Source organism: Phenylobacterium sp., from assembly GCF_022402485.1.
Classification (GTDB): domain Bacteria; phylum Pseudomonadota; class Alphaproteobacteria; order Caulobacterales; family Caulobacteraceae; genus Phenylobacterium.
Genome location: NZ_JAKRSA010000005.1, coordinates 1 through 40,594, shown reverse-complemented (window position 1 = coordinate 40,594; position 40,594 = coordinate 1). Strand labels below are relative to the sequence as shown.

Annotated in this window: 36 protein-coding genes; 15 read left to right on the top strand and 21 right to left on the bottom strand. The window is 66.9% G+C overall.

Annotation, left to right across the window (positions count from 1 at the left end):
* The coding region (locus tag MH112_RS01040) for a DUF2189 domain-containing protein (RefSeq protein ID WP_296562818.1) at positions 1–683 on the bottom strand (683 nt) is incomplete at its 3' end.
* A gap of 367 nt (positions 684–1,050) precedes the next feature.
* Between MH112_RS01040 and MH112_RS01035 the strand changes: the two genes are divergently transcribed.
* Together MH112_RS01035 and MH112_RS01030 are read left to right on the top strand one after the other, a co-directional pair.
* A complete protein-coding gene (locus MH112_RS01035; protein WP_296562816.1) occupies positions 1,051–2,382 on the top strand; it encodes an NAD(P)-binding domain-containing protein in 1,332 nt (443 codons plus the stop codon).
* A gap of 187 nt (positions 2,383–2,569) precedes the next feature.
* Positions 2,570–3,028 (top strand): chemotaxis protein CheW, encoded by a 459-nt coding sequence (locus MH112_RS01030; RefSeq protein WP_296562814.1) that lies wholly within the window; start codon positions 2,570–2,572, stop codon positions 3,026–3,028.
* 65 nt (positions 3,029–3,093) lie between these two features.
* Here the strand turns inward: MH112_RS01030 and MH112_RS01025 are convergent, their stop codons facing one another.
* On the bottom strand, positions 3,094–4,470 hold the full coding sequence (locus MH112_RS01025) for an L-serine ammonia-lyase (RefSeq protein ID WP_296562812.1): 1,377 nt from the start codon (positions 4,468–4,470) through the stop codon (positions 3,094–3,096).
* 194 nt (positions 4,471–4,664) lie between these two features.
* Between MH112_RS01025 and MH112_RS01020 the strand changes: the two genes are divergently transcribed.
* Positions 4,665–5,729, top strand: coding sequence for a serine hydrolase (locus MH112_RS01020; protein ID WP_296562810.1), 1,065 nt, complete (start codon positions 4,665–4,667; stop codon positions 5,727–5,729).
* Between the two features lie 259 nt (positions 5,730–5,988).
* Positions 5,989–7,446: a hypothetical protein gene (locus MH112_RS01015; RefSeq protein ID WP_296562809.1), complete on the top strand. Its 1,458-nt coding sequence runs from the start codon at positions 5,989–5,991 to the stop codon at positions 7,444–7,446.
* A 195-nt stretch (positions 7,447–7,641) separates the two neighbouring features.
* Here MH112_RS01015 and MH112_RS01010 read toward each other — a convergent pair whose 3' ends face one another.
* A complete protein-coding gene (locus MH112_RS01010) occupies positions 7,642–8,922 on the bottom strand; it encodes an MFS transporter (protein WP_296562807.1) in 1,281 nt (426 codons plus the stop codon).
* Between the two features lie 153 nt (positions 8,923–9,075).
* On the opposite strand from MH112_RS01010, the gene MH112_RS01005 reads away from it, so the two are divergent.
* Together MH112_RS01005 and MH112_RS01000 are read left to right on the top strand one after the other, a co-directional pair.
* Positions 9,076–10,308 (top strand): pyridoxal-dependent decarboxylase, encoded by a 1,233-nt coding sequence (locus MH112_RS01005; RefSeq protein WP_296562805.1) that lies wholly within the window; start codon positions 9,076–9,078, stop codon positions 10,306–10,308.
* The gene (locus MH112_RS01000; protein ID WP_296562804.1) at positions 10,298–11,155 is read left to right on the top strand and encodes a PIG-L family deacetylase; all 858 of its coding nucleotides are present in this window, start codon (positions 10,298–10,300) and stop codon (positions 11,153–11,155) included. Before MH112_RS01005 ends, MH112_RS01000 begins: the two co-directional genes overlap by 11 nt.
* Positions 11,156–11,161: 6 nt before the next feature.
* Here MH112_RS01000 and MH112_RS00995 read toward each other — a convergent pair whose 3' ends face one another.
* Both MH112_RS00995 and MH112_RS00990 read right to left on the bottom strand, forming a co-directional pair.
* Positions 11,162–12,943, bottom strand: a complete 1,782-nt coding sequence (locus tag MH112_RS00995; RefSeq protein ID WP_296562802.1) for a GH116 family glycosyl hydrolase — start codon at positions 12,941–12,943, stop codon at positions 11,162–11,164.
* Positions 12,892–13,641: a hypothetical protein gene (locus tag MH112_RS00990; protein ID WP_296562800.1), complete on the bottom strand. Its 750-nt coding sequence runs from the start codon at positions 13,639–13,641 to the stop codon at positions 12,892–12,894. The genes MH112_RS00995 and MH112_RS00990 overlap by 52 nt, the downstream gene beginning before the upstream one ends.
* Before the next feature lie 330 nt (positions 13,642–13,971).
* Between MH112_RS00990 and MH112_RS00985 the strand changes: the two genes are divergently transcribed.
* Positions 13,972–14,247 (top strand): hypothetical protein, encoded by a 276-nt coding sequence (locus MH112_RS00985; RefSeq protein ID WP_296562798.1) that lies wholly within the window; start codon positions 13,972–13,974, stop codon positions 14,245–14,247.
* 16 nt (positions 14,248–14,263) lie between these two features.
* On the opposite strand, the gene MH112_RS00980 is transcribed toward MH112_RS00985, so the two are convergent.
* Positions 14,264–14,929 carry a protein tyrosine phosphatase gene (locus tag MH112_RS00980; protein WP_296562795.1) on the bottom strand — a complete coding sequence of 222 codons (666 nt, stop codon included), beginning with the start codon at positions 14,927–14,929 and terminating at the stop codon, positions 14,264–14,266.
* Positions 14,930–15,048: 119 nt separating this feature from the next.
* Between MH112_RS00980 and MH112_RS00975 the strand changes: the two genes are divergently transcribed.
* From MH112_RS00975 to lpxK, 5 genes are read left to right on the top strand one after another with little or no spacing between them, the layout of a single operon-like run.
* Entirely contained in the window at positions 15,049–16,830 is a 1,782-nt protein-coding gene (locus MH112_RS00975) for an ABC transporter ATP-binding protein (RefSeq protein ID WP_296562793.1), read from the top strand.
* Complete coding sequence (locus tag MH112_RS00970; RefSeq protein ID WP_296562790.1) at positions 16,827–17,549, top strand: lysophospholipid acyltransferase family protein; 723 nt, start codon at positions 16,827–16,829, stop codon at positions 17,547–17,549. The genes MH112_RS00975 and MH112_RS00970 overlap by 4 nt, the downstream gene beginning before the upstream one ends.
* A gap of 4 nt (positions 17,550–17,553) precedes the next feature.
* Entirely contained in the window at positions 17,554–18,552 is a 999-nt protein-coding gene (locus MH112_RS00965; RefSeq protein WP_296562788.1) for a cation diffusion facilitator family transporter, read from the top strand.
* Entirely contained in the window at positions 18,549–19,838 is a 1,290-nt protein-coding gene (locus MH112_RS00960) for a 3-deoxy-D-manno-octulosonic acid transferase (RefSeq protein ID WP_296562786.1), read from the top strand. Before MH112_RS00965 ends, MH112_RS00960 begins: the two co-directional genes overlap by 4 nt.
* A 2-nt stretch (positions 19,839–19,840) precedes the next feature.
* Positions 19,841–20,851, top strand: a complete 1,011-nt coding sequence (gene lpxK / locus MH112_RS00955; RefSeq protein WP_296562784.1) for a tetraacyldisaccharide 4'-kinase — start codon at positions 19,841–19,843, stop codon at positions 20,849–20,851.
* On the opposite strand, the gene MH112_RS00950 is transcribed toward lpxK, so the two are convergent.
* The 8 genes from MH112_RS00950 to MH112_RS00915 all read right to left on the bottom strand — a co-directional run bounded on the left by MH112_RS00950 (position 20,848) and on the right by MH112_RS00915 (position 29,846).
* On the bottom strand, positions 20,848–21,924 hold the full coding sequence (locus MH112_RS00950) for a phosphotransferase (protein WP_296562781.1): 1,077 nt from the start codon (positions 21,922–21,924) through the stop codon (positions 20,848–20,850). The two genes, lpxK and MH112_RS00950, sit on opposite strands and share 4 nt — an antisense overlap.
* Positions 21,925–22,035: 111 nt before the next feature.
* The gene (gene purD, locus MH112_RS00945) at positions 22,036–23,307 is read right to left on the bottom strand and encodes a phosphoribosylamine--glycine ligase (protein WP_296562779.1); all 1,272 of its coding nucleotides are present in this window, start codon (positions 23,305–23,307) and stop codon (positions 22,036–22,038) included.
* A 45-nt stretch (positions 23,308–23,352) separates the two neighbouring features.
* Positions 23,353–24,042, bottom strand: coding sequence for a phosphate regulon transcriptional regulator PhoB (gene phoB, locus MH112_RS00940; protein ID WP_296562777.1), 690 nt, complete (start codon positions 24,040–24,042; stop codon positions 23,353–23,355).
* Between the two features lie 15 nt (positions 24,043–24,057).
* Positions 24,058–24,756 carry a phosphate signaling complex protein PhoU gene (phoU, locus tag MH112_RS00935; protein ID WP_296562775.1) on the bottom strand — a complete coding sequence of 233 codons (699 nt, stop codon included), beginning with the start codon at positions 24,754–24,756 and terminating at the stop codon, positions 24,058–24,060.
* Between the two features lie 16 nt (positions 24,757–24,772).
* Positions 24,773–25,591, bottom strand: coding sequence for a phosphate ABC transporter ATP-binding protein PstB (pstB, locus tag MH112_RS00930; protein ID WP_296562774.1), 819 nt, complete (start codon positions 25,589–25,591; stop codon positions 24,773–24,775).
* Positions 25,592–25,631: 40 nt separating this feature from the next.
* Positions 25,632–26,933 (bottom strand): phosphate ABC transporter permease PstA, encoded by a 1,302-nt coding sequence (pstA, locus tag MH112_RS00925; protein WP_296562772.1) that lies wholly within the window; start codon positions 26,931–26,933, stop codon positions 25,632–25,634.
* Complete coding sequence (pstC, locus tag MH112_RS00920; RefSeq protein ID WP_296562769.1) at positions 26,926–28,368, bottom strand: phosphate ABC transporter permease subunit PstC; 1,443 nt, start codon at positions 28,366–28,368, stop codon at positions 26,926–26,928. The genes pstA and pstC overlap by 8 nt, the downstream gene beginning before the upstream one ends.
* A 113-nt stretch (positions 28,369–28,481) precedes the next feature.
* Entirely contained in the window at positions 28,482–29,846 is a 1,365-nt protein-coding gene (locus MH112_RS00915; protein ID WP_296562820.1) for an ATP-binding protein, read from the bottom strand.
* Between the two features lie 341 nt (positions 29,847–30,187).
* Here MH112_RS00915 and MH112_RS00910 point away from each other — a divergent pair, with 341 nt between their 5' ends.
* On the top strand, positions 30,188–32,515 hold the full coding sequence (locus MH112_RS00910) for a tetratricopeptide repeat protein (RefSeq protein WP_296562767.1): 2,328 nt from the start codon (positions 30,188–30,190) through the stop codon (positions 32,513–32,515).
* Positions 32,516–32,549: 34 nt separating this feature from the next.
* Here MH112_RS00910 and MH112_RS00905 read toward each other — a convergent pair whose 3' ends face one another.
* From MH112_RS00905 to MH112_RS00875, 7 genes are read right to left on the bottom strand one after another with little or no spacing between them, the layout of a single operon-like run.
* A complete protein-coding gene (locus MH112_RS00905; RefSeq protein ID WP_296562765.1) occupies positions 32,550–33,386 on the bottom strand; it encodes an NAD-dependent epimerase/dehydratase family protein in 837 nt (278 codons plus the stop codon).
* Positions 33,383–33,877: an acyltransferase gene (locus MH112_RS00900; protein ID WP_296562763.1), complete on the bottom strand. Its 495-nt coding sequence runs from the start codon at positions 33,875–33,877 to the stop codon at positions 33,383–33,385. The genes MH112_RS00905 and MH112_RS00900 overlap by 4 nt, the downstream gene beginning before the upstream one ends.
* Positions 33,877–34,428, bottom strand: a complete 552-nt coding sequence (locus MH112_RS00895) for a dTDP-4-dehydrorhamnose 3,5-epimerase family protein (RefSeq protein WP_296562761.1) — start codon at positions 34,426–34,428, stop codon at positions 33,877–33,879. Before MH112_RS00895 ends, MH112_RS00900 begins: the two co-directional genes overlap by 1 nt.
* Positions 34,428–35,666 carry a class I SAM-dependent methyltransferase gene (locus MH112_RS00890; RefSeq protein WP_296562760.1) on the bottom strand — a complete coding sequence of 413 codons (1,239 nt, stop codon included), beginning with the start codon at positions 35,664–35,666 and terminating at the stop codon, positions 34,428–34,430. The genes MH112_RS00895 and MH112_RS00890 overlap by 1 nt, the downstream gene beginning before the upstream one ends.
* Entirely contained in the window at positions 35,666–36,724 is a 1,059-nt protein-coding gene (gene rfbG, locus MH112_RS00885; RefSeq protein WP_296562758.1) for a CDP-glucose 4,6-dehydratase, read from the bottom strand. Before rfbG ends, MH112_RS00890 begins: the two co-directional genes overlap by 1 nt.
* Positions 36,721–37,494: a glucose-1-phosphate cytidylyltransferase gene (rfbF, locus tag MH112_RS00880; RefSeq protein ID WP_296562757.1), complete on the bottom strand. Its 774-nt coding sequence runs from the start codon at positions 37,492–37,494 to the stop codon at positions 36,721–36,723. Before rfbF ends, rfbG begins: the two co-directional genes overlap by 4 nt.
* 28 nt (positions 37,495–37,522) lie before the next feature.
* Positions 37,523–38,290, bottom strand: a complete 768-nt coding sequence (locus tag MH112_RS00875; RefSeq protein ID WP_296562755.1) for a CmcI family methyltransferase — start codon at positions 38,288–38,290, stop codon at positions 37,523–37,525.
* An 87-nt stretch (positions 38,291–38,377) separates the two neighbouring features.
* On the opposite strand from MH112_RS00875, the gene MH112_RS00870 reads away from it, so the two are divergent.
* Positions 38,378–39,172: a sulfotransferase domain-containing protein gene (locus tag MH112_RS00870; protein ID WP_296562753.1), complete on the top strand. Its 795-nt coding sequence runs from the start codon at positions 38,378–38,380 to the stop codon at positions 39,170–39,172.
* Positions 39,173–39,216: 44 nt separating this feature from the next.
* The gene (locus MH112_RS00865; protein ID WP_296562752.1) at positions 39,217–40,257 is read left to right on the top strand and encodes a M23 family metallopeptidase; all 1,041 of its coding nucleotides are present in this window, start codon (positions 39,217–39,219) and stop codon (positions 40,255–40,257) included.
* Positions 40,258–40,594: the final 337 nt, after the last annotated feature.

The window sequence follows — 40,594 nt, the reverse complement described above, 5'->3', positions numbered from 1 at the left end:
CCCGTGGCTGCGCTGACCAGCAGCAGGGCTGCGATCAGCGCCGCCCACAGGATCATGGGAGCCGGGTTCTGCGCCACCGTGCGGAAGCTGGTGATGGTGGCGGCGAACACATTGCTGCGCGGGTCCAGCAGCATGGGGGCCGACACCACGATCAGGGTGAAGGTGAAAAAGGCGAAGATCCCGCCGACAATCGTCCCGGCCAGCAGCATGTTGTGCCCCTCGGCCGTGGTCAGGGCGAAGGCCACGAAGGCGTCGATGGTGTCGTACATCTGATAGGTGGACAGCCCGAACACGATCTGGGCGATCCGGCCCCAGAACAGATAGATCAGCAAGAGCGCGAGCCCCAGATAGGCCACGTCCTGGCGAAACGCCGGGCGCACAAACAGCACCTGCGACAGGGTCGGCTGCTCGCCGGTCTCCAGTCGCCGCCCGGCCTCATAGGTCCCCATGGCCAGCATGGGTGCCACGAACACAAAGCCGAAGGTCAGCGTCAGGACCCAGAACGCGGCGTCCGACACATAGAGACCGTACAAAAGGCCAAAGCTCAAAAGTGCAATCACCAGTCCGTAGACCAGCATCGGGCCTGGCACCCGCATCAGGTCTGACAACCCCTGGCCCAGCCAGAGGAAAGGGGCACCCAGGCCCACACGCCGCACGCCAGGCAGTCCGCCATTCGCATCCATCGTCTCGCTCCCTGGAGCGCGTTCCGCAAAAGGGGAAGCCGATTTTGCGGCCCGAACGCGCTCAAATCTTGAATCCAGCGGCTTTGCGCCGTCTCTAACGGGCAAGCCTAATCCCCCGTCTCCTGCCCCGTCACCCTAGGGTTAATCCCGAGGGTCCCTGCCCCCGCCACCCGCGCGCCGCAGGCGCTGTAAAGGCGAACCACAAAGCGCACGAAGTTCACAAAGGCGGGTGCAGGTCCCTTTGTGCCCTTTGTGGCCTTCGTGGTTGATCTGCCCTGCACCCGCCACCCCGGTTGCCGGCCCTAGGGGAAACCGGGCCATCTTCCCGCCAAAGCACAGCCGAGGGACATCGGCGCAGGAGGACCCCATGACCACGCCCCCCACCGCCTGCATCATCGGTGCGGGCCCCTCGGGCTTCACCACCGCCAAGCGGCTGAAGGATGAAGGCATTCCCTTCGACGTCTTCGAGATGTCCGACGACGTGGGCGGCAACTGGTACTTCAACAATCCCAACGGCATGTCGGCCTGCTATGAGAGCCTGCACATCGACACCTCGAAATGGCGCCTGGCCTTCGAGGACTATCCCGTGCCCGCCGACTGGCCAGACTTCCCGCACCACAGCCAGCTCCTGAAGTACTTCCGCGACTATGTGGACCACTTCGCCCTTAGGCCGCACATCACCTTCAACACCGCCGTGACCAAGGCGGTCCGCGAGGGCGACGGCCGCTGGGCCATCACGCTCTCGACCGGCGAGACGAAGACCTACGACGTCCTCTTCGTCGCCAACGGCCACCACTGGGACCCGCGCACGCCCGACTATCCCGGCGAGTTCTCAGGCCACGCCTTCCACGCGCACGCCTATCGCAGCCCGTTTGCGCCGGTGGACCTGCGGGGCAAGAACGTGGTGGTGGTCGGCATGGGCAATTCGGCCATGGATATCGCTTCGGAGCTGTCCCAGAAGCCCATCGCAAAGACCCTGTGGGTGGCCGCCCGCCGGGGGGTCTGGGTGCTGCCCAAATACATCAATGGCCGCGTGGCCGACAAAGCCGCCATGCCCCACTGGATGCCGCGCAAACTTGGCCTGCGCCTGGCCGCCAAGCGCATCCGCAAGATCGTCGGCAATATGGAAGACTATGGCCTGCCCAAGCCCGACCATGAGCCGCTCACCGCCCACCCGTCCGTCTCCGGCGAGTTCCTCACCCGGGCCGGCTGCGGCGACATCAGGTTCAAGCCCAATATCGCGAAGCTGATGGGCCACCAGGTCGCCTTCGAGGACGGCAGCATTGAGGCCGTCGACGCCATCATCTACGCCACCGGCTATCACATCAGCTTCCCGTTCTTCGAGGACGCGGCCTTGCGTCCCGACGCCGAAAACCGCTTCCCGCTCTTCAAGCGGATGATGAAGCCCGGCGTGCCGAACCTGTTCTTCATGGGCCTGGCCCAGCCCCTGCCGACCCTGGTCAACTTCGCCGAACAGCAGGCCAAGCTGGCGGTCGCCTGCCTCACTGGCCGCTACGTCCCGCCGGCTCCAACAGAGATGAACGCCATCATCGCCAAGGACGAAGCCCTGCACATGGGCCACTTCTACAAAAGCCAGCGCCACACCATCCAGGTCGACTTCGGACTCTATGTCCACGACCTGCTGAAGGAGATTGGGCGGGGGGAGAAAAGGGCGCGCCACGCCCAGCCAGCCCTGTAGCGCCTCCCGCCCCCGCCCCTGACAAAAGGCCGCACCAAAATGCGCCGCCGGAGAGGTCTCGTTAACCTGGGGTCGTCGATGATGTGGGGTAGTGCGATCAAGGGCGTAAATCCGGGGTAGCCCATCCCGGACCCCTGATCCAACTGGCCCACGGGGCCACAGCCGAGCGCTGGGAGGCGTTCAGAGCATGACCGGACAGCCCCTCGCCACCAGCGGCGAACTGATCACCGTCGTCATCGGCGAACAGCGGTTCGCCATCGACATCCAGCTGGTGCGGGAAATCCGCGGCTGGACCAGCTCGACCCCCCTGCCCAATGCACCTGACTACGTGCTCGGCGTCATCAACCTGCGGGGCGCGGTGCTGCCAGTGCTGAACCTGGCCGCCCGCCTGGGCCTGCCAGCCAGTGAGGCACGGTCCTCCTCCGTGGTCATCGTCGTTGATCTGGTGGGCCGCACCGTCGGCCTGCTGGTGGACGCGGTCTCCGACATCATCAATGTGGGCGAAGGCGAGATCCAGCCGGCCCCGGTGATCGGCGCGGCCTCGTCCAAGGGCCTGGCCCGGGGCATGATCACCACCGAGGAGGGGATCATCACCCTCATCGACATGAGCGGCATCCTGCCCACCCCGGAGCTGGCGGCGGCCTAAGAGAGCGCGTTCCGATAAGTGGGAACCGGTTATCGGAACAAAACGCGCGCCAACTTAGGCTAGCCTCAGCACTCCACCACATTGACGGCCAGCCCGCCCAGCGAGGTCTCCTTGTAGATCTCGTTCATGTCCTCGCCTGTCCGCTTCATGGTGGCGATGACCTTGTCCAGACTGACCGTGTGCTGACCATCCCCCAGCAGGGCCAGCCGGGAGGCATCGATGGCCTTCACCGCCCCCATGGCGTTGCGCTCGATACAGGGCACCTGCACCAGCCCCCCGATGGGGTCGCAGGTGAGGCCGAGATTGTGCTCCATGGCGATCTCGGCGGCGTTCTCGATCTGCGCATTGTCGCCCCCCAGGGCCGCCGTCAGGCCGGCGGCCGCCATGGAGCAGGCCACCCCCACCTCCCCCTGACAGCCGACCTCGGCGCCGGAGATCGAGGCGTTGCGCTTATAGAGCGCCCCGATGGCTGCGGCCGTCAGCAGGAAGGTCCGTCGCCCCTCCACCCCGCCCCGATAGAACCGGTCATAGAACCGCAGCACCGCGGGCAGCAGCCCTGCGGCCCCATTGGTCGGCGCGGTCACCACCTTGCCCCCGGCGGCGTTTTCCTCGTTCACCGACAGGGCCCAGAGATTGACCCAGTCCAGGGCGGCCAAGGGGTCGCTGATGTTGCGCTCCATCCGCCGCGTCAGTTCATTGAAGTGCTGGCGGGCCCGGCGTCTGACGTTCAGCCCGCCGGGCAGGCAGCCGTCCTGGCGCAGGCCCCGCTCGATACAGGCCTCCATGGCCTCGAAGATGGCATCAAGGCCGGCATTCACCTCATCTGGCGTGCGCCGGGCGGTCTCGTTGCGCCACATGAGCTCGGCGATGCTGACCCCCTCCCGGGCGGCCATGGCCAGCAGATCATCGGCACTGACGAAGTCATAGGGGATGGCGGGACCTGAAGAGACTGGCGGGGCACCAAACTCCGTCTCATGCACCACAAACCCGCCGCCAATGGAGAAGTAGAGCCCCTCAGCCAAGGGTGCCCCCGCCCCATCCAGGGCCAAGAACCGCAGGGCATTGGGATGCTGCGGCAGGCGGGTGCGCCCCTGCCAGAGGATGTCGTCGGCCGCCGAATAGGCAATCTCCGGCCCCCCGGCCCCTAGCGTCAGACGGCCGGACTCGGCGATCTTCGCCAGCTGCGCCTCGGCGGCGTCGGGATCGATGGTGGCGGGCTCGAACCCCGCAAGGCCGAGGATCACCGCCCGGTCGGTGGCGTGGCCACGGCCCGTCATGGCCAGGGAGGCATAGAGCGTGGTCTCCACCCGCACGACCCGGGCCAGATCGCCCTGGTCGGCCAGGGCGGCCAGGAAACGGGCCGCCGCCGTCATTGGCCCCATTGTGTGGGAGCTGGATGGCCCGACCCCCAGCTTGAACAGGTCAAAGACGCCGGCGCTCATGGGGAACTCTTGGGGCTCAGGTCGCAGAAGGCCGCGACCATAGTCCCTGGGCAGGCCCTGGCCAGTCCTGCCGCCTCAGGGCGCATAACTCGCCTGGCTTTGCCTTAAGATCGCAGATCAACGCCCGAAATTTGGCCGCGACCCGCCCCCCTTGAGCCTTTGACAAGCCCCCTTGCGCCGACCAACCTTGGGCCATGACCCGCGCCCAGACCCTTGCCGACCCGTCCCTTGCCGCCCTGCCGGCCCAGCCCGCTCATGTGCCGTGGCCCACTGCCGCCTGGCCAGAGGCGGACCTGCCCGCCCGCGCCAACCGCCCGGCCCTGGAGGCCTTGATGGCCTCAGCCTTCGCCGCGCCCGACACCGACCTGCTGGGGGAGACCCACGCCCTTCTGGTGGTTCAGGGGGGCCAGATTGTGCTGGAGCGCTACGGCGAGGGCTTTGGGCCGGACGCCACCTATCCCTCCTGGTCGAAGGCCAAGAGCATCACCCAGGCCCTGGTGGGCCTGCTGGTGGCTGAGGGAAAGCTCGACATCCACGCCCCCGCCGACGTGCCGGAGTGGCGGGAGAGCGCGGATGATCCCCGGGCCGCCATCACCCTGGACCAGCTCCTGCGCATGTCCAGTGGCCTGTCTTTCGTAGAGGACTATGTGCCGGGCCACGTCTCCGACGTGATCGAGATGCTGTTCGGCTCTGGCAAGGCCGATGTGGCCCACTATGCGGCCAGCCGGCCGCTGGCCCATCCGCCGGGGACCGCCTGGTCCTATGCCAGCGGCACGACCAACATCGTCGCCCGCTGCGCGGCCCGGGCAGCTAACGTCGATGGCGCAGGGTTTGAAGCCTTCATGCGGGGGCGGCTGTTTGACCCCCTGGGCATGACCAGCCCGGTTCCCAAGTTCGACGCCGCCGGGACCTTCCTCGGCTCGTCCTTCTGCTACGCCACCGCCCGGGATTTCGCCCGCTTTGGCCTGCTCTATCTGCGCGGCGGCCGCTGGGAGGACCGCCAGCTGCTGCCGGCCGACTGGATCGACTATGCCCGCACGCCGACCCCGCAGCCGGCGGTGCGCGAAGGCGACTATGGCGCCCACTGGTGGCTGAACATGGCCGGTCCCGGCTCGTTCAGCGCCAATGGCTATGAGGGCCAGTACACGGTGCTCGTCCCCGACCTCGACCTGATCCTCGTGCGCCACGGCAAGACGCCCCTGGACAAGAAGGACCACGTGAAAACCTGGATCGGCCAGGTGGTCGAGGCCTTTCGGTAGTGCATTCTCCCTCACGCTCCGGTAGCCGACACTCTGAGCGGCTGAGAAGGGTCGATTCCCGTCACGGAGCCCAAAGTGGACATCCGCGCGCACGCCAGATAGCAGACCTGCCGAACCGCCGAGAGGGGTGGGAATGCGACTTTGCTCGCCGACACTCCCCAGGTCTGTCGCTGACCAACACTGCGGTAATGCGGACAACCAGTCTGGCCGATGCGAGTATGCCTGCGCTCGTCGAGCGCGCAGACCACGGAACTAGCGAATGACAGCCTGGCTTTGGGAGTGCTTTGACGAATATCTGAATGGCGGCCACTTCGAAATAAGTGATCCGGGACCAGTGGTGGGACCGGTGCGAGAGATTTCAATTCGGCGGCTCGATAATGGCGGGCTGGAATTGACCACGATCTCGCCGCGACACGCGCCAATTGGCGACTACAGTGTCCCCGGCTCCATACGCACTCCTACCGAACGGATCGGCTTCACCAGCGACAGTGGATACGAAGCGATCGCCACGGAAGTCCATTGGCATAGCAAGTCAAATGGCGGCGACCTCGTCGTTGGCCCACGACACACCGCCCGGTACTACGTGGGCCAGATACTCATCACTCGTCCATCGCCGCCCCCCGTCGCGTTCACGATCGACTGGCTGAACAATGTCGACCGCCAGACCTGTCATTGGCTTGGCGGATCGATCGACGACCGGCGTGACGTCACAGAGACCAGAACCATCGGCCAAGGCGTGTCGAGCGTCACATTGAAGGGGTCGGGGGCTGGCGGTCGCTTGGGCAGCTATTCGGCCGCGCTGGAAATGGTGATCGGAGGCGTCCGACTATTTGTCTGCGCTTCTCGGGAAGGCCCGAAAGATCGCTGGCCCGGCTATATCCTCTATGAGGGGGCACCGGATGACGAGTTTCGTCAGCGGGTACGCGAAGTTGTAGGGTTCAGTCTGGGCTCCGGCCTAGTGTGGCTGGGCTCCACAGCGCTCGACGGAGACTCGCAGTTCGTTTGGACCTCCGCGCGGTCGGCCAGCCCGTTTGGCCGTGACTGGGTGGATGCGGCCGATCCGCCCGCACCCTTAAGTCGGCGGATGGAGAACGCCGTCGAACAAGACGCGGTCGGGCGTGTCGCCAGCTCTCTTTTCGACCACTATGACGAACTAAGTTTTCGAGCTTTGAGCTGGAACTACTGGTTCGCTGTCAATGCCCCACGCCATATGGCGGCTGGGCATTTCGGCGCGGCGATAGAGGCCTTGGGAACGGCTTACCTTGATGCGCATCCCGGCTTCAAACCCACCGGCCCCATCCAGGACAGGGCGCTCGCTCGTAGCGTACGCAAGGCTTTGAGAAAATGCGTTGAGGAACTGAAGCTCGATGACGTCGTGACACGACATCTCTGCGACAAGATTGGAAAATCGAACGATCCCAGCGGCGCAAGCCTCCGACGGCAACTCATGGAGCGGTTAGGTCTGCGATGGGGATCAGCGGAGAACGCCGCGTGGGAACGGCGAAACATCGCCGCTCACGGAACGGTACAGCACCGGGATGAGAGCATACCCACCGCCCGCGACACTGTGATCTTGCGCACAATCCTCAATCGAATGGTGCTGAAGATCGCCGGTGCAAGCCCCACCTATATCGACCGCTACACGCCCGGATACAGAGTGCGCGCCCTCTCCCAGCCCATCGACGACGACGGCGTATCTATCCCCTCAAGTAGCTAGTTCGCGACGGCTTACAGCGCTACGGATTACGCTGGCGTTAGCCTAGCCGCTCGGCTGCCGACGCTCCCAACGTCCGCAACGGCTGGAATCCCGTCACGGAGCCCGGAGCCAAAAGCGGACCTCAGCGCAGACGCCAGAAAGAAAACCTGCCGAACCGCTATGTCCCAACCTATCTCGGAGCCTTGCGGTGAGCGTCTAGTCCTCCACCGTCCGGCGCAGGGGCGCGAGCGCCACGAGGCTGACCAGGGCTGCGGCACCCAGATAGATGCCTACGGGCACCAGGCCGCCCCGGTCGGCGAGAATCTGGGCGACCATAGGGGCCAGACCGCCCCCCAGGATGCCCCCCACATTGAAGGCCACCGAGGCGCCTGTGTAGCGGACCCTGGCTGGGAACAGACCCGGCAGGAAGGCGCCCAGCGGACCATATACAAAGCCCATGCAGAACAGGGTCAGGGACAGGAAGCCGAACACCAGCCAGAGGGAGCCTGACCCCAGCATCGGTGCCAGCAGCAGACCCGCCACCACCACCATGCCGCAACCCCACATGAGCACGCCCCGGGGCGTGGTGGCATCCGACCAGTAGCCGGCGATGATGATGCCGATGGCCATGAACAGGATCGCCCCTAGCTGGATGGCCAGGAACATGTCCCGGGAATAGCCGAGCGTCGTGGTGCCGTAGCCCAGGGCAAACGCCGTCGACAGGTAATAGGTGGCGAAACAGGCGACCACCGCAAAGGTCCCCCCCAGGGTCTCCAGGGGATGGCGGGCGATCAGCTCCAGAAGGGGCGTCTTGGACGGCGGGGCATGCTCCAGGGCCTTGGAGAAGGCCGGGGTCTCGGTGAGCTTCAGGCGCACCCAAAGGCCGATCCCCACCAGGACGGCGCTGAGCAGGAAGGGAATCCGCCAGCCCCAGGCCATGAACTGTTCAGCGCTCAAGGACAGGCCAAGAATCAGGAACAGGCCGTTGGCGGCGATGAAGCCCACCGGTGCCCCCAACTGCGGGAACATGCCAAACCGCGCCTTCCAGCCCGGCGGCGCATTCTCCACCGCCAGCAGGGCCGCGCCCCCCCACTCGCCGCCCAGGCCAAGCCCCTGGCCAAACCGCAGCAGGCAGAGCAGGGCCGGGGCGATCCACCCGGCCATGGCATAGGTGGGCAGGAAGGCGATGAGGAAGGTCGAGACCCCCATCAGCAGCAGGGAGGCCACCAGGGTCGATTTCCGCCCGATCCGGTCCCCATAGTGCCCAAACACTGCGGCCCCGATGGGCCGGGCAAAGAAGGCGATGGCGAAGGTGGCGTAGGACGAGAGCAGCTGCGCCGAGGGCGAGGCCGCCGGGAAGAACAGCGGGCCAAACACCAGGGCCGCAGCCGTGGCGTAGATATAGAAATCATAGAACTCCACCGCCGTGCCCACCAAGCTTGCGCCCAGCACACGGCGGGTGTTCGGCGAGTTCAGCACCTCAGAGCCCTGCGACATGGTTTCCCCCTCCCGTCGAAGCGACAGGCCTTGGCTGTGGATGTCGTCCAGGTCAAGCCTCAGCCCCTTGCGAACACCCGGGGTTATGCCACCTTGGCGACCCAAGGATTAGAGCCGCAAAGCGGCCGACCAGCCCCGGGGAGGGCGAAGCCAATGACGATGTTGCCAACCACAGGCGCGCCCTGGACCGAGGTTTCCGCGCGCATGGACCAGATGGCCCAGGGGGACGTGAAGTGGCGCGACGGCAAGGCTGCGGTCTATGTCTTCAATGCCGGCCCTGAGATCGAGCAGGTGCAGAAGGAGGCCTACGCGAAGTTCGCCTCCGAAAACGGGCTTGGGCCCGCCGCCTTTCCGAGCCTGAAGCAGATGGAGGCGCAGGTGGTCGCCTTTGGCCTCGGCCTGCTGCACGGCGACGAGGCTTGCGTCGGCAACATGACCAGCGGCGGCACCGATTCCATCCTGATGGCGGTGAAGGCCGCCCGGGACCACGCCCGCAAAGTCCGTGGTCTGACGGGACAGCTCAACCTCGTCTTGCCCCGCTCGGCCCATCCGGCCTTCGACAAGGCCTGTGCGGTGATGGAGATCGAGGTCCGGCGCACGCCGCTGAAGGACCTGCTGGCCGATCCCGTGGCCATGGAGGCGGCCATCGATGGTCAGACGATCATGATCGTCGGATCGGCACCCTGTTTCCCCTTCGGCCTCATCGACCCCATTGAAGCCCTGGGTGCTCTGGCAGAGCGGCGCGGGGTCTGGCTGCATGTGGACGCCTGTGTCGGCGGCTATATGGCCCCCTTTGTGCGGATGAACGGCGCGCCGGTCCCGCCCTTCGACTTCGAGGTTCTCGGCGTCTCCTCCATGTCGGCCGACCTGCACAAGTACGGCTACTGCGCCAAGGGGGCGTCCACCGTCTTCTTCCGCAGCGAGGACCTGCGGGCCCATATGATCTTCGAGGTCGGCGACTGGCCGGCGGGCAAGATGGTCACCCCCACCCTGGCCGGCACAAGGCCCGGCGGTGCCATCGCTGCGGCCTGGGCGGTAATGAATGTCCTGGGGGTGGAAGGCTACCGGGCCAAGCATGCCGAGGTCACCGCCGCGCGCCAGGTGATTGCCGAGGGGGCGCAGGCCCAAGGCTGGTGCCTTTTGGGCGACCCGATGCTCGGCATCCTGGCCTTTACCCGCGAAGACGTGAATCCCTTTGCCGTCCTCAAGCACCTCTATGGGCGGGGCTGGGTGACCAGCGCGGTGACCGAGCCCGCTGGCCTGCACCTGATGCTGTCACCCGTTCACAAGGGCGTCGCCGATACCTATCTGGCAGACTTGGCCTGGGCGACCCAGGCCGCAAGGGGCGACGGTGCCCGTCCGGCGGAGGCACGCTATGGGGGATAGACGGTCCATCGCCTGGGGGCTGGTGGCGGCGGTGGCTGTGCCCACAGCCCTGGTGGGTGCCTTCCTCCTGGCCCGAAGCCAGCTGAACGACGAATCCGTGCCCCAGACCCAGGTCCTGCCCGGGGTCGGCGAAGGCGTCACCGTCCTGGTGGTCTGGGCCCATCCCGATGACGAGATCACCTGCGCCGGAACCCTGGCCCAGATGACGGCCGCCGGGGCGCGGGTGGTGCTGGTCTATCTCACCCGGGGTGAGGCCGCCCAAGGGACGGGCTACACCCCCAAACAGCTGGCCAAGGTGCGGACCGAGGAAGCCAAGGCTGCGGGCCGGCTGCTGGGGGCCGAGTCCGTGGAGGTGCTCGACTTCCCTGACGGTGGCCTGTCGCGGATCGACCCCGCCGGACCCAAGGCCGCCATCGCCGAGCTGATCGGCCGCTACCGGCCCCAGGTTCTGATCAGTTTCGATGAGAAGGTCGGCTTCTATGGCCATCCCGATCACGTGCGCACCGGAACCTGGGTGCGCGAGCTGTTCGAGGCTCCGCCGAGCCAGGGTGCCTGGCCGCGCCTGCTCTATCAGGTGACCCTGCCCAAGGCCCTGGTGCGCCTGGCCCTGCGGCTGGTGGAGGCCTTCCGCAACAACTATCCCAAGGGCCAGGGTGAGGGCCTGCCGGTGCCACAGATCGCGGTGAACATCTCGCGCCAGGCCCTGACCAAGCGGGCCTTGCTCGACGTGCACGCCTCCCAGGCCAAGGTCATTGCCGATGTGCAGCCCTATTATGACCGCCTGCCGGCCTGGCTCTATTACCGGCTGTTCGACCGGGAATACTTCGTCCAGCACCGCCGGCGCTGAGCCGACTCACGGCGCGGGGTCGCCAGCCAGAACCTGGCTGACATGCTGCAGGGCCACGGCGGCGGGCAGGCTGCTCCAACCCTGCAGCGGGCTACCCGGCGCATAGGGCGGGGAGAAGTACTCCACCGCCCCGGCCCAGCCATTCTGGAGGGATGTCTCCCACCAGCGAGTCAGCGGATAGCGCCAGCCGGGCAGGCCCCGCCGCAAAAGCTCGCCGGCATAGAGCCCGTCGAGCCAGGGCCAGTCGGCGCCATTGTGATAGCGGAAGCCAAAGGCGCTCTTGGCCCGCACATCGGCCCGGCGGCCATAGGGGGGGAAGGCGCACATCACCCCCCAGTCCCCCCAGGGCTGCCCGCCATTATTGCGGCTTTCCAGATTTTGAGCGACGGCGCTCAGCACCGCCCGGGCCCGGGCCGGGCTCACCGCGTCCCAGCGCAGGAGGGTCAGGCTGTCGAGGGCCAGATGCCCCTCGGCCTCACCGTCCAGGCCGCCATAATCAGCATACCAGGCGCCCGTCCAGAGCGCCGCGTCCAGGGCGGCTCGCGCCTCAACCGCCGCCTGTCGAGCCTCGGCGGCAAGGGTCGCATCAAGCCCCTCGCCGAGCCTGGCCACAGCATCGGCGGCGCCGATCCACAGGCCAATGTCATAGGCCACGGCCCCAGAGCGATAAACATTGTCGGCCCAGTCGCGGTCGTGGCGGGGCTTTAGCGGCAGCCCCTGGCCCGCCTTCGCCAAGCGCTGGTAGCGCCGGAAGATGGCCGTGATCGTCGTCCAGTGGCGCTCGGCGACCCCCCTGCGTCCAGAGACGCCGGCCAGATCATCCACCGCCAGCACGAAAAAGAGCGGGCTGTCGAAGTGGTCGCTCCACCATTCGTTCGTGCGACGGCTGTCACGCCCCACCTGTGGCCGGCGCCGGCGAAGCTCGTCCCAGGCCGCCGACTGGGCCGCGCCGCTGACGATCACCCCGCTGGGCGCCTCGCCATCCGGCCGGACGCCTGCGGCAAGGAGATCGATCTGGGCCTCCACCACATCGGGCGCCAGGGGCAAAAGGGCCTGCAGGGTCCAGTAGCCATCGCGGAAATAGGTCCGGGCCGGCGCGCTGTAGGCGAGGCCGGCGGCCAGGCCGGCAAAGTCGCCCCCCGGCCCGTGGCGGATGCTGGAGCGCGCCGCGTGCAGCCCCTGCCGCACCAGGCTCCGCAGCAGGGGTCCAGCCTGGGGCAGGCCATCGCAGGCCTCGGCATAGGCCCTGGCCTCGCGGCGAATCCTGTCGGGCGAGAGGGCCATGGCCCGGGAGAGCTCGTCCTCGTCGGCGCCGAGGGCGATCACGGTCTCCTCACCGTGGTTGCGAAGGGCCAGTCGTCCCCAAGGCAGGTCGACCCGATGCCACCCGTCCCGGGCGACAACCTTGGCGGGGGGATAGATGCGCTCATCCCAGCCGGCCGGTCGGCGAGCTGGACTCAGCCGGCCCTCAAGGTGGCCCGCCACCAGCAGGGCCGGAACGCTCTGGGCTGTCCAGAGGCCGCACCCGTTGCCCTCGACCAGGTTCGGCCCATAGGTGAGCCGTCCTTTCGGCAGGGCGAACCGCACCCGTCCCAGGTCGCCCCCGCCCCACAGGGCAAGCGAAAGCCAGCCATCAGCGCCCCACAGGCCCTGAAGCCTCGGCGACATGATCGGCAGATCGACGGGGGCGGTCGTACCAAGCCCGCCATCGGCCAGGGGCTGTAGCCTGGGGGGCGTCAGGCGGCGGTCGTCCAGAGCGGCGAGGCGACCTTCATGAAGCGCAGGCAAAACGTCACCCGGGCCTGATCCCGGCCGGTCCCCGGATCAGCGATCAGCACGTCGAACCAGGCGGCCTCGGCCTCGGGGCTTTCGGTCACCGCGTGCAGCCGGGTGCGGGCGACATAGGCCACACCAGCCCGCAAGGGGCCCTCCAGGAACTGGATCTCCACCCCGCCCAACTGGCCCTGGTCGACGAGGTCTGTGCCCACAACCGGTGCCCGGGCGGCGGCGGCGAGCGCGACCACCTCGGACGGCGACAGGGCCGCGCCTGGACCTGACCCTGGAGCGCGCAAGCCAATGTCCCAGGCCTCGGCACCGATGCTTAAGCCCGCCAGGATTCGGATGGCACCGCGGGGCGCGGCCTCCTGAGTCAGCAGCCGCCGGGACAGGTCCGAGCCCGCATCGGCGTGATCGGCGGCGGTCCCCTGGCACACCAGGGCCATGGCGGCGTCGCGCATTTCCAGCCGCGCCCGCTCTCGACCCGGCGTGGCCTCGGCCCGCAGGGTGCCGCCCTCGACCACAGGTTCCTTGAACATCAGGGAGAGATTCCCGCCTGCGCCCCAGGTCTCGCCGTAAAGCTCATCCAGCAGGGGGACAAAAGCATCCAGATGGGCAGCCTCCCCCAGGGGGCCGGCCCGGGCGCGTGACGGTTGCGGCGGCGCGACCAGAGTCGCCTCCCCCGCCGCCGCCTCATGTGCGACGCGCATCTTCGTTTCCTTCCCGTGCCCGATCATGTCGCCGGGCTTTTTGGTTTTAGGCAGGGAAGGCCGGCGAGCCCGCCGACACCCTGGTCCACCCGCGACGCTCTGGCCGCGACGGCCGACCAAGCCATCCTGGCACGACGATCCGAGAGCGTCACGGCACCAATTGTCGCCTGTCGGACACAGGAACGTCACCGGCGGTGGGGGCGGGGGCTGGAGGAAGAAGGGGACACGAAGGACACGAAGACGGCTTTGGCCTTGAGGACTGAGCCGAGACGGCCTTTGTCCCAGGCGGCGAAGGGTTTAAACTGGCTCAAGCACAATGGATGGATGCAAATGAGCGACGCGGTTGGCCCTGGCGATCTGGTTCTGTGTGTCAATGCGGCCCCCAATCACGCCAATGGGCGCCCCGTGCCCCTGCAGGCCGGCGAGACCTATCGCGTCTGGGCGGTGATGGACTTCCTCTGCCCCTGCGGCCGCTCCGACGCGCTCATCGATGTCGGCATCGACTTCGCCTGGTGCCAGTCCCGCTTCCGCCTGCTGCCCAAACCCAAGGCCCAGGCCAAACCCCAGAAGGTCTCGGCACCGAAGGAGAAGGAAACGGTGCGGTAGGTGGCGGCCTCGCCCCCTATTCCCGCTTCAGCAGGCGCTCGGTGAACAGCGTTCCCCACCACTTGGCGCGGAAGTCGGCCTTCATGGCGTCGGGCTGGTAGGCGGGGCTTTCCACCCATTCGACGAAGGACAGGCCAGCCGGCTCACCCTCCGCCAGGTAGCGTTCGAACACATAGTCCAGCACGCCGGTCTTGCCGGCCTTCATGTGCAGGTAGCGCAGGTGCAGCTGATCCAGCGCTTCGGCGATGGGCTTACCCTTGCGAAAGTGCATGTAGAGAACGCTCATGATGCCGGCCCGGTCCGCCCCGGACTTGCAGTGCATCAGGGCCGGATACTCGACGGCCTCAAACAGGTCCCGGGCACCGAGCACCCGGGCGCGGCTCGGCACCTCCCGCGAGGTGATGGTGAAGTCCACCAGCTTCAGGCCGAGCTCTTCACAGGCCGCTTTCTCCAGCACGTAGAAGCTGCCGTCGAACCCGCCGCGCAGATTGATGATGGTCTTGATGCCCCTGGCCTTCCAACCGGCCAGCTGCTCGGGCGAGGGCTGGTTGGTGCGCACCAGCTCATCGCTGATCCAGTGGGCGTTCTGGAAGCGCAGGCGCAGGAAGGCGTGGTCGTTCCACATATAGTCACGCCGGGCGCGCTTGCGGCCTTCCGGCGTCGTGAGGTCGAATTGGGCCAAGGGGCGCTCCCAGATTTGCCGCATAACTAGGCTGTAGCGGCGCCGAACGGAAGCCTTGGCCGCCGGCTGGCCCTTCCGGTCGACTTGACTTGCGGCCCGTGACGGACGACGCCAGGACCATGAGCACGACGGCCACATCAGAGCCGCCCACGACGCCCGCCCGCGTCCTGATCGGCCGCATTGCGCAGGTCTATCTGAAGCCGCGCTGGAAGGGGTTTGCCCTGGCGCTGGTGGCGGCCGTGGTTGTGGCGTTCTCCAGCGCCAAGCTGGTGCAGATCCTCGAGCCGGCGATCAACGACTTGCTGGTGGAACAGAAGCCCGGCGCCATCTGGGCCATCCCGCTCACCATCGCCGCCTACGCCCTCCTGCGGGGTGCCGCCCAAGTGACCCAGGCCTCCCTGGTCAACAGGATCGGCAATGGCGTCGTAGGCGACGTGCAGGTGCAGCTTTTTGGCAAGCTGGTGCGGGCCGACCTCGCCCGCCTGCGGGGCCAGCATTCGGGCGCCTATGTCTCCTCGGTGCTCTATGACGCCGGCCTGATCCGCGAGGCAGCGACCTCAGGTCTGGTGAACTACACCCAGCACTTTCTGACGGTGATCGGCGCGGTCCTGGTCATGGTCTCCAATGACCCGATCCTGACCCTGGCCATTCTGCTGGCCGCGCCCCTGGCGGCGACCATCATGCGGCGGTTCTCGCGGATGACCACCAAGGCGGCCAAGGGGGCCATGGCCGAGACCTCGGCGCTGTCCACCGCCATTATGGAGAGCCTGGACGGGGTCCGGGTGGTCAAGATCGAGAACCGCGAGGCCTTCGAGGAGGCCCGCGTCGCCGAGGTGGTGGCCCGGCGCCAGAGCCATCTGATCAAAGGTGCCAACGCCCGGGCCGCGGCTGCGCCGGCCACAGAGACCCTGATGACCCTGATCGTGGCCGGGGTCATGGCCTATGCCGGCTGGCGGGCCTCGACGGGGGCGATGAATGTCGGGGCCTTCGTCGCCTTCATCGGCGCGCTCGGCATGGCGTCCCAGTCCCTGCGCCAACTGGCCAATCTTCAGACTGTCTTCGCCGAAGGCCTGGCCGGGGCAAGGCGACTGTTCGAGGCCCTGGATGTGGAGCCGCTGATCGGCGAACCGGCCACCCCTCGCCCCCTGACCCGCAGCGAGGGTGCCATCGCCTTCGACAATGTGAGCTTTGCCTATGGAGAGGGCGCGCCGGCCCTGACCGGGGTCAGCCTGGCCGCTGGCCGCGGTGAGACCATCGCCCTGGTGGGCCCGTCCGGCGGCGGCAAGAGCACCATCCTCAACCTGATCCCACGCTTCTATGACGTAACGGGCGGCCAGGTGACCATCGATGGAACCGATGTGCGTGACGTCTCCTTGGCCGCCCTGCGCGACCAGATCGCCTTGGTGACCCAGGAGCCCTTCCTGTTCGACGACACCATCCTGGCCAACATCGCCTATGCGCGCCCCGACGCCAGCCAAGCCGAGATCGAGGCCGCCGCCCAGGCGGCCGCCGCCCATGAGTTCATCTCAGCCCTGCCTGAAGGCTACGCCACCCTGGTGGGCGAGGCCGGCGCGCGGCTGTCGGGCGGGCAGCGGCAGCGCATCGCCATCGCCCGGGCCTTCCTGAAGGACGCCCCCATCCTGCTGCTGGACGAGGCCACCAGCGCGCTGGACACCGAGAGCGAGGCCCAGGTTCAGGCGGCGCTCACCCGCCTGATGGCCGGGCGCACGACGATGCTCATCGCCCACCGCCTGTCCACCGTGCGCGGCGCCGACCGCATCTATGTGATCGATAAGGGCCAAGTGGTGGAGACCGGGGACCATGCCAGCCTGGTCAAGGCTCAGGGGCTCTATGGGCGGCTGGCCAAGAGCCAGGATCTGGAGACGGAGAGCGCCGTGTGAAGGGGCTGTTCCGCCGGCCAGGGGTCCAGGCGTTCCTGGGCTGGCTGCTGGCCACCTACCTTCAGCTGATCCTGAAGACCGTGCGCTGGCGCCACGTCAATGACGCCTGCCTCGAGCCATTTCTCACCGATCGGACCGGTCTGCTGGCCCTGATGTGGCACGGCCGCATTCCCCTGTCTCTGGCCACCGCGCCCAAGTGGTGGCCCAGGGGACAGACCCAGGTGCTGGTGTCCCCCTCCTCGGACGGAGAGTTCGTGGCCCAGGCCCTGGAGCGGGTGGGCTTTCCCTCCATCCGCATGTCCTCGGCCAAGAAGGGCGACGCCGCCAAGGCCCGGGCTGCCGTGGCGGGCTTTCGCCAGACCCTGAGCTTTGTGAACGACGGCGGGGCCCTGATCATCAGCCCCGACGGTCCCCGCGGCCCCAACGAGGTCGTAGCGCCAGGCGCCGTGCAGATCGCCAAGCGCACCCGGGCGCCGGTTTTCCTGATGGGTCTGGCGGCGGCACCGTCCCTGCGGCTGGACAGCTGGGATCAGGTGATGCTGGCCGCCCCCTTCGGGCGGGGTGCGGTGGTCTGGGCCGGCCCCCTCTATGCCCCTCCCGACGCCGACGAGGCTCAGGTGGCGGCCCTTTGTATCGAGTGGTCGGAAAAGCTGTCAGCCGCCACCCGCCAGGCCGAGGCCCTGGTCGGGGCACGCACGCCTGCGGCGGGTAAGGCCTAGGGCCATGGCGCACGATCATCCGGGCGAGGCCCATCATCACGCCCACGGCCATGACCATGGTCACGATCGGGGTCACGATGGGGGTCACGATCATCACCATGGCCTGGGGGGACACCACCACCACGTCCCCAAGGACTTTGGCTGGGCCTTCGCCATCGGGGTCGTGCTCAATGCCGGCTTCGTCGCCGTCGAGGTGGCTGCCGGGCTCTGGTATGGCTCGCTCGCCCTGCTAGCCGACGCCGGGCATAACCTCTCCGATGTGATGAGCCTGCTGCTGGCCTGGGGGGCGGTGGCTCTGGCCAAGCGCCAGCCCTCGGGCCGCCGGACCTACGGCCTGCGCAAGGCCACCATCCTCGCCTCCCTGGCCAACGCCATCCTGCTGCTGGTGGCTGTCGGGGCGATCATCTCAGAAGCGATCCGGCGGTTTGCCGAACCCACCGAGGTCGCCGCCGCCCCGGTGATGATCGTCGCGGGCATCGGCGTGGTCATCAACACCATCACTGCCCTGATGTTCATGGGCGGCGCCAAGGGCGACCTGAACATCCGCGGTGCCTTCCTGCACATGGCCGCCGATGCGGCGGTGTCCCTTGCGGTGGTGGTGGGGGCCGGGGTGATCGCCCTGACCAGCCTCTACTGGCTTGATCCGGCGCTCAGCCTGGTAATCGTCGCCGTGATCCTGGTGGGGACCTGGGGCCTGTTGCGGGACTCCGTCGACCTCGCCCTGGATGCAGCACCCCGGGGGATCGATGTGGAGGCGGTGCGGGCCTGGCTGCGGGCTCAGCCCGGGGTTACCGACATCCATGACCTGCACATATGGGCCATGAGCACCACCGAAACGGCCCTGACGGCGCACATTACCCGCCCTGAAAACCCCGATTCCGACGCCTTTCTGCACGCCGCCTGCGAGGGCCTGCAGCGCCAGTTTGGTATTGGCCATGCCACCTTGCAGGTGGAAACCGGCGAGGCTGATCATTGTCGCCTGTCCCCGGACGAGGTCGTGTGAGCCGCCCTCCCCGCACCCTTGGCCTCTCGGCCTACAGTCTGATCCTAGGGCTGCTGGAACCCCTGGCACCAGCCCTGCTCCGCGCCCGCGCTAGGCGGGGCAAGGAGGACGCCGAGCGCCTGCATGAGCGGCTGGGCCAGCCCCAGGCCCTGCGCCCGCCCGGCGAGCTTGTCTGGCTGCATGGGGTCAGCGTCGGCGAGAGCGTTTCCCTGCTGCCCCTGGCCGAGGCCCTGCGCACCCGCCGCCCCGACCTGACCCTGCTGGTGACCTCGGGTACCCGCACGGCAGCTGAGCTGCTGGCCCGGCGGCTGCCGGACGGGGTGATCCACCAGTACGCCCCGGTAGACGGCCCCCGGGCGGTGGCCGGCTTCCTCGACCACTGGCGGCCAGCCACCGGCATCCTGGTGGAGAGCGAGCTTTGGCCGAACCTGATCACGGCCGCCATTGGCCGAGGGACGCGGCTGGCCCTGGTCTCGGCCCGTATGACAGAGAAGAGCGCCCTGGGCTGGGGCCGCGCTCCGGCCACGGCCCAGGCTCTGTTGCAGGCCTTTGACCTGATCCTGCCCCAGGACGCCGAGACCGACTCAAGGCTGCGAAGGCTGGGTGCCAGCACCGGGCCGCAGCTGAACCTCAAGCAGGTGGGTGCCCCCCTGCCCTGCGACGGGGCCGAGCTTGGCCGGATGCGGGCGCTGACGGAGGGCCGGCCGGTGATCCTGGCGGCCAGCACCCATCCTGGCGAGGAGGCCCTGATCGCCGAGGCGGTCCAGCCCCTGCGGGCGGCCCAGCCTGGCCTGTTGCTGATCATCGCGCCGCGCCATCCCGAACGGGGTGCCGAAGTGGCCGAGATGCTGACCGCCGCCGGGGCCAACACCGCCCGCCGCAGCATTGGCGAAACACCTGAGCCCCTGATCAGCGCCTATGTGGCCGACACCCTGGGGGAACTTGGCCTGTTCTTCCGCCTGGCCAATGTGGTGGTGATGGGGGGCGGCTTCGTCCCCGGGATCGGCGGCCATAACCCCCTGGAGCCCGCCCGGCTAGGGGCGGCGATCATCACCGGCCCCGACGTGTTCAACGCTGGGCAGACCTACGCGGACATGTTCGAGACGGTGGCGGCCCTGTGCGCCCCTGACCAGGCCACCCTGACCCGGCATCTGGGGGGACTGCTGGACAATCCCGCCATTGCCCGCCGGATGGGGGAGGCCGCCCAGGCCTATGCGGCGCAGTATGGCGAGGCCCTGGATCGGGCTCTGGATCAGTTGGCCCCCCTGCTGCCGGCAAAGGACTGACCATGAAACTCTCCACCCCCCGATGGTGGTATGTGCGCGAGCGCGATCGGGCGTCCATGCCGATCACCCGGATGCTGCTCAGGCCCCTGTCCTGGATCTGGGCGGCGGCCACGGCCCGGCGGATCGCCCGGGCAAGCCCCGTTGATCCCGGGGCACCGGTGATCTGCGTCGGCAACATCACCATGGGCGGGACCGGCAAGACCCCGGTGGTCCGTGAGATCCTGGCCCGCCTCCGGGCGCGGGGGGTCGAGGCCCACGGTCTGTCGCGAGGCTATGGGGGGCGGCTTGAGGGCCCGGTGCAGGTCGACCTCGCCGTCCACAGCGCTGCGTCGGTGGGGGACGAGCCGCTGATGATGGCCACGGATGGACCCATCTGGGTGGCCAGGGACCGGACCGCCGGAGCCCTCGCCGCCCGGGCCGCCGGTGCCCAGGCCATCGTCATGGATGACGGCCACCAGAACCCCGGCCTGACCAAACGCTTGTCCTTGATCGTCGTCGACGGCGAGACCCGGGAGGGGGAGTGGCCCTTCGGCGACGGGGCGGTGTTTCCGGCCGGCCCCCTGCGCGAGCCCCTGGCTGTGGGCCTGGCCCGGGCTGACGCGGTGGTGCTGATGCTGCCGCAGGACGTCGCCGCCGCTGACCCGGCGCTCCTGGCGCTGTTTGGCCAGACCCCGGTGCTGATCGCCCGTCTAACGCCTGCAGAGCCCCCGCCGGCTGGACCGCAGGTGGGCTTTGCGGGGGTGGGCAAACCCTGGAAGGTGGAACGCGCCCTGCAGGCCGCCGGCTGCGAGCTGGCCGACTTCGCGCCCTTTCCAGACCATTTCGCCTATGACAGCGCGGTGCTCGCTCGGCTGGCCGCCCGGGCCGAAGACTTTAACGCCGGCCTCGTGACGACGGAAAAAGACTGGGTGCGTCTGCCTGCGGACTGGCGCGACCGCGTAGCCGCCTGGCCCGTCAGGGCGCAGTTCGAAGATGAGGCCGCCCTCGATGCCCTGCTATCGAGCGCGCTCTAGGCGGTGGCGCCGGCCTTCTGGGCGAAGGTCCAGCCGGCCTTGGCCAGCAGAGGCACCCGCTCAGCCATGGCAGCAGCCTGGGGGCTGTTGGCGGTGCCATCGCGGACCCGGCCCACGATCCCCTGGATGATCCCGCCCAGACGGAAGATGTTGTAGGCGAAGTACCAGTTCAGGTCCGGCAGGCTGTCGCGGCCGGTGAGCCGGCAGTACTCGGCCACATACTCCTCGATGGACGGCACCCCATGGGCCTCCAGGTCGGGAAGCTGGGCGATGGTGCCATTGACCCAGTTCATCAACAGATAGGTGAAGTCGGCCAGGGGCTCCCCCAGGGTCGAAAGCTCCCAGTCCAGCACCGCGGTCACCCGGGGCTCGGTGGGATGCAGCACCATGTTATCCAGGCGGTAGTCCCCATGGACGATGGAGGTGCGCTCCTGGGTGGGGACAGTCCTGGGCAACCACTCCATCAGCCGCTCCATCTCCTCGAGCTTGACCGTCTCGGAGGCGCGGTACTGCTTGGTCCAGCGGTCCACCTGCCGGCCCATATAGTTGCCGGGCTTGCCATAGTCCCCAAGGCCGATGGCCTCGTGGTCAGTGTTGTGCAGATCCGCCAGGGTCTTGAGCTTGGCCATGAAGATCGCCCGGCGCTCGGCCGGTGCATACTGTGGCAGTTGCTGATCCCAGAGGATGCGCCCCTCCACCATGTCCATGACGTAGAACATGGTCCCGATGACCTCGTCATCGACGCACAGGCCGTAGGGCCGGGCCACCGGGAAACCGGTGGGGTGCAGGGCGCTGATGACCTTGTATTCCCGATCCACCGCATGGGCCGAGGGCAACAGCTTACCCGGCGGCTTACGGCGCATGACGTATTTCTTGCCCGGCGTCACCAGCTGATAGGTGGGATTGGACTGGCCGCCCTTGAACTGACGGACCTCCAGGGGGCCCTCAAAGCCCTCCACATGGGCCTGCATCCAGGCCGCCAGCCGCGCCTCGTCGAACCGATGGGATTCGGCGACCTCCTTGGTGCCGGTGTTCAGCTGCTCGCGCTCTTGTTCGGCGGCGTCCACGGCCATGGCGGCTCCCCTTTACTCACGTCTTGGTGCGCGTGTGTCTTACGCTTGTTTGAACCCACCTTACCGACCCGCGCCCCAGGCCCGCAAGGCGTAGCGCATAGGCCCGTCAGGTCAGCGGTTCAGGGCCCGCCAGCCGATGTCGGTGCGATAGAAGCCGCCAGGCATCTGAATCTGGGACAGGGCACCATAGGCCAGGGTCCTGGCCGCGACCAGGTCATCCCCCAGCGCGCAGACATTCAGCACACGACCACCCGCAGCCCTGAGTACGCCGGCCTCGTCGCGGCGGGTGCCCGCATGAAAGACCGCCGTCTGGGGACCAAAGTCCGCCTCGACACCGGTGATCTCAGCACCGCTCACCGGCGCGTCTGGATAGCCCTCGGCCGCCATGACCACACAGACCGCCGACTCCGCCCGCCAGGTGGGCGCCGGCAGCCGGTCTAGTTCACCCTTGGCGCAGGCCATGAGGTAGGGAACGAGATCGCTCTCCAGGCGCAGCATCAGCACCTGGCACTCAGGGTCGCCGAACCGGACATTGAACTCCACCAGCTTGGGGCCCTGGGCGGTGGCCATGAACTCCACAAACAGCACCCCGCGATAGGGGGCACCCTCAGCGGCGATGGCGGCGAAGGCCGGCTCGGCCAGCTCCCGTCGTACCCGCTCCACCAGCGCGTCAGTGAACAGCGGGGCCGGAGTATAGGTGCCCATGCCGCCGGTATTGGGGCCCTGTTCGCCGTCATAGGCGCGCTTGTGGTCCTGGGCGTGGCCAAAAACCATGGAATGGGTTCCGTCGCACAGGGCGAACAGAGAGCCGATCTCGCCCTCGAGGAATTCCTCGATCACCACCCGCGAACCGGCCTCTCCGAATCGCCCGCCCAGGGCGTCGTCTATTGCCGCCTCGGCCTCAGTGCGGGTGGGGGCAATCACCACACCTTTGCCGGCGGCCAGGCCGTCGGCCTTGATCACATAGGGAGGCGCAAAGCACTCAAGCGCCGCCCGGGCCGTCGCGGCATCGTCACAGACGACATAGGCACCGGTGGGCAGGCCATGGCGGGCGCAGAAGTCCTTGGTGAAGGCCTTGGAGGATTCCAGCTGCCCGGCCGCCCGGGTCGGCCCGAAACAGGGCACGCCGGCCACGGCCAGGGCGTCGGCGAGGCCAGCCTCCACGGCTGATTCCGGGCCGATGACCACCAGGTCTGCCGCCACCTCAAGGGCCAGGGCGACCAGAGCCTGAGTGTCGGTGACCTTGACCGGTCGCAGCTCCCCGAGGCTGGCCATGCCGGGATTGCCCGGCGCCAGGACCAGGCGGCTGAGCAGGGGCGACTGGGCGATTTTCCAGGCCAGCGCATGCTCGCGCCCGCCTGAACCGACGAGGAGAATGTTCATGGGGGCGCTTTGCCGCGCCGGTGGACGGGCGTCAAGCTGGGGGGCTTAGCCTTCGAGATCGAGGGAGTAGCCCGCCGAACGCACAGTGCGGATCGGGTCGGCGGCGGCCTCGCGGTTCAGGGCCTTGCGCAGGCGCCCCACATGAACATCGACGGTCCGGGCCTCCACATAGACATCCGAGCCCCAGACCGCGTCCAGTAGCTGCTCGCGGGAAAACACCCGGCCTGGATGCTGCATAAAGTAGTCCAGCAGGCGGAACTCGGTGGGGCCGAGATGGATCTCCTGCCCCGACCGGCGAACCCGGTGGGCCACCCGGTCAATCACAAGGTCGCCGATCCGCACCCGGTCCTCCGCCAGGCCCGGCCGCAGACGGCGCAGGACCGCACGGATGCGGGCGGAAAGCTCGGACATGGAGAACGGCTTGACAATGTAGTCGTCCGCACCGGTGTCGAGACCCCGGATGCGATCGGTTTCCTCGCCCCGGGCGGTCAGCATGATGATCGGGATATTGCGGGTCTCCGTCCGGGCCCGAAGCCGGCGGCAGACCTCGATCCCGGAAACCTTGGGCAGCATCCAATCCAGCAGAATCAGGTCGGGCAGCCGCTCATTGATCATCATGAGAGCCTCCTCCCCGTCCACCGCCACGCCGACGGCGTAGCCCTCCTTCTCGAGGTTGTAGTTCAGGAGGGTGGCCAGGGAGTCTTCGTCCTCGGCGATCAGGATATTGGGCGTCATGACCCAGAACTTTCTCTAAGGCCGCTGCAGGTCGTCGGTCTTGGGACGGGCGGTGGCGATCGCCTCGTCCCCGGTGATTTCGTAGTGGATGATCTCGGCGATGTTGGTGGCGTGGTCGCCGATACGTTCCAGGTTCTTGGCGACAAACAGCAGATGGGCGCAGGCGGTGATCGTCCGCGGGTCGGCCATCATGTAGGTCAGCAGTTCACGGAACAGGCTGTTGTAATGCTCGTCCACCTCGTCATCCCGGGACCAGACGGACATGGCCCGCTCCAGGTCCGAGGCGGTGTAGGCGTCCAGCACCTCTTTCAGGCGGGTGACCACCAGCCGGCCCATGCGCTCGATGGAGCGGGTCAGGGGCACCATGGGGTCGGAATCGATGATGACGATGGTGCGCTTGGCGATGTTCTTGGCCAGGTCGCCGACCCGCTCGAGGTTATTGGCGATCTTCATGGCCGCCACGGTGCGGCGCAGGTCATTGGCCAGGGGCTGGCGCAGAGCGATCATGCGGATCGCCTTACGCTCGATATCGGCCTGCAGGACATCAAGCCGCTCATCCCGGGCGACCACGGAATCGGCCACCTGCTGGTCGCGACGGACCACAGCCTCCAGGGCGTCGGCCACAGCGGCTTCCGTCAGTCCGCCCATCCGCGCGCACTCGGCGGTGAGCATGTTCAGTTCGTCTTCGTAGGCCTTGACGATATGTTCGTTCATGGCGGCGTCCTTCCGGTCAGCCGAAGCGTCCGGTGATGTAATCCTGGGTGCGGGAGTCCCGGGGGTTGGTGAAGATTTCGTCGGTGGCCCCGGCCTCGACCACAGCCCCCATGTGGAAAAAGGCGGTGCGCTGGGACACCCGCGCGGCCTGGGCCATGGAGTGGGTGACGATGACGATGCAGTACTGACTGCGCAGATCGTCGATCAGCTCTTCGATCTTGGCGGTGGCGATGGGATCCAGCGCCGAGCAGGGCTCGTCCATCAGGATCACCTCAGGGCTGACGGCGATGGCCCGGGCAATCACCAGGCGCTGCTGCTGGCCCCCCGACAGGCTGGTGCCAGGCGCCTGCAGACGATCAGCGACCTCTTTCCAGAGCCCCGCGCGCTTCAGCGAGGATTCGACGATATCGGCCAGCTCGGTCTTGTTGTCAGCAAACCCGTGAATGCGCGGCCCATAGGCCACGTTCTCGAAGATGCTCTTGGGAAAGGGGTTGGGCTTCTGGAACACCATGCCGACCCGGGCGCGCAACAGCACGGGGTCGACGCTGCGGTCGTTGATGTTCTCACCATCCAGGTTGATCTGACCCACGACCCGGGCACCGGGGATGGTGTCATTCATCCGGTTGATGCAGCGCAGGAAGGTGGACTTGCCACAGCCCGAGGGGCCGATCAGAGCCGTAACCATGCGGTCAGGCATGTCCAGGTCGACATCGAACAGGGCCTGCTTGTCTCCATAGAACACGCTGACCTGCTGGGCCGAGACCTTGCCGGGGGCGACCGGGCGGGCGCTCGTGCCTGAGCCTGCAGCCAGGGCGTCATCGCGTTGGGCGGTCATCTTCAGGCTCGAGCTGGAAAGGAACGAAGGGTTCATCTGATCACCACCGGCGTTCGAAGCGACGGCGCACCAGCACCGCGACCAGGTTCATCAGCACCATGAACACCAGCAGGACGATGATCGCCGCCGCCGTCCGCTCATGGAAGGCGCGTTCTGAGGCGTTTTCCCAGATGAAGATCTGCACCGGCAGCACAGTGGCCGCGCTGGTCAGGGTCTCGGGCACCCCAGGCACGAAGGAGACCATGCCGATCATCAGCAGCGGCGCGGTCTCCCCAAGCGCATGGGCCAGGGACAGGATCACCCCGGTCATCATGCCGGGCATGGCCAGGGGCAGAACGTGGTGGAAGACGGTCTGGGTGCGCGAGGCGCCGACCGCCAGCGCCGCTTCCCGGATCGAGGGCGGCACCGCCCGCAGGGCCGAGCGGGTGGCGATGATGATCGTCGGCAGGGACATCAGGGCCAGGACCAGGCCGCCCAGCAGTGGGGATGACCGCGGCACCGCCAGCCAGTTGATAAACACCGCCAGACCCAGCAGGCCGTAGATGATCGAGGGCACAGCGGCGAGGTTGTTGATGTTCACCTCAATGATATCGGTCCACCGGTTCTTCGGGGCGAATTCCTCGAGATAGGTCGCCGCAAGCACCCCGATGGGTGCGGCCAGGAGGGCTGTGACAAACAGCATCATGGCCGAGCCGACCACGGCCCCCCAGACCCCGGCCTGTTCCGGTTCGGTGGAGTCGGCCCGCGACATGAAGGTCCAGTTGAAGCCCCCGGATACCAGATCGCGTTCCCGCAACTCGTCGAGCCAGTCCAGCTGACGGTCGCTGAGCAGCCGACCGCCGATCTCGGTGTCCCGGCTGATCTGGCCCTTATAGTAAAGGCTGGCATTGGCCTTCATCGGTCCACGGACCGTAATGGTCTGGCCCACCAGGGTTGGATCAGCGCGCAAACGGTCGAGGATCTGGAAGCCCAAATCCGCCGACAGAATGGCCATCATCTCCGAGCTGGCCTCCCCATAGGGGTCATCGGTCTCGCCCAGCAGGGCCAGGGCTGACTCTGCCACCATGAGGTTGAAGTTTGAGCCGCCGAGGTCGGCCATATCCACCCGGTCGGCATTCACCTGGACCGGAAGGCTGACCGTGTAGTCGGTAAAGGCCGAATAGCCCTGCAGGCCAATGCGGCCGAGCAGCAGCACCAGGAAGGACAGCGCCAGGATGATGGCTGCGCGGCCATAGAACCGGAACCGCGCCTCAGCGCGATAGCGGCGCTTCAGGCGGGTCTCAGCCTCGGCGCGGGCGCGGGCCTTGGCCGCCTGGGCAGGGGTGAGGGCCGCGTCAGTCATACTGTTCCCGATAGCGCTGCACGATCCGCAGGGCGACAATGTTGAGCAACAGGGTCATCACGAACAGGGTCAGGCCAAGACCGAAAGCCGACAGGGTCTTGGGGCTGTCGAACTCCTGGTCGCCGGTGAGCAGGGTGACGATCTGCACGGTCACCGTGGTCACCGTATCGAGGGGATTGAAGGTGGCGCGGGCCTGCAGGCCAGCCGCCATGGTGACAATCATGGTCTCGCCAATGGCCCGGGACACCGCCAGCAGCAGGGCCCCCATGACTCCGGGCAGAGCCGCGGGCATCACCACCCGGGTGATGGTCTCCGAACGGGTGGCGCCCATGGCCAGCGACCCGTCCCGCAGGGACTGAGGCACCGCATTGATGATGTCGTCTGACAGGGAAGACACGAAGGGGATCAGCATGATCCCCATGACCGCCCCGGCCACCAGGGCCATCTGGTTCTGGACCTGCAACAGATAGAGGCCCAGGCTGTCGAAGGGACCGCCCATCAACTGGGCGCCGATGTTGTTGAAGAAGCCCCGGAACAGGGGCCCCACCGTCAGGGCGGCGAAGAAGCCGTAAACCACCGTCGGGATGCCGGCCAGGATCTCCAGGAGCGGCTTGACCACCGCCCGCACCGTGGGACCGGCATATTCCGAGAGATAGATGGCGGCGAACAGCCCAACCGGCGCGGCCACCGTCATGGCGATCAACATGATCAGGAAAGTGCCCATGAACAGGGGCACGGCACCGAATGCACCGGACGAGGCCACCTGATCGGCGCGTATGGCGATCTGCGGGTCCCAGGTCAGGCCAAACAGGAATTCGAAGATCGGCACGACCTGGAAGAAGCGCCAGCTCTCCCACACCAGGGAGGCGACAATGCCCACCGTGGTCAGGACCGCCACCACCGAGCATCCAAAGAACAGGGCACCGATCCAGCGCTCGACCCGAGGCCGGGCGGCGAAATCCGCCCGCAGCCGTGGCCAGGCCATGACCGCCCCGGCCACGGCCAGGAGCAGGGCTGCGACCAGGACGGCCGTGGTCAAATACAGATGGATGCTCTTGGCCTGGGTGAGCTTGTCGGTGAAGGCCTGGCCAAGTGCGCCGTCATAAACCGTCTGGCTGACCTGACCGCCGGTCACCGTGGCGACCACGTCGTTATAGAAGACATCCTGCGTGCTGGCCGGCAGGGCGACCACCGCCGGGGGCGGCTGTCCGCGGAGGATGAGCTCTTCGACCTGGGCACCCAGGAGGCTGACCAGCAACAGCAGGATCACCGCCGGCGCTGCCGCCCAAAGGGCCAGATAGGCCCCGTGATAGCCCGGCAGGGAATGGAGCAGCCGCGAGCGCCCGCCGGCCGATTTCAGCACCTGGCGGCGGCCGGCCGTATAGGCCGAGACGGAAAAAAGGAAGAGCCCCAGCAGGGCAATCCAGATCAGCATTCAGGCCTTCGTCTTGCCGCTCTCAGCGCGCGTCACAAGGTCCGGATGGCATGATTGCCGTCCAGGTTCGCGGGCAGAACCTGCCCTCCCTTAGCGGATTGAACGCGACAGTTTCATGACGCCTGAATGACATTGTGAACGTCACGGGTTTTGTCGAGCCGGCGCTCGGCCATGGGGAAGTAGGCGGTGAACACCGTCCCATGGGCTGGGCGGCTTTCCACCGCCAAACCGCCCCGATGGCGATTCATGATGTGCTTGACGATGGCGAGGCCAAGACCCGTGCCGAGCTTCTCCCCGCTCTTCTGGCCCTCCACCCGGTAGAACCGCTCCGTCAGCCTCGGCAGATGCTCGCGCTCCATCCCCGGGCCGGCATCCATGACTGAAAGCGCGGCAAACCGCTCAGGCCCATGGTCGGGAGTCAGGAGAGACAGCCGGGCGGCCAGATCCATGCGCTGGGCGACGCAGGCCTCAGCGCTGAGACCTGATTCCAGTCGAATACGGATATGACCGCCTGGGGCGGAGTATTTCAGGGCATTGTCCACCAGGTTCTGGGCCACCTGGATCACCTGGTCCCGGTCCCCTGTGATGATCAGTTGACCCCTGCCCGGCGCATCAGCGTCCAGCACCACCCCCTTGTCGCGGGCCAGCGGCGACAGGGCGTCGAGCACGTCAAGAACCGCAGCGGCAAGATCAACATCCTCCAGGGGACGGACATGCTCATTGAGCTCGATCCGGCTGAGGGACATCAGGTCATCGATCAGGCGTGACATCCGTTCGGCCTGGACATGCATGATGGCCAGGAACCGGTCCCGGGCCCCCTCGTCCCCCCGGGCGTGCCCCCGCAGGGTCTCGATGAAACCGGCCAGGGAGGCCAGGGGCGTGCGGAGTTCGTGGCTGGCATTGGCCAGGAAGTCGGCCCGCATGCGCTCGACCCGCCGGATGTCCGTCTCGTCATGCAGCACCACCAGGGCCAACCGCCCCCCATCGGCCCCAACTCCTAGCGGGCGGGCATAGGCCCGGAAGATGCGCTCCTGGGTGCCGCCCAGCTCATAGACCGCCTCCCCTTCCAGCCCCCCGAACAGGGCTTCGTCCACCACCTCAAGCACATCGGGATCACGGATGGCGGTGACCAGCAGGCCCGCCTCCCGCTGGATCTTGAGGATCCGTCGGCCGGCGCGATTGACCATCACAAACCGTCGCCCGGTGAGATCATCGGGCTCATGGGCCGAGATCACCATGACCGGGTCGGGCAGGGCATTCAGCACAGAGGTATAGGGCAGGGACAGCGTCCCCTCCGCCACCTCCACATGGGTCTCGGCGACCTCGGCCTGCAGCCTTGCGGCCTCACCCCGCGCACGCCTGGCCTGAACATAGGTGACCGCCGCCAGGGGGACGGCCAGAAGCAGGGCCATCATGATGTGGGCATCTCCCACCAGGGCCAGGGCGACCAGGGCCAGGGCACCGGCCAAGCCCGTCATGACCACCGGCTGAGCGACCAAGCCTCGGCGCAGTCTGAGCGGCAGGGAGGGGGACGGTTGCGGCAAAGTCGAATCTCCGATCGCCCGATCATTCACCAAGCCGGACAGATGTGACACTGGCGTGACAGTCCGCCCAAGTCGATTGGCGAGACGTTCGCCCGCCCTCAGAACAGAAGCGCGCGCCCGCCTGATTGTTTTCCGGTGCGCCGGCGGACGACTTACATCCCTATCCACGGCCCTTGGGGCGATGCAGTTGGCACCGGGGCAGAGGGTCACTAGGATTGTGCGACTCCCGCGCCCCCGGGGCGTGGGCGCCAGACACAGCATCCCAGGACCAAGTCATGACTGATCGGATCGCCGAAGCCGAGGCCGCCCTGCGGGCTGGCCGACTCGAAGAGGCCATTGCCCTGACCGAGGCCCATCTGACCGATGAACCTGGCGCGCCTCTGCGGATCTATCAGAACTTCACCAGCCTGCTGTATCGCCGGGGCAAGTACGAACAGGGTGCCCAGTGGTGTCGCGCGGGATTGGAGACCTATCCCCGGGATACTGATCTCTGGAACGTCCTTGGGGTCTGCCTTCGACGGCTGGGGCAGTTTGATGAAGCGCTTGAAGCCCTGAATGCCGGCTTGAAAATCCGACCGAAGGACGAGGGCTTACTTCAGAATAAGGGCAATATTCTCAACGATTTGCGAGATGGCCCCGGCGCTGTTGCGATCTTCAGCCGGCTGGTCCGGAACGCGCCTGCCAATGCGGATCTGCAGCGCGCTCTAGGACGCGGCCACTGGCGCGCCGAAGAGTTCGACAAGGCCGAAATGCGGCTGCGGCTGGCCACCCGCCTCAAGCCGGACCTGATTGACGCCTGGCTCGACCTCTCGGCCCTGGTGGCCGAGGCCAGGAGCGCCGATGAGGCGGTCGCCATTCTGGAGGATGCCCTGAAGGTCCAGCCCATTCCCCGGCTGATGGAAGCCAAGGCTGTGGCAATCCGGCGTGGGCAGAAGCTCAGACAGGCCGAGGCCTATCTCAAGGAAGTCCTCGAAACCTACCCAGATGAAGCCTGGGCGCATTACCAGCTGGGCGGGGTGATCTCCGATTTCGACCGGCCCCGGGCCAATATCCACCTGCGCCGGGCTGTGGAATTGAATCCAGAGGACCTCGACTACCGTATGGCCCTGGTCGAATGCCTGGTGCGCTCACGGCATGGGAACGAGGCCGCCCATCTGGACGACGCCTATGCTGAGCTGAAGGCCGCCAACGCTATCGGAACCCTGTCGGGGCCAGCTCAGCTCAAGGTCGCCTCCGAGGTGCTGTCCAGGGTTGCCGACTTTGCGGGGTTGGACGAGGTCTGCGACTTCGTCGAAACCGGCCGACTTTGGGCCGAGCAGGGACGGCATACGGCGCTGCTCAGCCAACTGTCGCGGGTCAAGACTCCAGAGGACCGCGACGAACTGATCCACCAGCATCGGATCTGGGGGGAGTTCGTCCAGGAGCGGGTGAAACGCTACCCCCTGCGCCGGCCGACGGCGCCTAGGCCAGATAATGGCAAGATCAGGATCGGCATCATGTCTTCGGACCTGCGGATGCACCCTGTGGCCTACTTCTCCCTGCCGCTCTTCGAAAACATCCCGCGCGACCGTTTCGAGGTCTATTGCTACTCCTATTATCAGGGCCAGGAAGACAGCCTGCAGAAGAAGATCACCGACCTGGTGGATGTGTTCCGCTGGAACCAGGAGATCAGCGACTTCGACGCCGCCCAGATGATCTGCGACGACCAGCTCGACATGCTGATCGAGCTGGGGGGCTCAACCCACATGAACAAGCTCAATGTCATGGCGTGGAAGGCGGCCCCCCTGCAGGCCAGTTGGCTGGGCTATCCTCATTCCTCGGGTCTCGACACCATCGACCATCTTATTCTTGACCCCTATCTCGTTCCGCCGCGTCCCGAGCTGCTGGTCGAGCGGCCGCTGCTGATGCCTTCGAGCTGGATCGCCATGGGGGAGCTGGCCTTCCCAGAACGGACAATGGCGGCCGAGCCACCCGTGGTGACCAATGGCTACGTGACCTTCGGCACAGCCAACAATCCCTACAAATACAGCCGAGCCATGGTCGCCGAATGGGCCAAGGTGACCGCTGCAGTTCCCAATTCCCGCTTCATGTTCGTGCGACCCGAGGGCGGCACGGCCGCCTTCCGCGACAATATTTCCGCCATCTTCGAGGCCGAAGGGGTGAGCCGGGATCGCCTACGCTTCGAGGCGGTGCGGGGGGCGCACATGCCCTTCTACAACGAGATGGACATCTCCCTGGACACCTTCCCCCAGACCGGCGGCACCACCACCTGCGAGTCCCTTTGGATGGGGGTTCCGGTGGTGACCCTGGTGGGCCAGGCCCTGTTTGAACGGCTTAGCTGTTCGATCCTCGGTAATGCAGGCCTGCATGATCTCTGCACCGGGGACCTGGAAGCCTTTAGGAACACGGCGGTCCAGCTGGCGGGCGATGTGGAGCGCCTACGCAAACTCCGCCGCGAGTTGCGGCAGACCTTGAAGGCCAGTCGACTGGGGCAGACCAAGCTGTTCGCCGCTGACTTCTACAAGATGTTGGAAGCGGCCGTGGCCAACCATCGCCGCGCGGCGCACGCTCCGGCCCCTGAGTCTCTGGAACAGGCGATCTGACCCAAGGCGGCGGAGCCTTCAGGCGGTAGCCCGCCTAGACCTTCGGGCCGAGATAGAAGCCCGGCGCGGTCAGAGCCTGGGCGATCAGGTCCCTTGGGTCGCGGGGGTGAACGCCGAGCCCCCGCAGCCGGTCGGTGGCGCAGCGCGGCGCGCTGGGCATGGGCCGGTCCGGCGCCAGATTGAGGGTCCAGCCCGCCTGCTCAAACACCCCCGCGAGCTCGGCATTGGAGAGGTTCTGGCCGCTGGCCACATTGACCACCCCTAGCTTGCCTGCCTCACCTTCGGCCGACCCCATGGCCATCAGGCCGGCGAGGACATCATCTGCATGGACATAGTCGCGGACCGCGCCGGGGACGGAGTCCAGGGTCAGAACCCGGGCCCGCCGGGCCTTCTGCAAGAGCTCGGGCAGAAAGCCGCTGGCCCCTTCGGCCAGATCGAACACATTGGACAGGCGCGCGACGGCACCACGACCCCCCGACCGGGCCAGGGTGAGGTTCTCCCCCAGGGCCTTGGAGAGGTCATAAACGTTGCGCGGCGCGGCTGGGTCAAAGGCAAGCAGGTCGTCCTCCCGGCCGCCAGAGGCACCCAGGCTGTCATAGAGCCGGGTGGAGGACAGATAGATCAGGCGCGAAAACCTGGCCTGGGACAATACCTGGGCCAGGAGGGTGACGTGGGCCTCCACCGTATCGAAGGGCCGCACGGCGAAATCCCCGGTCAGGCCCGCACAATAGAAGACGCACCCCAGGTCCCGCGAAAAGAGCTCGGGATCGCCCCGGGCAGGGGCATAGACCGAGTGTCCCTGATCGCGAAGGGCCTGCGCCAGCCGACCGCCGATGAAGCCGCCGCCGCCGATGATGGTCCAGCCGCTCACCCCCTGCCGCGCTCCCCGATGCGCCGCACCGGAGCCCCTGCGTAGATTCCATAGGGTTCCAACTTGCCGCGCACCACAGCGCCGGCCGCCACCACACACCCTTTGCCGATTACCGCGCCGTCCAGGACGACGACACCGGCCCCCAGCCACACATCATCCTCGATGATGATCCCGCCCCGGCTGGCCATGAAGCCCTGGTCGCGGATACGGGCGTTCCGATCGGCGATCTCGTGATTGGTGGGGGCGAGCGTGCAGTTGGCGGCAATAAGGACCCCTTCCCCCAGACGCACCCCATTGCCGGTATAGATCACCGTGCCGGAGTTAATGGCCGAGTCCGCCCCAATGACGACCTCCCCAGATCCACCGACCGCCTTGATCTTGACGAAGGAGTCGATGAGCACCCGAGGTCCGATCTCAATCAGGGTGCCCCGCACGGAGCGCTCGATGTCGGCCAGGGGGGAGATGGTCGCGGTGGGATCGATCTTGAGCATCAGCGTCCTCCGGACGGGGCGTGCGGTGCGAAATCCGGATAGGTCGCATCCCGCTCTGAGATCACCTTCGGGGCAGCCGGCCAGGCGATGGCGAAGGCCGGATCATTCCACCTGACGCCCGCCCCATGGCCAGGCTCAAACATGGGCGCAATCTGGTAGAGCACGTCGGTCTCGGGCTCCAAGGTCAGGAAACCATGGGCCACACCCTCCGGAATGAACAGGGCGCGCCCCGCTGCGGCGTCCAGCTCGACACCGGTCCAGCGGCCAAGGCTGGCGCTGCCGGGGCGCAGGTCTAGCGCCACATCGAAAATCCGACCCCGGACGACCCTTACCAACTTGGTCTCGCCATGGGGTGCAGGCTGATAGTGCATGCCCCGGAGGGTCAGGGGTGCGGTGTTCCGCGACAGGCTGGTCTGGGCTGGCGCAAACTCTAGCCCGGCCTCAGCAAAAGCCGCCGGGCAATGCAGCCGGGCAAACGCGCCGCGATCATCCAGGACGGGGTCGATATCGACCACCACCACGCCCGCGATCTCCGTGGGCGAGAACCGCATCAGTCGAGGATCCGGGTCACCGGCGAGGCGATCACGAAACGCCCCCCCCAGTCCCGGATATAGGCCAGCTGATCCATGATCTCGTCCTTCAGGTTCCAGGGCAGGATCAGCACATAGTCTGGCTTCACCTCGGCGACCTTGTCGGGTCCGTAGATCGGCGCGTGGCTGCCCGGCAGGAAGCGGTCCTGCTTGTGCGGATTGGCGTCAAAGGCGCAGACGATATCGTCAGTCCCCACCCCGGCAAAGTTGAGGAAGGTGTTGCCCTTGGCCGCCGCCCCATAGGCCGCCACGGTCTTGCCCTCGGCCTTGGCCTTGGCGAGGAAGGCCAGGAAGCTATCGCGGACGGCCTCAACCCGGGCGGTATAGCCGTCATAGGTCTCGAGCCTGTCGAGCCCGGCCGCTGCTTCCCGGGCGCGCAGGGTCTTCAGGGCCTCAGTCTCCTGATGGCTGGACGCCTCATGGGCGCAGAACAGGCGCAGAGACCCCCCATGGGTGGGCAAAAGCTCCACATCAAAGGCCCGCAGGCCGTTGGCCGCCAGCACCTGGGCCACCGCCAGCAGGGACAGGTAGGAGAAATGCTCGTGATAGATCGTGTCGAACTGCACCAGCTCGAGCATGTTCAGAAAGTGGGGGAACTCGAAGGTCAGGACACCCTCAGGCTTCAGCACCTCCCGGAACCCGGCGACGAAGCCGTCAATGTCGGGCACATGGGCCAGCACATTGTTGGCGGCCATCAGGTCGGCCTGCACCCCCCGCGCCGCCAGGGCCTTGCCGGTCTCCCCGTGGAAGAACATGACCTCGGTGGGCACGCCCCGTTCGATGGCCGCCTCGGCGGTGTTGGCGGTGGGCTCGATCCCCAGCACCGGCACGCCGGCCGCCTTGAAGTGCTGCAGCAGATAGCCGTCATTGGAGGCCACCTCCACCACCAGGGAGTTGGGCCCAAGACCCAGGCGCGCGATCATCGCCTGGGCATAGCGCCGCGCATGTTCCACCCAGCTGGCGGAGTAGGACGAGAAATAGGCGTAGCCGCCATCGAAGATCTCGTCGGCGGCGACAGGGTCATCCACCTGCACCAGGAAACATTTGGAGCAGACCCGGGCGTGCAGGGGATAGGTGCGCTCGGCACCGGCGGCTAGGTCCTGCGCGGTCAGATTGCTGTTGGCCAGGGGCTGGAGCCCAAGATCCACCAGGGTGTGGGTCAGCGGCGTGCGGCAGAAGCGGCAGACAGGGGTCGTCATCACAGGCTTTCGTAGGCTTCGATCTGCGCCAGGCAAAGGGCGCGGGCAGCGTCGCCCTGCCCCTGTCTGCGGTACCAGTCCATGGTCCAGGCCACGGCGGTGGGGCCATCCAGGGCACTCTCGAAATCGAGGGCCTTACGGGCGAGGCTGGCGTCCACGGCCAGGGTCTTGGCCTCGATGGAGTTCGGGTCAACTTCGTGTCGCCAGGGCTTGGCGTCCAGGGCGGCGATGGCCTGGGTGGCCAGATCCCCCACCGTGATTTCCGCCGCGCCGGGACGGGGCCCGAAATTCAGGGCCCGTGGGGTGTCGGGGCGCTGCACCAGCGCCTCGGCAAACACAAGGTAGCCGGCCACACAGTCGAGCACATGCTGCCAGGGCCGCGTGGCCTCAGGATGGCGCAGCACGGTCGTCTCACCCGCCCGGGCGGCCCGGACAATGTCAGCCACCAGACGGTCGCGGGAAAAATCACCGCCGCCGATCACATTGCCCCCCCGCGCCGTGGCCACCGGCACGCCGGCCTTGTCGAAATAGGAGCGGGCGAAGCTGGCCGTGACGATCTCGGCGCAGGCCTTGGAGGCTGAATAGGGGTCCTTGCCGCCTAGGGCGTCGCCCTCTGCAAAGGCACGGCCCCCGTCATTATTGGCGTAGACCTTGTCCGAGGTGATCACCAGCACGGCGCGTAGGGCGTCTTCGTCCCGGAGAGCCTCCAGCAGGTGGGCTGTGCCCATGATATTGGTGGAAAACGCCCCCACCGGGTCCTCGATGGCCGTGCGCACAATGGGCTGGGCGGCCATGTGCAGCACGAGGTCGAAGGGCTGGCCTGAGACCACCTCCATCACCTCCCGACGATCCCGCAGATCGACGATGTGCGAGGCCGCCAGATGCTCATAGCCGGCCAGTTCGGCCAGGGCCGGGGTCTGATCCGGTGCCAGGGCCAGGCCCGTCACCTTGGCCCCCATGCGGGCCAGCCACAGCCCGGTCCAGGCCCCTTTGAAGCCGGTGTGCCCGGTCAGGAGGACCCGCTGGCCAGCCCAGAAGTCCGGGTTCGGACGGGTCATGCCCAGACGCGCCAGGGTGCCTCGCCGGACGCCCACAGGCTCTCCAGCTGGTTCTTGTCCCTCAGGGTGTCCATGGCCGCCCAGAAGCCGTCATGGCGATAGGCGATCAGCTCGCCGTCAGCGGCCAGGCCTTCCAGGGGGCCCAGCTCCCACACGGTGCTGTCGCCAGACACCCGGTCGATGACCGAGGGATCAAGGACGAAGAAGCCGCCATTGATCAGGCCATTATCGCCCGGCGGCTTTTCCACAAACCGGTCCACCCGGTCGCCGGTCATTTCCAGGGCACCATAGCGGCCGGGCGGCGCCACCGCCGTCACCGTGGCTCGCTTGCCATGCGCGCGGTGGAACTGGGCCAGGGCGGTGAGGTCCACATCGGCCACCCCATCCCCATAGGTGAAGAAGAACGGCTGGCCAGGATCGAGGAACTCCCGCACCCGGCGCAGGCGTCCGCCGGTCATGGTGTCGGCCCCGGTATCCACCAGGGTCACCTTCCACGGCTCGTGTTTGGTGGCGTGGTACTCAATGGCCCGGCTGGCGAGGTCGACGGTGAAGTCGGCATTGTGCAGGACATAGTTGGCGAAATACTCCTTCACCACATAGCCCTTGTAGCCCAGGCACACGACGAACTCATTGAACCCGTGGTGGGAGAACATCTTCATGATGTGCCAGAGGATCGGCCGACCGCCGACCTCGATCATCGGCTTGGGCCGCAGGTGGCTTTCCTCGGAAATCCGGGTGCCCAGGCCGCCGGCCAGGATGACGACTTTCATCGCAATTACTCCCCCCGCGTGATGCGGCTCAGGCGATCCGCTTGACGAAGGCGTCGGGCCAGTAGGTCACCCGGTCCTTCACCACCCCTTCGTTGAAGGGGAAGGTCGGCTCTTCGATGATGAAGCGCTTATCCTCGGCAACGAAGTCGTGCACCGCCTGCCGGGGATTGTTCCAGGTCCAGTCCGGCGCAGTGCGCGGCGCGCCCACCACCTGCTCCATGATCCCGTCGGTGGCGACGATATAGGAGCCCACCGGCACCATGTCGGCATAGGCCCGCAGCTCGTCGAGCACGTGGCCCTTGGTGTGGTTGGAATCCAGCACCACCAGCACGGTCTCGCCCGGCTTGATCTGCGCCTTCACCTGTTCGACCACCTCAGGGGCCGTGGACGAGCCTTCGATCAGCTCGATCCGCTTCTTCATGGGATGGGCTTCGATGGCCGTGCGGTTGTGCGGCCGGATCTCGATGTCGATGCCGATCACCCGGCCCTTGTTCATGGCCTCAAACAGCGAGGCGTAGAACACCAGCGAGCCGCCATGGGCCACGCCAGTTTCCACCAGCACATCGGGCTTTAAGTCCCAGATCACTTCCTGCAGGCGGACCATGTCCTCCGGCAGCTGGATGATCGGCCGGCCCATCCAGGCGAAGGAATAGACATATTTGGAATCCCAGGTCGCCCGGACCCAGGCCTTGGACGCCGCGGCAAAGCCCTCGGCGGTGGAGAGGCTGTGGCGCGTTTCAGTGTCGCCATCGCGGACGACGACTTCGCCCCGCTCTTCGTCGATAATGGTGATCAAGACCCCGACCTTGCATGCCGTTTCGCGCAGGCCGATGTTGTCACTGGCCCGCCATGTCGAACCCTCTTATCGCGCATCGGCGCGGCGATGAAGCCGTATCCCGCACGGCGGGTGCAGGAACAGGGGGTGCTGGTGCAGCCAAGGATCGACTTCATCATCGCCGGCGCCCAGAAGGCCGGCACCACGGCCCTTTTTGACTATCTGCAGGACCACCCAAACGTCGGGCTGTCGGACCTCAAGGAGGTCCACTTCTTCGATGACGAGGGCCAGGACTGGAGCGCGCCGGACTACGAGGCCTATCACGCCCATTTCGACCTGGCCGATAACAGCCGGGTGTGGGGCGAGGCCACCCCGATCTATCTCTATTGGAAGGACAGCCTGGCGCGGATACGGGCCTATAACCCCGCCATCCGCCTGATCATCCTGTTACGCGACCCGGTGGAGCGGGCCTTTTCCCACTGGAAGATGGAGTTTGCCCGCGGGGTTGAGACCCATCCCTTCGACTGGTGCATCCGAGCTGGTCGCCAGCGGCTGTTTGCCGCCGAGCCCTGGGGCTTCCATCGGGAGTTCAGCTATGTGGAGCGGGGCTATTACGGAGCCCAGATCGAACACCTGCTGACCCTGTTCCCCGCCCACCAGCTCCTGGTGCTGCGGGCCGAGGACCTGGAGGCGCAGCCAGATACTGTCCTTGGCCAGATCAGTGGCTTTCTCGGGGTCCCGCCCCCGCACGCGCTCACGCCACGCCGGGTGCATGTGGGGCGAGACATGGATTATCCCTCGCAGCTGACGGCGACGGATCGGGACTTTCTGAACCGGCTCTATGCCCCTGATATGGCCAGGCTCGCCGCCCTCTGCGGCGTCACCTTTGGCCAGGACAACTGAGGCGGGGCCACAATTTTGTCAGGGTATTTCGGCAAGACGTAGGGATGTCGTCCGCCCCCCTGCCCCTGCCCCTGCGCCGTTCAGTCTGGCTGCCCCTGGCGATCGTCGTTCTGGCGGCCTGCTCGGCCCCGCCTGGGGGCGCCAGCGCTGATCCGCCCCCGCCCCTGGGACCTGAGCTTGTCCTGCCGGTGGACTGCGTTCTGGGCCAGACCTGCGAGATCCAGAACTATGTGGACCGCGATCCGGGCCCCGGCGCTCAGGACTATCAATGCGAAACCCGCAGCTATCAGGGCCATAACGGCGTCGACTTTCGCATCCCCGACATGGCCGCCCAGCAGGCCGGCGTCGCGGTCCTGGCCGCCGCCCCTGGCCGGGTGATCCGTCTGCGGGACGGGGTGGCCGATGTTTCGGTGCGCACCATCGGCCTGGCGGCCGTGGACGGAACCGAATGCGGCAACGGCCTGGTCATCGACCACGGGGGGGGCTGGGAGACTCAGTATTGTCACCTGGCTCAGGGCAGTATTGGGGTCGCCGAGGGAGCCCAGGTGGCGGCCGGCGACCCCGTGGGCCGGGTCGGCCTGTCGGGCCAGACCGAATACCCCCACCTCCACTTCACGGTCCGCAAAGACGGAGTCGTCATCGACCCGTTTGCCCCCGAGGCCGGTCAAGGGGTCTGTGAGGCCACCCGCCCCCTCTGGGCCAAGCCGGTCAGCGACCAGATGACCTATCGGCGCGGGGTGGTGCTTAACACCGGCTTTGCCGCCGGCGCGGTTTCCATGGACGCAGTGGAGGGTGCCGACATCCCCGTGGCGGCCCGCACTGCGCCCGCCCTGGTGGCCTATGTCCGGGCCATTGGCCTGGAGGCCGGGGATGTTCAACACCTGAAGGTCACAGGGCCAGATGGCGCTCTTGTGGCCGAGAGCCGCATCGATCCCCTGGACGGACCCAAGGCCCAGTACCTGCTCTATGCCGGCCGGCGGACACCCGGGGAGGGATGGCCCCCAGGGGTCTATCGGGGGGAATATTGGATCGAGCGGAGCGGTCGCCGGGCCTTGGAGCGTAAATTTTCGGTTCAGCTCGACTGATCGGGCCAAATGGGGCGCTCAATTTTGCGTGAAATCCCCAACTCGGGTTGGGGACCCTTTTACAGACCTACAGACTAGGCTACAGTTTCTTGTCAGCTCAACTCTCCAGGGCTGTGTCGCTTCGGCCGAGTCATAGCATTCATGCCAGCTATGGCTCGGCCTTTGCCGCCCCGCTGACGCTCCTCAGAATTTTGGGTTTCATCGCTTCAGGCGGGGTCTGTCCGCCCTGTGAGCGGCCTTCCATAACGCCCGAACGATCGGCCTGCGGGACCCTCAAGCCCAAAAAAAGGGGGCCGTCCCGAAGGACGACCCCCAATCTTTGGTCTCAGAAACCTTC

Bases quoted from the DNA above. Each gene is read 5' to 3' on its own strand.
- MH112_RS01035 (WP_296562816.1), top strand. From the start codon at position 1,051: ATGACCACGCCCCCCACCGCCTGCATCATCGGTGCGGGCCCCTCGGGC.
- MH112_RS01030 (WP_296562814.1), top strand. From the start codon at position 2,570: ATGACCGGACAGCCCCTCGCCACCAGCGGCGAACTGATCACCGTCGTC.
- MH112_RS01025 (WP_296562812.1), bottom strand. From the start codon at position 4,470: ATGAGCGCCGGCGTCTTTGACCTGTTCAAGCTGGGGGTCGGGCCATCC.
- MH112_RS01020 (WP_296562810.1), top strand. From the start codon at position 4,665: ATGACCCGCGCCCAGACCCTTGCCGACCCGTCCCTTGCCGCCCTGCCG.
- MH112_RS01015 (WP_296562809.1), top strand. From the start codon at position 5,989: ATGACAGCCTGGCTTTGGGAGTGCTTTGACGAATATCTGAATGGCGGC.
- MH112_RS01010 (WP_296562807.1), bottom strand. From the start codon at position 8,922: ATGTCGCAGGGCTCTGAGGTGCTGAACTCGCCGAACACCCGCCGTGTG.
- MH112_RS01005 (WP_296562805.1), top strand. From the start codon at position 9,076: ATGACGATGTTGCCAACCACAGGCGCGCCCTGGACCGAGGTTTCCGCG.
- MH112_RS01000 (WP_296562804.1), top strand. From the start codon at position 10,298: ATGGGGGATAGACGGTCCATCGCCTGGGGGCTGGTGGCGGCGGTGGCT.
- MH112_RS00990 (WP_296562800.1), bottom strand. From the start codon at position 13,641: ATGCGCGTCGCACATGAGGCGGCGGCGGGGGAGGCGACTCTGGTCGCG.
- MH112_RS00985 (WP_296562798.1), top strand. From the start codon at position 13,972: ATGAGCGACGCGGTTGGCCCTGGCGATCTGGTTCTGTGTGTCAATGCG.
- MH112_RS00975 (WP_296562793.1), top strand. From the start codon at position 15,049: ATGAGCACGACGGCCACATCAGAGCCGCCCACGACGCCCGCCCGCGTC.
- MH112_RS00965 (WP_296562788.1), top strand. From the start codon at position 17,554: ATGGCGCACGATCATCCGGGCGAGGCCCATCATCACGCCCACGGCCAT.
- lpxK (WP_296562784.1), top strand. From the start codon at position 19,841: ATGAAACTCTCCACCCCCCGATGGTGGTATGTGCGCGAGCGCGATCGG.
- MH112_RS00950 (WP_296562781.1), bottom strand. From the start codon at position 21,924: ATGGCCGTGGACGCCGCCGAACAAGAGCGCGAGCAGCTGAACACCGGC.
- purD (WP_296562779.1), bottom strand. From the start codon at position 23,307: ATGAACATTCTCCTCGTCGGTTCAGGCGGGCGCGAGCATGCGCTGGCC.
- phoB (WP_296562777.1), bottom strand. From the start codon at position 24,042: ATGACGCCCAATATCCTGATCGCCGAGGACGAAGACTCCCTGGCCACC.
- phoU (WP_296562775.1), bottom strand. From the start codon at position 24,756: ATGAACGAACATATCGTCAAGGCCTACGAAGACGAACTGAACATGCTC.
- pstB (WP_296562774.1), bottom strand. From the start codon at position 25,591: ATGACCGCCCAACGCGATGACGCCCTGGCTGCAGGCTCAGGCACGAGC.
- pstA (WP_296562772.1), bottom strand. From the start codon at position 26,933: ATGACTGACGCGGCCCTCACCCCTGCCCAGGCGGCCAAGGCCCGCGCC.
- pstC (WP_296562769.1), bottom strand. From the start codon at position 28,368: ATGCTGATCTGGATTGCCCTGCTGGGGCTCTTCCTTTTTTCCGTCTCG.
- MH112_RS00915 (WP_296562820.1), bottom strand. From the start codon at position 29,846: ATGACGGGCTTGGCCGGTGCCCTGGCCCTGGTCGCCCTGGCCCTGGTG.
- MH112_RS00910 (WP_296562767.1), top strand. From the start codon at position 30,188: ATGACTGATCGGATCGCCGAAGCCGAGGCCGCCCTGCGGGCTGGCCGA.
- MH112_RS00900 (WP_296562763.1), bottom strand. From the start codon at position 33,877: ATGCTCAAGATCGATCCCACCGCGACCATCTCCCCCCTGGCCGACATC.
- MH112_RS00895 (WP_296562761.1), bottom strand. From the start codon at position 34,428: ATGCGGTTCTCGCCCACGGAGATCGCGGGCGTGGTGGTGGTCGATATC.
- MH112_RS00890 (WP_296562760.1), bottom strand. From the start codon at position 35,666: ATGACGACCCCTGTCTGCCGCTTCTGCCGCACGCCGCTGACCCACACC.
- rfbG (WP_296562758.1), bottom strand. From the start codon at position 36,724: ATGACCCGTCCGAACCCGGACTTCTGGGCTGGCCAGCGGGTCCTCCTG.
- rfbF (WP_296562757.1), bottom strand. From the start codon at position 37,494: ATGAAAGTCGTCATCCTGGCCGGCGGCCTGGGCACCCGGATTTCCGAG.
- MH112_RS00870 (WP_296562753.1), top strand. From the start codon at position 38,378: ATGAAGCCGTATCCCGCACGGCGGGTGCAGGAACAGGGGGTGCTGGTG.
- MH112_RS00865 (WP_296562752.1), top strand. From the start codon at position 39,217: ATGTCGTCCGCCCCCCTGCCCCTGCCCCTGCGCCGTTCAGTCTGGCTG.